Source organism: Telmatospirillum sp. J64-1, from assembly GCF_006980715.1.
GTDB classification, from domain to species: Bacteria; Pseudomonadota; Alphaproteobacteria; order Rhodospirillales; family Magnetospirillaceae; genus Oleiliquidispirillum; species Oleiliquidispirillum nitrogeniifigens.
The window spans coordinates 1-57,468 of sequence record NZ_SBHN01000025.1 but is presented as its reverse complement, the minus strand read 5'-3'; the positions used below and the strand labels follow the sequence as shown (position 1 = coordinate 57,468).

Here is a 57,468-nt window from a genome sequence, read left to right as displayed (position 1 = left end):
ATTCGAAGACCGGGACATGGGCGAAGAAGGCCAGGGATTCGCTGAGCAGGACATAGACGATGCCCAGCGTCACCAGGACGGAGACGGAAGCCGCCAGGAACAGCAGCCCCCGCATGACCACATCCACGACCCGCCGCCGCATGAGATAGACGGGGCTGGGGGAAAACATGTGGAAGTCCCAGCCGGTATCCTTTTCCGCCATGTGCTTCTCCCCAGCCCCGCTTGCGCCTGGATCAGTTGGTGCCTGCACGCTGGCGGGCGGTGGCCAGGACGTCCTCGATGGTCATGCCGACCTGCGAGCCGCCCCCTTCGAAGGCGGACCCGGTCACCCGGTTTTCCAGGTTCTCCATGGCCATCTGATAGGCGGTTTCGGGCAGGGGTACATAGCCCACCTCCGCCACGAGTTCGGGGGCCAGTTCGGGATCGAGATAGTAATTGACGAACTGGCGGACCGCTTCGCTCTGGTCTATGGCCTGGGTGCTGACATAGATGAAGAGGGGCCGCGACAGCGGATTATAGCTGCCGTTCATGGCATTCTCGATGGAGGGCTCCACCGCTTCGCCCTGTTCGTTGACGATGGGCACCGCCTTCAGGCGGTCCTGGTTCTCGGTGTAATAGGCCAGCCCGAAATAGGCCAGGGCGTTGGGATCGCTGGCGACCCCTTGGACCAGGATGTTGTCGTCCTCACTGGCGGTGAAGTCGCCCCGGCTGGAATGCGCCTCGCCGACCACGGCTTCGGTGAAATAGTCGAAGGTACCGGAATCCACGCCCGGCGCGAACAGGGCCAGCGGCCGGTCGGGGAAGCCCTCGCGGATCTGCGACCAGTTGGTGACCTGTTCCTGGGATTCAGGCTCCCACATGCGTCGCAGTTCTTCGACGGTCAGGTGATCGACCCAGTCGTTCTGCGGATTGATCACCACCGCCAGGGCGTCCATGGCGATGGGCAATTCGATGAATTCAATGCCGGCCTGCTCGCAGGCCTCGCGTTCCGATTGGGAAATGGGGCGGGATGCGTTGGAGATATGGGTTTCGCCACGGCAGAATCGCTGGAAGCCCCCGCCGGTTCCCGACACGCCGACGGTGACCTGGTACTGGCCCCGGAAGTCGCTCTGGAATTCCTCCGCGAAAGCCTCGGTAACGGGATAGACGGTACTGGAACCGTCTATGCGGACGGTTTCTGCCTGTTGGGCAAGGGCTGGCCCAGCCATGACGATTGCCACGGCTGCCCAGACAACGGCGTCTCTTCTCGGCATTATGAGCCCCTCTTTGCGGCTGATCCGATCGTGCAAAGACACTGTGTTCGCCGGCGATGGCTCGGATGTGGGCGGTGCAGAGGGGGCTTGAAGGAGTAGATGGTTAAACTTCTGTTACATAACTCTTTTTCGCCTCTTGTTTTCCTTTATTCGCGGAGTCAGCCAGGTGTTCCGACCAGCCTGCTCAGGGCTGCTGACAGTCCTTTCTGGTCTTTGGCGGGCGGCCTAGCATAGCTGCCGGCCGTGGGACGGGCGGGGGAGAGAAGGGCCAGCGCCTCGGCCTGACGGACGGCGCAGGACACGCCGTCGACCACCGGCACCGGAACCCGGTCGGCGATGCTGCGGGCCAGTCCCGCCAGGGGAGCGCCTGCGACGATGATCACGTCGGCGCCGTCCTGTTCCACCGCCTGAAGGCACAGGGCCAGCAGGGTCTCGCCCTTGTCCTGCTGCACGGTGTCGATGCGGGCCAGGGGTTCGTCCAGGCAGCGGATGCTCGCCAGTCGGCCGCCCAGGCCGTAGGACTCGACGCATTCCCGATACCAAGCGGTGATGCGCCGCGAGATGGCGACGATCGAGAAGCGCTTGCCCAGCATCGAGGCGGTCAGCACCGAGGATTCGGTCATGCCCAGTACCGGGATGGGCAGGATTTCCCGTGCCGCTTCCAGCCCCGGATCGCCAAAGGCGGCGATGATCGCGGCGTCATGCCCTTCGTATCCTTCGGCCAGCCTGTTCAGGGTGGCATAGGCGCCGATGGCGGCTTCGGCGCGGGTCTCGATATAGGCGACGCCGAATTCCGCCGTCGCCATGGTCACCTCGGTCCCGGCCGAGGCGGATCGCTCCGCCTCGGCCTTGATCAGGTCGGTAACCTCTTCGGTGATGTTGGGATTGACGATCAGCAGCTTCATTCCGCTCACTCCGCGACGGCCAAGGGCTGGCGGGCGGAAGCGGGACGGGCGGGTGTCGGCTGATCGCAGGGCAGGAACTCGCCCCGGCCCGGCTTGGCCGTCAGCTTGCCGTCATCCACCACCAGTTCGCCGCGCGACATCACCCAGCGCGGCCAGCCGCGCAATTGGCGGCCTTCATAGGGCGTGTAATCCACATTGTGGTGCAGCATGTCGTTGGTCAGCAGCACGTCCTTGCGCGGGTCCCAGATGGCGATATCGGCATCCGAGCCGACCGCGATGGTGCCCTTGCGGGGATAGAGGCCATACATGCGTGCCGGATTGGTGGCGGTCAGCGCGACAAAGCGCTGCAGGTCCAGCCGCCCGGTCATCACGCCTTCCGAGAACAGCAGCGGCATCCGCGTCTCGACGCCGGGGATGCCGTTGGGGATCTTCGAGAAGGAGGCGTTCTTGCCGTGCAGCATCTTGCCTTGCGGATCGTCATGGCGGAAGGGCGCATGATCGGAGGAGAAGACCTGGAAGATTCCCCGTTCCAGCCCGTTCCAGATGATTTCCTGGTTGGCGGCATCGCGCGGCGGCGGCGAGCAGATGCACTTGGCGCCCTCGAAGTCGTCGAGGTCCAGGTCCTCGGCGGTCAGGAACAGGTATTGCGGACAGGTCTCGGCATAGATGCGCAGGCCCTTGCTCTGGGCATGGGAAATCTGGGCCACCGCCTCGCGGCCCGAGACATGGACGATCAGGATCGGCACGTCCACCAGTTCGGCCAGCGAGATGGCGCGATGGGTGGCCTCGCGCTCGACCACCGGGGGACGGGCCTCGGCGTGGTATTTCGGCGCCGTCTTGCCCGCCTGTTCCAGCCTTTCGGTCAGCCAGGCGATGCAGTCGGAATTCTCGGCATGGACCATGACCATAGCGCCTTCGCGCCGCGCCACGTCCAGCACGTCGAGGATCTGGCGGTCGTTCAGCTTCAGGTCGTCATAGGTCATGTAGATCTTGAACGAGGTATAACCGTCCTTGATCACGGCGGGCAGTTCCTGGCCCAGCACGCCCGGTGTCGGGTCGCTGACGATGAGGTGGAAGGCGTAGTCGATCACCGCCTTGCCCTCGGCCCGGCCATGATAGTCAGTGATGGCGTCGCGCAGGGTTCCGCCCTTCATCTGGCAGGCGAAGGGAATGATTGTGGTGGTGCCGCCGAAGGCCGCCGAGATGGAACCCGATTCGAAATCGTCGGCCATGCGCGAGCCGTCGTTCATCGGCTGGTCGAAATGGCAATGAGCGTCGATGCCGCCGGGCAGGACGATCATGCCGGTGGCGTCGATCTCGCGTTCGCCCGCGCCGAGCGAGGCGCCAAGGGCGACGATGCGGCCGTCGCGGATGCCGATGTCGCAGCGGGATTCATCGGCGGCCGTGGCGACAAGCCCGCCGCGGATGACGTAATCGTATTCGGCCATCATCTGCTCCTTAGATCAGCTCTTGGAAAAAGCGGCCCCAGCCCTTGACGCGGGCGGGGGAGGTGCCGGTCAGGCACAGGGTCTTCCACACGGTGACGGAGACGGAATCCAGGATCGGGATGCCGATTTCCTTCTCCATCTCCGCGGCGATGCGGGCGCCGCGCATATTGGTGCACAGGACGGTGATGGCATCGGGACGGGCGGCGGCGACCTTGCCGATCATGCGGGCGATGTCGCTTTCGCTGACCTCGGCGAAGGCGTAGTTGACGCTTTCGCCCAGATGCTCTTCCGCCGTCACCTCGATTCCCGCTTCGGCGTAATTGGCCATGATGCGCTGCTGCACGTCATCCAGGTAAGGCGAGACCAGCCCCAGGCGGCGGACATTGCTGCGTCGCAGGATCTCGTTCAGCGCCAGGATGGTGCTGCTGGCCTGGATGCCCGTGCGCCTGGTGATCTCGGCGCACAATTCCTCGTCGGTATGAAAGCCGCGCCAGGCCGCCGAGGTGCCGTTCCAGGCGATCACATCCATTCGGGCATCGGCCAGAAGCTCGGCGGCCACCAGCATGGGTTCGTTGTCGAACTGGCCCAGGGCGCCGTCCGAAAGGGAGATCTCGGTGACGCGGAAACGGCCGAAATGACAGGTCACATCAGGGGAGAGCCCGGCCAGGATGGCCGAGGTATAGGGTTCCAACACGGTGTTGGAGGAGGGGGTCAACATGCCGATGCGTTTGGGGGAGCCCATGCGTATTTGCCTTGGTGTAGGTGCAAAAATTGAATTCTGCATTCATAATTCGGTTCTGTCGAACTTTGAATTCTGCATGCATATCTTGAGCCAAGCCCCTATGTTGGGTTAGGGATGCGCTTCCAAGGCAATCAAGAGAAAGGGTGGGGTGGTGGTAACGAACGCTGGAGTTTTGGGCAGGGCGGCTGAAAAGCAGGCGGCGGCGAAGATCAAGCGCGCCACCCTTCACGACGAGGTGGTGTCGCGGCTTCGGAGCATGGTCCTGGAAGGCGAACTGCCGCCCGGCGCCAAGATTCCCGAACAGCAGATCTGCGCCCTTTTCGGCATCTCGCGCACGCCCCTGCGCGAGGCTCTGAAGGTGCTGGCCTCCGAAGGGCTGATCGAGCTGCGCCCCAATCGCGGCAGCGCCGTCGCCATGGTCGATCCCGCCGAGACGGCGGCTCTGTTCGAGGTGAAGGGCGCGCTGGAGGAACTGGCGGGCCGCTTGGTCTGTGCTCGCATCAGCGACGAGGAAATCGCCGAGCTGGAGGCGCTGCATGCCCGCATGGTCGAGCAGCACCGGGCCGAGAACCGTGCCGCCTATTTCGAGAGCAACCAGCTTTTCCACCGCCGCCTGGTCGAACTCAGCCGCAATCCCGTCCTGTCGGCCACCTATGACGGCTTTAGCACCCGCATCCTGCGGGTACGCTATGCGGCCAATTACAATCATGACCGCTGGGACGAATCCGTCGCCGAACACGAGGAAATTCTCGCCGCCCTGCGTCGCCGCGACGGCGAGGATCTGGCGCGGAAACTGGCCGAGCATAACCGCCTAACCGGCGAGGCCATCATGGGCCATGTCGGTGGTGGGAGCGACCGGCGCTAGGATTATCCGGCAAGCGGCGGAGGATGGGGGCCCTTCTCGGACGGACGAGGAGGGCCTTTTCTATTCCGACATGATTTGTACGTGAACATTTCTTAGGCAAACGCTCATCCGCTAGCCTTTCGGATTAGGCGTTCGTATTTTCCTGCCAGCATTCCTGCCACGTCTCTTTTTGGCCCGATGATTGCATCATGAATTATGCATTCATTTTCGGCTATGGAGAGCTTGGCCATGAAATTTCCTTTGACGATCGCTGCGGCTGCGACGGCTGTCACTCTTGCCGCCGGTCCCGTCTTGGCAGATGTTCCGCTGCGGGTCGCGGGCAATTTTTCCCAGAATGCCAAGCATGTGGCCATCGAGCAGGAATTCTTCGCCAACTTGGCCCAGACCTCGGGCGTGCCGGTCACCACCAGCTACAATCCCATGGATGTGGTGGGCGTGAAGGCGCCGGATGCCCTGCGCATGCTGCGCTCCGGTTCCTTCGACGTGATGTCGGTGCAGGTCGGGATGGCCTCGCGCGACGATCCCTTCTTCGAGGGCATCGACCTGATCGGCGTGTCCACCGACATGGATTCCCTGCGCCAGGCGGTCGATGCCTATCGCGAGGCCTTCGACGAGCGCCTGCAAAGCAAGTTCAACGCCAAGGTCCTGACCCTGTGGCCCTTCGGCCCGCAGGTCTTCTTCTGCAACCAGCCCATTTCCAGCCTCGACGATATGAAGGGGCTGAAGGTGCGTAGCTTCACGCCGTCCATGTCGGCCATGCTGGAATATCTGGGCGCCACGCCGGTCACCCTGCAGTTCAGCGAGGTCTATCCGGCCTTGCAGCGCGGCGTGGCGTCTTGCGGCGTGACCTCGCCGACCTCGGCCAATAGCGGCAACTGGCCGGAAGTGACCACCCATCTGCTGCCGCTGTCGGTGTCCGGCTCGGTGCAGGGGCACTTCATCAACCTGAACACCTGGAACAAGTTCAGCGAAGAGCAGAAGGCCGCCCTGGAAGCCAGCATGAAGGAACTGGAAGACCGGATGTGGGACATGGCGGTGAATGCCACCGGCGATGCCCTGGCCTGCAATACGGGCGCCGACGACTGCGCCGATCACAAGAAGTTCGGCATGACGCTGGTCGATATCTCTGACGCCGACCGCCAGAAGATCAAGGAAGCCACCCTGGCCGCCGTCCTGCCCTTGTGGAAGCAGGCCTGCAATGCCGTCGATCCCTCCTGCACGGCGACCTGGAACCAGACGGTGGGCGCCGTCGCGGGCCTGACCATCGACTAAGCATCCTGCGGAAGCCATCGGGCCCGGCGGCAGGCTGCCGGGCTCTTTTCCGTTACGTTCAAGCGGTTGTAGCCGGAGATGCTCATGCCGGAAAATCCCCTTAGCCGTCGGCTGACACCGGTCGCGCGCTTTCTTTCCCTGCTGGCGGGCTATGGCATCCTTGCCCTGTCGGTCCTGATCGGCGCCGAAGTCCTGTTGCGGCGCTTCTTCAACGTATCGCTGCAAGGGGCTGACGAATATGGCGGTTATGCCCTGGCCATCCTTGCCGCCTTCGGCTTCAGCCTGACCCTGCTGGAGCGGGGGCATACACGTATCGAGATCGTGATCGGCCGCCTGGGTCAGGGCGGCCGGGCTTTGCTCAACTGGCTGTCGGCCCTGTCCATGGCGGCCATGGCCGCCTTCGCCGCCTGGCGGGCGGTGACGACGCTGCTGGAAAGCATCGACTATGGCAGCCTGTCGGGTACGCCGCTGATGACGCCCTTGTGGGTGCCCCAGCTGTTCTGGGCGGGCGGCATGCTGTTCTTCGCCCTGGTGGCCGGTCTGCTGGCCGTGCAGGCGAGCTGGCTGCTGGCCGCCGACCGGCGCAGCCTGAATGCCTGGCATGGCATCAAGACCCTGAGCGAAGAGATTGAGGAAGAACAGCAGACCTTGGGTCTGCGCGGGGAGGTGTTGCGATGATCGGCGCGGGAGCGGCCTTTTCCGGCTTCTTCATCATGCTCGGCCTGATGATGGCCGGAATTCCGGTGGCGGTGTCGTTGTTCCTGGTGGCCGGTTTGGGGGCGGGGCTCTATCTCGGCCTGCCCACCTTGCTGATCTTCGGCAATCAGACCTGGAGCATGCTCAACGATTTCGTCCTGACGGCGATTCCTCTGTTCATCCTGCTGGGCGAGATCCTGCTGCGCAGCGGCATCACCGACCGCATGTACCAAGCCCTGGCCGATTGGATGGGGCGCTGGCCGGGCGGGCTTTTGCATACCAATATCGCCGCCAGCGGCCTGTTTTCCTCGGTCTCGGGCTCGTCGGTGGCGACGGCGGCGACTATCGGCACGGTGGCCCTGCCGGCGCTTGAACGTCACGGCTACAACCGCCAGCTCACCCTGGGCACGGTGGCCGCCGGGGCGACCTTGGGCATCTTGATCCCGCCCAGCATCAACATGATCATCTACGGCTCGATGTCGAACACCTCGATCGGGCAGCTTTTCGTTGCCGGTATCGTGCCCGGCCTGCTGCTGATGGCGCTGTTCATGGGCTTCATCGCCATCGTCTGCATGATCTATCCGCATTGGGGCGGCAGGGTCGAGGAGGTGGCGCCCCTGCGCGAGCGTCTGGCTCGGCTGGCGGACCTGCTGCCGCCGCTCTTCATTTTCGCCCTGGTCATGGGCAGCATCTATTTCGGCTGGGCGACGCCCACGGAATCGGCGGCTCTGGGCGTGCTGGGGGCTTTCGCCCTGGCCTTGCTGCGACGCCGCTTGAGCATCGTCATGCTGCATGAAGCCCTGCTGTCGACGGTGCGCATCACCAGCATGATCCTGCTGATCATGATCGCCGCCAGCTTCCTGAACTTCACCATCGGCATCATGGGCATCCCCCAGACCATCACCCGTCTGGTGGCCGAGATCGGGGCGACCCAGCTTCAGGTCCTGCTGCTGCTGGTGCTGTTCTACCTGATCCTGGGCTGCTTCCTGGAAACGCTGTCGATGATGATCGCCACCATTCCCGTGGTGATGCCCATCGTCGCCTTCTTCGGCATCGACCCGGTGTGGTTCGGGGTCTTCCTGGTGATCCTGATGGAGGTCTCGCTGATCACGCCGCCGCTGGGCATGAACCTCTATATCGTCCAGGGGGTGAGGCCCAAGGGCGGCTCGATCATGGATGTCATCTGGGGTTCGCTGCCCTTCGCCATGATCCTGCTGCTGCTGGTGGGGCTGCTGATCGCCATCCCCGATTTGGCGCTATGGCTGCCGCGCCTGATGTTCGGCTGACGATGCCGGCCCGCCCGAAAAAGGCGGGCCGGTTCGTTTTTGGCCGGAATGTGCGCAGATCGGTTCTGGACGATTCGGCGGCGCGGCTGTTAGGGATGGCGGGAGGACAGACGAGGGAGAGACCGGCATGAGCAGCAGAACCATCCGAAGACAGCATCCTGCCCTGCGCGACGATATCGGCGACCTGATCACGCGCAGGCCGCTTCCCGGTCCCGGACTGGACCAGATCGACCCCTTCCTCTTTCTCAATCACCACGGGCCGCAGGTCTATCCGCCGGGAAACGGGGGGCTACCTTTCGGCCCGCACCCCCATCGCGGTTTCGAGACCGTGACCTTCATCCTGGATGGGGAACTGGCGCATAAGGACAGTGGCGGCCATGAAAGCATCATCAAGGCGGGCGGCATCCAGTGGATGACGGCCGGGCGCGGGCTGGTCCATGCCGAGCTTTCGCCAGCCTCCTTCATGGAAAGGGGAGGGGCGCTGGAAATCCTGCAGCTCTGGGTGAACCTGCCGAGCCGCCTGAAGATGGTTCAGCCGCGCTATGTCGGGCTTCAGCAGGCGCAGATTCCCGCCTTGCCGAGCGCGGACGGGCGGGTGACGGTGAACCTGATTTCCGGCGAATGGGAGGGACGGACGGGACCGGTCGAGTCGCTGACCGGGATCGCCATGATGACCCTGTCCTTCCAGCCTGGAGGCCGTATCCTGCTGCCCGCCCCTGTCGGGCGGAACGTCTTCCTCTATGTGGTGCGGGGGGAAATCTCCGTCGCCGGAGAGGCGGCCAAGCCCCATCATCTCGTCGAAATGAACGAGGATGGCGAAAGCGTGGAGATCGTCGCTCAGGACGCGGCCATGGTGCTGTTCGGCCATGCCGAGCCCCTCGGCGAGCCGGTGGTCGCCCACGGTCCCTTCGTCATGAACAGCCGGGAAGAGATCCTTCAAGCCATCCGGGACTATCAGGCCGGGAAATTCGGGGACGAGACGGTTCTCTAGAAAACCACCTGTCTGCCGATCCATGCATTCGCGGAATTGCTGCAATGCAACATCAGCGCTGCCGCAGACCGGGGGAAAAGGGCATCTCTAAAAGCAAGCCTGACTGCTTTGATAGGAGATGACCATGGCCGCCTTGTATGCCTTCGTGGATGGTTTCGGCAGCTTTTTCAGCCGCCTGGAAAAAGGGCTGAACGAGTTCATGGACAGCATGTCCGAAGGGATGGCCGCCTATCGCCGTTATCAGGGCCTGTCGGCCATGAGCGATACCGCCCTTGCCAAGCATGGCTTGAACCGTGGCGACCTGGCGCGGGAGGCGATGTTCCCCTCCCGCCGGTCGCTCGAGGTCTGATCCCCGGCCGCTGCTCAGCGGGGATAGACCCGCACCAGGATGCGGCGGTTGATTTCCTGGTTGGCGGGTAAGGGATTGCCGTTCATGTCGCGGTTCGGCACTTTCGGAGAGGTTTCCGCGAAGCCGATGGCCTTGATGCGGGTCGGGTCCAGCCCGACTTCCAGGAAGGCGCGCACGGCGGCGGAGGCCCGGGCCGAGGACAATTCCCAATTGGACGGGAAGCGCGGCGTGTTGATGTGCATGTCGTCGCTATGCCCCTGTACCTCGATCTGGAAGCCCGAGAATTTTGGGTCCGAGATGGTGGCAGCGATCTGACGCAGGACCGGGACGGCTTCTGCGCGCAGATCGGCCGAGCCGGAATCGAAGAAGGTCGAACTGGGGATTTCCAGCGTCAGGCCTTGGGAATCGTTGCCGATTTCCACAAGATCCTCTGCCTTCAGAGCGCGCACGGTATCGATGATGTCGATGCGCAGGATCTCGATCGGCTGCAAGACGTCGCGGCGGCCGATATCCTTGGCCATGCCGGCCTGCACCTTCTCGAACATCACCATGTCGATCTTCGAGATCGATGCCAGCAGCACGAAGAAGGCCAGGATCAGGGTGATGGCATCGGCATAGGTGATCAGCCAATCCTCTTCCTGGGGGGGAGCCTTCCGGGCGTTCTGGAAGGGATTGAGACCTTTGCCGAAGAACATGATCTACTTGCCCCGCTTCATCTGCCGGTCGATGTCGAAATGCAGTGAGGGGTCGAGATAGCTGTTCATCTTGTCCTGGATGTAGCGCGGCGATTTGCGCTCAGCCAGCAAGGCCAGCCCCTCGGCTACCAGATAATTCCGGAAACGCACGATTTCCTCGCGCTGCTGCACCTTGGCCGAAGCCGGGATCAGGATCAGGCGGGCGAACAGCACCCCGTAGAGGGTGGTGATCAGCGCCACCGCCATGCCCGGCCCCAGCTTGCTGGGATCGCTTCCCATATTGTCGAGCATGATGATCAGGCCGACCAGGGTGCCGATCATGCCGAAGGCGGGCGCCGTGGCGGCCATGTGCCGCAGGATGTCGGCCGGAACGGTATTGCGCTGGAACGTGCTTTCGATGGTATTGGCGAGGATCTGGCGCACTTCCTCGCCGGTATAGCCGGTGATCACCAGATTGACACCGAAGGACAGGAACTTGTCCTGGCCTTTCAGCTTGCCCGCATCGGCCTCCAAGGCCGGCAGGCCGCCCTTCTGCGTGAGATAGCCCCAGCGAATGACGCGCCCGACCTCGTTGGTGAGGATCGCCCGGCCGATCTTGTGGGCGAAAAGGATGGATTGCAGGATCCGCAAGGCCTGCATCACATAACGTGGTTCGAAGGCGATGAAGGTCGCGGCGAAGGTGCCGCCGATGACCATGACGAAGCTGGGCGCATTGAGGAAAATCCACCAATTGTCGGAGCTGAGCATGATGGAGCCCAGGAACAAACCGACGCCCGCGAGGAAACCTAGGATGGTGGAAAACGACATGCGGCGCTCTATTCGATGTCACACTTTCGATGGCGCGGCTGCGCCAAAGGGTGGGTCATACTGTGACATTTTGTAGCCCGGGGCAACACAGAAGGGATATGCCCCCGGCCCTTGGTCCAGTGGGAGGGGCGGCAGGGCGGCAGAGCCCTCGTTTGGAACCACTGTACGGTTTCGCGTGAAGGACCATCTTCCTGATCAGTCATTCTGGTGCCGGGATAGGTTCGTTGATGCAATTTTCCATGCCCAGTGCTGTCCTGGGGGCGACCCTGGGGACCCTTGTGCTCGCCACGGCCCTGTTCCTGCTGGCGCGCATGCCGGGGGCGGCGCGCGGCCTGCGGCTGTTTGCCTTGGCTTCGGCCGTCAATGCCGTGCGTTTCCTGGTCCTGCTGGGCCAGCCGCTGGCGGGGCTGCCGGTGGTGGTCTTCCTGTCGGAAAGCCTGCATGTCCTGGCGTCGATCCTGCTTGTCGGCGGCACGGCGGCCTTCCTGGGGCGGCGCTTTCCCTGGCCGCTGGGAGCCGGGGTGGCGGTGCTGACGGTGGGTTGGGTCGGCTTCGCCAGCTGGGCCTACGAAGATTTCTTCCTGCTCAGCCTGCCGGTCTCGGTGCTGGCTTCGGCCTCGATGATGGGAGCGGCCTGGGCCTTCCTGCGGCAATGGCGGCGTGACGGGGACGGCGGCTATCTGTTCGTGGCCGGTGTGCTGGCCGTTTGGGGGCTGCACAAGCTGGATTATCCCTGGCTGGCCGGATACGACTGGTTCGCGCCGCTGGGCTTCATGCTGTCCGAAGGGTTGAGCATGATCCTGGCCGTGGCGCTGATCGTCCTCGCCTTGCACCGCGTGCGGGCCGAGGCCGCGCTGGTCGCCGCCTCCCGCCGGCATTTCCTGGCGCTGATGGACAATCTGGCCGATGGCGTCGTCGCCGTCGGGCCGGACGGAAGGGTACGGGCCGTCAACAAAGCCGCCGAGCGCATCTTCGGCTGGCGCGCCGAGGACTTGCTGGGCCGTCCCGCCAGCACGGTGCTGCCCGATCCCGAGCGGCCCGGCCACGCCGCCGGAATCTGCGACGGGCCGGTGACGGTGGCGGGGCGCGGACTGGAAGTCGCCGCCCGGCATAAGGATGGACGGCTGCTGCCGGCCGACCTGATGCTCAGCGATCTGCCGGTGGAGGGGCAGAGCCTGCGCGTGGTGATGGTCCGTGACTTGTCGGGGCGCCGCTTGAACGATGCCTTCGAGGCCATGGTCAATGAAATGAACCAGCGGGTCCTCCAGGCGCAGAACATCGAAACCATCCTGCAATTCCTCTGCGACCGGCTGGTCCTGCTCTATGGCTTTCCCCTGGTCTGGATCGCCACGCGCGAGCGCGACGGCAGCCTGACCCTGATGGCGCAGGCCGGCGAGGATGCCGAACCCGGGGAAGAGACGAGGCCCGGGGACGACCCCAATCTCGGCCCGGCGGCCGAAGCCGTGCGGCAGGAACAGACGGTTGTCGCAGCCACCGATTCCCCTCGCTTCGCCACCGCTCTGGAGGAAGCGCGGAGCCGGGGCTATGCGGTGACGGCGGCCCTGCCGCTCCAGGCCCATCGCCGCGTGGTGGGGGTGTTGAGCGTCTTCGCCCGCGATACGCTGGAACCGAACCAGATGCGCCGCCTGGAGGCGCTGTCCATGCGCCTGGGCATCGCCTTGCAGATCGCGCTGGACCAGCGCCGCCTGCGCCTGCAAGGGGCGGCGATGGCGGCGGCGGCCAATGCCATCTTCATCACCGACGATGAAGGGCGGATCGAATGGGTCAACCGTGCCTTTACCCGCCTGTCGGGCTATCCCGCCGATGAGGCCGTGGGACAGACGCCGCGCATCCTGAAATCCGGCGTCCAGAGCGGCGAGGATTACGAGGAATTCTGGCGGACCATCCGGGCCGGCAGCGTGTGGCGTGGGGAAATGGTCGAACGGCGCAAGGACGGCAGCTACTATACAGTGGACCAGACGGTCACGCCGATGCGCGATCCCGACGGCCGTATCGCCCATTACGTGGTGGTCCATGAAGACATCACCGAGCGCAAGCGGGCGGAAGAGCGCATTCGCTATCTGTCCCATTACGATTCGCTGACCGCCTTGCCCAACCGCCTGCTGTTCCGCGACCGTTTGCAGCAGGCGGTGGCCCGGGCACGGGCAGGCAAGGGCAAGCTCGCGGTGCTGTTCATAGACCTCGAGAATTTCAGCCGCATCAACGACACCCTGGGCCATGATTACGGCGACCGGCTGCTGACCGTCATCGTCGACCGCATCACCGACGTGGCGCGCAGTGCCGATACCATCGCCCGTGTCGGCGGAGACGAATTCGCCGTGGTCCAGACAGACCTGACCCATGCCGAATCCGTCGCCGTGCTGGCCCAGAAGATCATCCAGGCCATCTGCCGCCCGGTCGACCTGGACGGCCACGACGCGCAGGTCAGCGCCGGGATCGGCATCAGCATCTTTCCCGACGATGCCGAAGACCCCGAGCAGCTGGTCAAGAATGCCGACATGGCGATGTATCGCGCGGTGCGCGAGATGCCGCAAAGCTTCCAGTTCTTCTCACAGGAAATGAATACCGAGACCCAGGCGCGCCTGGACATGGAACGCGATTTGCGCCGGGCCCTGGGACGGCAGGAATTGCTGCTGCACTACCAGCCCCAGGTGGATGCGCTCACCGGCCGCATCACCAGCATGGAAGCCCTGGTGCGCTGGCGCCATCCCAAGGCCGGCATGATCTCGCCGGGGCGTTTCATCCCTATCGCCGAGGATAGCGGCCTGATCGTGCCCTTGGGCGACTGGACGCTGCGCGAGGCCTGCCGGCAGCTCCGCGCCTGGCTGGACGAAGGCCTGCCGGTGGTGCGGGTGGGGGTCAATTTCTCGGCGCTGCAATTGCGCCAGCCCGATCCGGTCGGCATGGTCCACCAGATCCTGGAGGAAACCTGGGTGCCACCCCAGCTCGTCGAGCTGGAACTGACGGAAAGCGCGGTGATGACCGATGCCGAGGAGGCGGCGAAGCTGCTCAACGACTTCTCGGAACTGGGCATCCAGCTTGCCATCGACGATTTCGGCACGGGCTATTCCTCGCTCAGCTACCTGAAGCGCTTTCCCGTGGACAAGCTCAAGATCGACCAGTCCTTCGTGCGCGAACTGCCCAGGAACCAGAACGATGCCGGGATCGCCCGGGCCATCATCTCGCTGGGCCATACACTGGGGCTGAAGGTGGTGTCGGAAGGGGTGGAGACGGCGGAGCAGTGCCGGTATCTGGAGGATGCGGGATGCGACCTGTTCCAGGGCTATTTCTTCACCCAGCCGATTCCCGCCCCCGAGGCCATGCGCCTGCTGCGAGAGCAGCCCTTCGAGCGGCACTAAGGGCAGGGGTGCGTCAGGCGGCGCGGCTGGCGGGGTTGAGGGAGAGGGCGACTTCGACGACGTCGCGTTCCACATGGCGGCCGCGCTGGAAGCCCAGGCTTTCCACCAGGCGCAGCATGCGGGTGTTGTCCAGCAACACTTGGCCGACCATGGTCTGGGTGCCGCGGCTACGGCAGTAATCGATCATCTTGGCCAGCATCTTGCGGCCCAAGCCCTGGGCCTTGATGTCCGAGCGCACGACGATGGCGAATTCGCTGCGCTCGTTGTCGGGATCGGTGACGGTCCGCACCACGGCCACGGTTTCGGGTATCTTGCCGGGCTCGATCGTCTCGGCGATGAAGGCCATTTCGCGGTCGTAATCGATCTGGGTCAGCCGCGCCATCTCGGAATGGGGCAGTTCGTGCACCAAGCCGAAGAAGCGGAAGCGGATATCCTCGGGCGTCAGCTTCGAGACGAAGACATGGTGGTTCGGCTCGTCCTCGGGACGGATGGGACGGATCAGCACGCGGCTGCCGTCGGGGAGTTGAATCTGCTCCTCCAGCTCCTTGGGATAGGGCCGGATGGCGAGGCGGTCGGCGGCCTTGCCGATGGCGGGGGCGATATGGATGCGCGCATCCAGCGCCAGCACGCCCTTGGCATCGGCGAACAGCGGATTGATGTGCAGCGAGACGATCTCGGGGATGTCGGTGGCGATCTGGGCGACCTGCATCAGGGCCAGGGAGATGGCGTCCATGTCGGCCCCCGCCCGGTCCCCGAAGCCCTGGAGACGACGATGGATGCGCGTGCGGGTGATCATTTCGCGCGCCAGGTTCATGTTCAACGGCGGCAGGCCCACGGCGCTGTCGTCGATCACCTCGACCGCCGTGCCGCCTTCACCGAAAAGCACCACCGGGCCGAAGACCGGATCGGTGACGAAACCCGCCACCAGTTCCTGGGCGCCCGGGCGGCGGGCCATTTCCTGAACGCTGAAGCCGGTGATATGCGCCTCGGGGAAGAGGCGCGCCACGCGGTCGAGCATGGCATGAGCGGCCTTTTCCACCTCGAAGGCACCCTGAAGATTCAGCATCACCCCGCCCACATCCGATTTGTGGGGCAGGTCGGGGGACAGGATCTTCAGCGCCACCGGTCGATCCATCGCCTTTGCCATGCGTCCGGCATCCGCGGGCGTGCGCGCGACATGGGTCTCTACGGTGGGGATGCCGTAGGCGGCGAGAATGGCCTTGGCCTCGGGATCGCTGAGCACGTCCTGTCCGGCCGCCAGGGCATGCTCGACCACCAGCCGGGCGGCGACGGTGGCCGGGGTGAATTCCGACGGCGCCGAGGCCGGGGTCTCCATCAGCAATTCCTGGTTCCGGCGATAGCGTACCAGATGCAGGAAGGCCCGCACCGCGCTGCCCGGAGTCTCGTAGCTGGGAATGCCAGCCTCGGCGAAGAGTCTGCGCGCGGCGGCCACTTCGGCGGCGCCGATCCAGCAGGTGCTGACATTGGCCTGCCGCTTGCTGCGCAGCAGGTCGACGATGGCTTGCGCGACCTCGGTGCTGGAGGCGATGGCGGTGGGGGCATGCATGCACAGCACGGAATCCACTTCGGGCGCATCCAGCAGCACTTGCAGCGCATCGGCATAGCGGCTGCCCGGGGCGTCGGGCAGGATGTCCACCGGATTGCCGCCGGACCAGCGCCCGCAAGGCAGCACCGCTTCCAGCTTCGCGATGGTTTCGGGCGTCAGCTCCGCCAACTGGCCGCCCTGGTCGATCAGATCGTCCGTCGCCATGACGCCGATGCCGCCGCCATTGGTCAGGATGGCCAGGCGCTCGCCCTTGAGGGGGCGCGACCGCGCCAGCGTCTCCACCGCGTCGAACAATTCGTCGATGTCGCGCACGCGCAGGATGCCGGCGCGGCTGATGGCGGCATCATAGACGGCGTCCGATCCGGCCAGGGCGCCGGTATGGAAGGCGGCGGCGCGGGCGGATTCGGCGACGCGCCCGGCCTTGATCGCCAGGACCGGTTTGTTGCGGGCGGCGGCGCGGGCGGCGGACATGAAATTGCGCCGCTCATGGATGCTTTCGATATAGAGCAGGATGGCGCGCGTCGAGGGATCGCTGCCCAGATAGTCCAGCACGTCCCCGAAATCCAGGTCCACCGCATCGCCCAGCGAGATGAAATGCGAGAAACCGATGCCCTTGGGCTTGGCCCAGTCCAGCACGGCGGTGCACAGCGCGCCCGATTGCGAGACGAAGGCGATCTTGCCCGGCATGGCGCCCTGATGGGCGAAGCTGGCGTTCAAGCCGATGCCCGGCACCATGAGGCCTAGGCAGTTAGGGCCGAGCAGGCGCATTCCGTAGCGGCGCGCGACCTCCATCATGGCCGCCAACAGTACTTCGCCGTTCTCGCCGCCCTGCGGACCCATGCCGCCGGCCAGGACTGCCGCGGCCTTCGTGCCGCGCTGCCCCAGGCTGTCGAGAATGGCCGGTACCGTCGGGGCAGGGGTGCAGATGACCGCGAGGTCCGGCGTCATCGGCAGGGAGGCCACATCCGGATAGGCCAGTACGCCCGCTACCGAATCGCGCTTGGGATTGACCGGCATGATGGGACCGGAAAACCCTCCTTGCAGCAGGTTGCGCATCACCACCGCCCCCACGGCCATGGGGCGGGCTGTGGCGCCGATCACGGCGACGGAGCCGGGGCGAAAGAGATGTTTCAGGTTACGAATACTCATGGGGCCTCGCTTGCCGGGTCGGCATCCGCCATGGACGCCCCCGAGGAACCATCTTTCCTCACCCACCGTGTCAGGATAGGAAGAAATTTGTGCAGTGCAACAAAAACTATGTTGCCACTGTTCTTTCTTGCAGGGAGAGGGGCCCGGGAAGCGACGGACGCCCCTTGGACTATGTGGAAAGTGGCACCACTTTGAGCCAAATGGTCAGGGCAAAAGGAGGATTCGTGCATTGCCGGAGAGCAGCGTGAGCAAAGCTTAAAATAAGGGCAGGAAAGGATTATGCCGGCGCGAGGGCGGGGAAAAAGGGACGTAAGTCTTACTTCCCTCGTATGATATTTACTCAAAAATTGGAAGTTTTTTATCGTTCTGTAACTTAGTGTGCGTTGCACAAAACTCACGCCTTCGATTATCCTCAAGAATATTGCAGCTATGGCCGTCCTGCCGGAGAGGCGAGGGAAAACAGGGAACTCGCGGCCGCCAGGATGCCGCGCAACCGGCCTTTCGGCCAAGAAGCGATGCCAAGTGTGGAGCCGGTCTTCGCCGGGTCCGTCAAGCGTGGGGTAGCGAATGCTGATGATCGAAAACAAGACTTTCGACGAGATTTCCGTGGGCCAGAGCGCCTCTTCGTCCAAGACGCTGACCCTGCAGGACATCCAGCTGTTCGGCGCGGCTTCGGGGGACCTGAATCCCACCCATTTCGCCGATGAGGAAGCCGAGGCGGTGCAGCAGTCGAAGGTCGTCGGTCATTCCCTGTGGGGGGCCTCGCTGATCTCGGGCGTGCTGGGCAACGAACTGCCCGGGGCCGGTACCGTCTATCGCCATCAGGACCTCAATTTCCATTCCCTCATCGAACTGGGCGACACCCTGACCGTCACGGTGACGGTCAAGGAGAAGGTCGCCGCCGATCATTCCGTCATCTTCGATTGCCTGGTGGTGAACCAGCGCGGCGAGAAGGTGATCGACGGCCAGGCCGTGGTCCGCGCGCCGACCGAAAAGATCGTGCGCCCGCCGGTACGCCTGTCGGAAATCAAGTTCACCCGCGGCCATCATGTCTTCGAGAACCTGATCGAGCGCTGCAAGACGCTGGAGCCGGTGGTCACCGCCGTCTGCCATCCCTGCGACGAGGTCTCGCTGATGGGGGCGGTGGAGGCCGCGCGGCAGGGCATCATCCGCCCCATCCTGATCGGCCCCAAGGACAAGATCCAGGCGGTGGCGCGCGAGCATTGCGCCGACATCTCCACCTATCGCATCGTCGATACCGCCCATAGTCATGAATCGGCAGAGAAGTCGGTGGCGATGTGCCGTTGCGGCGAGGCCGAGGCCCTGATGAAGGGCAGCCTGCATACCGACGAGATGATGCACGAGGTGGCGCGGCGTGATGTCGGGTTGCGCACCGGCCGGCGCATCAGCCATGTCTTCGTCATGGACGTGCCCAGCTATCCGCGCCTTCTGCTGATCTCGGATGCCGCGATCAACATCTATCCGACCCTGGAAGACAAGCGCGACATCTGCCAGAACGCCATCGACCTGGCCCATGTGCTGGACATTCCCCAGCCGCGCGTCGCCATCCTCTCGGCGGTCGAGACCGTCTATCCCAAGATCGCCTCGACCTTGGAAGCGGCGGCCCTGTGCAAGATGGCCGATCGCGGCCAGATCACCGGCGGCATCCTGGATGGCCCGCTGGCCTTCGACAATGCCGTCTCGGAAGAGGCCGCGCGCATCAAGAAGATCGTTTCGCCCGTCGCCGGCAAGGCCGACGTGCTGCTGGTGCCCGACCTGGAAGCGGGCAACATGCTGGCCAAGCAGCTTGCCTATCTGGCCGATGCCGATGCCGCCGGTATCGTGCTGGGTGCGCGCGTGCCGATCATCCTGACCAGCCGTGCCGACAGCGCCAAGGCCCGCTTGGCCTCCTGCGCCGTGGGGGCACTCTATGCCGCCAGCCGCCGCAAGACCGGCGTCGCCGTCGCCGCCCAGTGAAGGGACCAGTAAGGGGGAAGGTATGTCCAAGGGAATTCTGGTCATCAATGCCGGTTCGTCCAGCATCAAATTCTCGCTCTACCTGACCGGCAAGGATGGGCTGAGCGCGGCGGGCGGGCAATTGCGCCTGGCCAGCAAGGGGCAGGTCGAGGGCATGTATGTGGCGCCGCGTTTCGTCGCCGCCGGGCCCGATGGCGTCAGGACCGCCGATCACCGCTGGGACGATCCCAAGACCAGCCACGAGGTTCTGCTGCGCTATCTGCTCGACTGGGTGGAGGACCATCTGGACGGCGCCGAACTGGTGGCCGCGGGCCATCGCGTGGTCCATGGCGGGACCGATTTCACCAAGCCGACGCTGGTCACGCCGGAGGTGCTGGAGCAGTTGGAAAAGCTGGTGCCTCTGGCGCCGCTGCACCAGTCCTACAACCTGTCGCCGATCTGCGCCCTGGCCAAGATCCATCCCGACCTGCCGCAGGTGGCCTGTTTCGACACCGCCTTCCACCGCAGCAATCCGGCGGTCGCCCAGACCTTCGCCCTGCCGCGCGAACTGACCGAGGAAGGGGTGCGCCGCTACGGTTTCCACGGCCTGTCCTACGAATATATCGCCGGGGCCTTGCACCAGTACGATGCCCGGGCGGCGGAGGGCAGGGTGGTGGTCGCCCATCTCGGCTCCGGCGCCAGCATGTGCGCCCTGAAAGGCGGGCGCAGCCATGCCAGCACCATGGGCTTCACCGCGCTGGAAGGCCTGCCCATGGGCACCCGCAGCGGTTCCCTCGATGTCGGCGTGGTGTTCTACCTGCTCGAACAGAAGGGCATGAGCGTCAAGGACATCGAGTCGATGCTCTACAAGAAGTCGGGGCTGCTCGGCGTGTCGGGGGTCAGCAACGACATGCGCGTGCTGATGGCTAGCGACGACCCGCGCGCCCGCGAAGCGGTGGACTTGTTCGTCTATCGCATCTGCCGCGAATTGGGGTCGCTCACTGCCGCCGTCGGGGGGCTGGACGCCTTGGTCTTCACGGCGGGGATCGGCCAGAATTCCCGCGAGATCCGGGCGCTGGTCTGCGAACAAGCCGCGTGGCTGGGCATCGATTTCGATGCCGAGGCCAACGAAGCCCACGGCCCCCGTATCAGCACGCCCGACAGCCCCGTCTCGGTCTGGGTCATTCCCACCGACGAGGAATTGATGATCGCCACCCATACCCGCAAGACCCTGGCCGAAGCCACCCGGGTCGCCGCCTGAGAGGCTGCGCACCGTCTTTTCATGCAGAAAAAAAGCCCCCCGCTTCTGGCGGGGGGCTTTCCGTTTCAGCAAGGCTTTCCTTACTTGCGGCCGAACTCGCCGTCGAGGCGGCGCCACAGGCCGAGCGGGTTGCCGTCGCGCAGGGCCTCGGGCAGCAGCTCGGCAGGCAGGTCCTGGTAGCAGACCGGGCGCAGGAAGCGGCGGATGGCAAGCGTGCCGACCGAGGTGGTGCGGCTGTCCGAGGTGGCGGGGAAGGGACCGCCATGGACCATCGCCTCGCAGACCTCGACGCCGGTGGGCCAGCCATTGGCGAGGATGCGCCCGGCCTTGCGTTCCAGCACCGGGATCAGGCCGCGCACGGCCTCGATATCGGCGCCGTCCATCTGCAGAGTCGCGGTCAGCTGGCCTTCCAGCTTCCCGGCGATGACGGCCATGGTAGCGAGGTCGGGGCAGCGGATCAGCAGCGAGGCCGAGCCGAAGACTTCTTCCTGCAAGGACGGATCGGCCAGGAAGGCTTCTGCCGTGGTGGCGAACAGCGCCGACTGGCATTGGTTGGGGCCGGTGCAGGACTGGCCGCGCGCCAGGGTCTGCACCGCCTTGTTGCCCGCCAGGGCGGCGACGCCCTCGTCAAAGGCGGCATGGATGCCCGGCGTCAGCATGGTCGCCGGGGCGGCACCGCCCAGGGCTTCGACGGCAGAGGCCAGGAAGGTTTCCAGATCGGGGCCGTCGACCGCCAGCAGGATGCCGGGATTGGTGCAGAACTGCCCCCCCCCCATGGTCAGCGAGGCGACGAAGCCCTTGCCCAGGGCATCGGCCCGCGCAGCCAGGGCGGCAGGCATCAGGAAGACCGGATTGATGCTGCTCATCTCGGCATAGACCGGGATGGGCTCGGGGCGCGCGGCCGCCACTTCCATCAGTGCTGTGCCGCCCCGGCGCGAGCCGGTGAAGCCGACGGCCTTGATGCGCGGATCGGCGACCAAGGCCGTGCCGATCTGGCTGCCCGAGCCGAACAGCATCGAGAAGACGCCTTCGGGCAGGCCGCAGGCGGTGACGGCGGCCTGGATGGCGCGGCCGACCAGTTCCGAGGTGCCGGGATGGGCGGAATGGGCCTTGACCACCACCGGGCAGCCGGCGGCCAGGGCCGAGGCGGTGTCGCCGCCGCCGACCGAGAAGGCCAGCGGGAAGTTGCTGGCGCCGAACACTGCGACCGGGCCGAGCGCGATATGGCGCTGACGCAGATCCGGGCGCGGCAGCGGCTGGCGGTCGGGCAAGGCGGGGTCGATGCGGGCATCGAGCCAGCTGCCCTCGCGCACGACCTTGGCGAAGAGGCGGAGCTGGCCCACGGTGCGGCCGCGCTCGCCTTCCAGCCGGGCGCGCGGCAGGCCGGTCTCGGCCATCGCCCGCTCGATCAGCTCATCACCGAGATCGAGGATCTGAGCGGCGATGGCCTCCAGGAAGGCCGCCCGCGCTTCAAGGCCGGTTTCGCGGAAGGCATCGAAGGCCTCTTCCGCCAGCGCGCAGGCCCGTTCCACCTCGGCCGCGCCGCCGCCGCCGAAGGCAGGCTCCAGGCGCTCGCCGCTGGCCGGGTTGACGGCGTAAATCTCGCTCTCGCCACCGCGGACGGAATCGGCGCCGATGATCATGTTGCCTGTGATGGGCATAGCATCCTCCTTCTAGGTCGTTTTTCTGCGGGCCGGAATATCTGGCCGAGGACTGCTGCGGCCTCGGAAGCCCTTGCCGTTCTCTTAGGGGCTGAAGTCAAAAGTAATCGGGGTGAAAATGAAGAAATGAAAGATAACCTTGCGTGACAGCTTTTTCTTATCCCCGTCGGCCGGGACGGGGCCCGGAACGCAGGCCCCAGTCCCGGAGGCCTTCGTTCGGTACGGGCGTCACGAGGCGATCAGCTTCCCGCGCTCACCTTGCGGAGGGCGGGAGCGGCGGTCTTCTTCGTTCCGCCATCAAGCAGACGTTTCCGTCCCCCTTCGAGATGGGCGCGGACGGCGGCTTCGGCTTCGGCGCCGTCGCCATTCTCGAAGGCGGCCAGGATACGGCGGTGTTCGTCGAGGACCGCCTTCAGGCGCGCCTCGTTGCTTTCGGTGTCGTGGTACAGCCTCGACTGCAGCATGATCGGATTGAGAGAGGCGTATATATCCGAGCAGACCTGATTGTTCGCGCTGTTCACGATGATCTCGTGGAACTTGCCGTCGGCATGGACAAGTTTCTGATACTCCTTGTATTTCGTGCCGATCTTCGGGCTCTGCCCCATTTTTTCAAGGGCGCGGCGAAGCTCGTTGATCGTGGATTTCCGCTTGGCCTGGGCTCCGATGCGGGCGCAATAGCCTTCGATCTGGATGCGGAAATCCAGCAGATCGTGCAGATATTCGGTCGTCGGCTGCGGGGCCACCGAATAGCCTGCGTAAAGCTCGGAGATGACGAGTCGCTCTGTTTCCAGCCGCACCAGGGCCTCGCGGATTGGCGAGGAACTGACGTTCAATTCCCGGGACAGGGCATCGATGTTCAGCCGGGCGCCCGCTGCGAGGCGCTGGTCCAGGATACGCTCTTTCAGGGCTTCATAGGTCCGCTCTGTCAGCGTGGTCTTGACCAATCCTCTCACGGAACCGCCGGTGGACCGGCTGCCGGTTCTTGGTTGAACCTCCGCGGCTTGTGACCGCGCGGTTGGTTTGCGCATATGCCCTCCAGTCATGAAGCAGGATGTCCCGTGAAAGATATTCTCGGCTGTAGAGAGTCAATATTAAGGGCGTACTAGAAAAAAGGTTATTCGTTCATCTCAAGAAAAGGGGAGGGAGTGCGGCTGGTCCCGGAAAAACAGGGGCCAGCCCCTCCGTTACCGCTGGCATACAGCCTGGGATTGTTCCCCTAGGCCCGCGATGCCGAGGCGCATCTTGTCGCCGGGCTGCAGGTAACAGGGCGGGTTCATCCTCATACCGACGCCCGGAGGCGTGCCGGTCGTGATGACGTCTCCCGGCTGAAGGGTCATCAGGCCGCTGATATGGCTGATCAGCGTCGGAATATCAAAGATCATCGTCCGCGTGTTGCCCCGCTGCCTTCTTTCCCCGTTAACCTCCAGGAAAAGTTCCAGATTCTTCACGTCCGGAATTTCGTCGGGGGTGACGAGCCATGGCCCGAGGGGCGAGAAGGTGTCGGCGCTTTTGCCGTTGATCATCTGGCCCGAGGCCTCGATCCATCCCCGTTCCGTGATGTCGTTGAAGAGGCAGAAGCCCGCCACATGATCCATGCTCGCTTCTCGTGTCACGTTCGCAGCGGTCCTGCCAATTACAACCGCAAGCTCAACTTCCCAGTCAAGCTTTTCTGAACCTTTGGGGCGCAATATGTCGTCATACGGGCCGCAGATGGAACTCGGCGGCTTCGAGAACAGAATGGGGTGCTTGGGCAGGGGGGCGTTTATTTCCTCGGCATGGTCGGAATAGTTCATGCCCACGCCGATGATTTTGGATATCCCGGCCACGCACGGCCCGATGCGCACATCCGGCGAGGCGAGGGGCAGGGTCTCCGGGTCGATCGCGCGGATTCTCGACAGCGAGGCCTCGGACAGCGCCTCCCCATTCAGGTCGGGGATGACGGAGGACAGGTCGCGGATCCGGTTCGACATATCCAGGATGCCGGGAGCCTCTGCGCCAGGTGTTCCAAATCGCAGCAGCCTCATTTTCGCCTCCTCAATCGCTGTCTCTGATTCCCCGGAAAGCCAAGGAAATCCGGACTTTCGTGCCTTCGTGACATCATGCAATACCCTATATCATGCACGATTCTGTTTGACAACATCGTGGATCGTGCATGATAGTCCGCCATGTCCTTGATGACAAAAACAGAGACGGCTCGAAAATCGAGCGAATGACGGCTTGGGAGGAATGGTTATGTTCCGATGCCTGCGTTATGCAGTCGGCGGCGCTGCGTTTGTTGCCGCACTGTCCGTGTCAGCGGTTTCCGGCGCTGCGGAAAGGTGGTCTTTCTACACCCACCAATCGGCGCCGCAATTCACCACCAGCGTCGGCGCCCGGATGCTGGCCGACAAGATCACCGAAGAGACCGAGAATGAGGTGAGGGTGCGCCTGCATCTGGCGGGAACCCTGCAGATTTCGACCAGCGACATCACTTCGGCCGTTGCGCAGAACGTGGTGCAGATGGGCGACGATCTCTTCTTCACGGGCAATGTCCCGATCGGCGCGCTGCTCAAGCTGCCTTTCCTCATCCAGACCGAGGAAGAGTTCCGCAAGGCCTCCGAAGTCCTGCAGCCCTATGTCGAGAAGGCCTATGCCGACCGTGGCATCGTGCTGCTCGCCGGTTATGCCTATCCGATGCAGTATGTCTGGGCCCGCAAGGAAATCCCCTCGATCAGCGCCATCAGCGGCATGAGGCTGCGTGTCGCCTCGCCCGAGCAGGGTGAATTCGTCCGCCGGTTCGGCGGCAGCTCGGTCTCGATCGGCGCTTCCGAAGTCCCCTCGGCGCTTGACCGCGGCGTGGTGGACGGGATCCTGACCGGCAGCGTCGGGGCCGAGCTTTGGCAGGACATGCTGACCCACGGCTATCTGTTGGGCCTCAACTACAACAACGTCTACATCATCGCCAATGCCAGCGCGTTCAACCGCCTCTCTCCCGAGAACCAGGAGAAGGTCCGCGCGGCCGCCCAGGAAGTCGCCCAGTGGAACATGGAAAAGATGCTGAACGAGGATCGCGAGATCATCGAGAAGCTCGATGCCGGGCGTATGACCATCACCACACCGAGCGACGAGGAACTCGAGAAGGCCGTCCGGCGGATGAAGCCTTACTGGGACGAATGGGCCCGTTCGCATGGCGAGGAAGCCGTGAAGGCGCTTGCTGAAGTGCGGCAGGCGGTGGGGCGCTGACCATGGCGGCGCCAACGGTGGAAAATCCGGAATTGGGATCGCAAGATCCCAATTCAGAATGGATCGTCGTGCGGGTGTGTCGTCATCTGAGCGAGATCGCGATCCTGGCCATACTGGTTATCGTGGGCAGCGACATCATCACGCGCACCTTCTTCAATTTCTCGTTTGAAGTGGCCGACGAAATCGGCGGCTACATGCTGGCCGCGCTCGCCTTCTTCAGTCTCGCCGTGACGCAGGCCAATAACGGCTTCCACAGGGTCGAGATTCTCCAGGACCTCCTGTCGCAGAAGAACCGCCTGCTGTCCCGGATCGTCTTCGATCTCGTGACCTTGTTCTTCGTCCTTCTGCTGCTGTGGGTGTTCACGCGCTTCGGCCTGGCATCCTTCCATTCCGGGAATGTCGCTCCCACGCATCTGAGGACGCCGCTCTGGCTGGCGCAACTGCCCATGGTGCTGGGGCTGGTGACTTTCGCGGCCGCCATCGTCGGCACGGTCGTCTGCAACATCCGCCGGCTGTGCAGCCTGAAGGACGAGGACGAGCCGAACCCGAAGAATGCCAGCATGTCCTCTTCTTCCTGAAGAAGATGCGTGCCGGAGGAAGGGGCGTCTTGTTCTCGATGATCGACGGGGCCTTCCAGTCCAGGCCCCGGTGAAAGCCCGCATGACCTCGAAATTTTCCCCAGGGGCATGCGGGCTTTCCCAGAGAACGCGATCCTGAACCCGTCTTTTGGACGTCGCCTGCGTTTCCAGGCGGCCTCATCCGGTAGCCGCAGATGCGTCCTGCGACAAGGCCGGTACTGTATTCGGCGCTGGTGAACGCCGCCTTTCCGTCCGATGCCGACAGGCAGCTTCAGAAACGGTGCGGAAAGAAGGCAGGAAACTCCACCCCCTAAGCCCCCTGATCTATCTCGCCATGGGAGGCTTATCGCCCAGGTGGTTCTTCCACTTGAGCCAAATTAACGAATACTCTCTTGGGAGCGTAGGATGAGTCCTGAAATCGAGATTCTTATTATTTTTTCGAGCTTTCTCGGTCTGCTGATAATCGGGATGTCGGTGCCGATCGCGATCGCTATTCCAGGACTGATTTACCTCTATCTCCAGGGAGGAATGCCGGCTCTCAATAGTCTTGGCTTCATTACTTGGGGAAGCATGAACAGCTTCACGCTGACTGCCGTGCCCCTGTTCATCTTCATGGCCGAGATCCTGGGAGCGAGCGGCCTGTCCAGCCGTATCTACAAGGGCCTGTCGAAGCTTGTGGCGCCGCTTCCCGGGGGGCTTCTGCAAACCAATATCGCCGGCAGCGCGCTGTTCGCCTCGGTCAGTGGATCGAGCGTCGCGACGGCCGCGTCCCTGGGGCGTGTCGCCCTGCCGCAGCTGCTGGCCCGCAACTACAGCCAGCCCCTTGCCGCCGGGTCGCTCGCGGCGGGCGGGACGCTGGGGATTCTCATCCCGCCCAGCATCGCCATGATCATCTATGGCACCTTCACGCAGACATCCGTGCCCCAGCTGTTCATGGCCGGCCTGATCCCGGGCCTGATGCTGACCGGCCTCTTCATGCTCTATCTCGCCGTGCATGCCCTGATCATTCCCAGCGCCGCCCCGCGGGAAAAGGGCATCGCGTCGATGGCCGAGTTCATCAAGGCCTTGGGAGAAGTCGCTCCGTTCATCCTGTTGATCGGCGGCACGATCGGCCTGTTGTATGGCGGTTTCGTCACCACCACTGAAGCGGCGACGATCGGTTGCAGCCTGGCGATCATCATCGGCTTCGTCTTCGGCAACCTGACTTGGTCGAAGCTTCTGCAGGCGGCCCGCGTCACCATCATCTTCGTCGGCAATATCCTCTTCCTGGTGCTTGCCGCCTACATCTTCTCGGCCGCCGTCAGCTTTTCCGGCATCGGTGAAGACATCACCGAATTTGTGACCGGCCTCGAACTCACCCGTTTGCAGTTCTTCCTGTGCGTTTTCCTGCTGCTGACGCTGCTTGGCTGCCTGATCGAAAGCCTTGGGATCATCGTCATCATGGTCCCGCTGCTCTACCCGATGCTGGGCCATTACGACATCGATCCGCTTCTGTTCGGCGTCGTGGTCGTCCTGTTCGTCGAGCTGGCGCAGATCACGCCGCCGATGGGGATCAACATCTTCATCATCCAAAGCATCTGGGAAGGCAAGCTGGGCAGCGTGATCCGCGGAACGATCCCCTTCTGCCTGCTGATCCTTCTCGCCGCCTTCCTTGTCATCGGCTTCCCTGAACTGGCCCTGTGGTTACCAAATCAGATGTTGCCATGACGTTGCGCCGTAGCCGCTTTCATGAAGGGCGGCTGCGGCGGCTCCCCCGAGGTTTTCCGATCCGACTGCGGTGTTCCGAACGAGTGGTGAATGATGTTGGAATGCGATTACTTGATCATCGGCGGTGGTGCGGCGGGCTCTGTCCTGGCTGCCCGCCTGTCCGAGAGTTCCAGCGCCAGGATCATCCTGCTCGAGGCGGGGCGTGATGTGGACCCGGACCGGGTTCCGCAGGACATCGCGGACATCTTCCCTTTATCGACTTTCAACCCGGATTACACCTGGCCCGGTTTGAAGGTGCATTGGCGGCAGCGCGAGAATTCCCCGGCGGTTCCTTTCCAGCAGGGCCGCGTCCTGGGCGGCGGGTCCACCATCATGGGCATGTGGGCCGTGCGCGGAATGCCGCAGGATTACGATGATTGGGAGAAGGCCGGCGCCGCCGGTTGGTCCTGGTCGAGCGTGCTGCCGTATTTCAGGAAAATAGAAACGGACCACGACTTCAGGGGCGACATGCACGGGCAGGATGGGCCTTTGCCCATCCGCCGCCAGACGCGGGAGGAGTGGTCGTCGCTGGCCCAGGCGATGGAGGGAATCGCGGCGGCCCGCGGTCATGAACTGATCGCCGACATGAACGCGGATTTCCGCGACGGATATTGCGTGCTGCCCATTTCCAGGCATGAAACACGGCGAGCATCGGCGGGGCTTTGCTATCTCGACGGCGCGGCCCGGGCGAGACCGAATTTGACCGTCGTCACCGACGCCCATGTCCGGAAACTGATCGTTGAGGCGAACCAGGTGAGGGGCGCCGTGGCCCGCCGCAAGGACGGGACGGAACTCGTGGTCCAGGCCCGTCATACCGTCCTGGCCGCCGGGGCCATCTTCTCCCCGGCGCTTCTGCTGCGTTCCGGCATCGGCCCGGGCGAGCAGCTGAAGGCCTGCGGCCTGGATGTCGTCCTGGAGAGGGAAGGGGTCGGGCGGAACCTGCAAAACCATCCTCTTCTGCCCGCCATCGCCTGGCTTACCCGTGAAGGCCGGGATGCGCGGCGCGGCCGCCCGCCTGCTTCGACCTATCTGCGCTGGTCCTCGCGGCTTGCGGATACGCCGGAGGGCGATCTGGGGATGTATATCCGCAGCTATCTCGTCTGGCACGCCTTGGGCAGGCACATGGCAATGGTGGGGCCGGTGCTGATGCGGCCGGCTTCGCGTGGGGATGTCCGGCTCGACCCGAAGGACCCGCAGAGGGAGATTTCCGTCGCTTTCAACTTCTTCAGCGATCCCCGTGACCTGGAAAGGATGATGATCGGCTTCCGCCATTCGGCCGAGATGCTGGCCGATCCGGCGTTGCGCTCGGTCTGCGGCGACGCCTTCGTCCTGACGAATGCCGCCAAGCTCAATCGTTACAACGCGCTTTCCCGGGCCAATGCCATCCGGGGACAGCTTGCCTCCGCCTTGCTGCGGCTGTCTCCGGGCATTGCCCATCGGGTCATCTCGCATTTCGCGGACATGACGCCCGTGAAGTCTTTCGTGAACGACGAAAGGAAGCTGGCGGATTTCATCGTCGAGAATGTCACGGCGACGAACCATGTGACGGGAACCTGCCGCATGGGCCGGGTCGATGATCCGGAAGCGGTGGTCGATCCCCAGGGGCGGATGATCGGCCTGGAGGGGCTTACCGTCGCGGATGCTTCGATCATGCCGAACGTGCCGAGCGGAAACACGCATCTGGCGACCGTGATGGTCGCCGAGCGAATTGCGGAGCATCTTCTCCGGAGGGGAAGGGCGTGAGCACGGACCCTCGCCAGGAGCGCCAGAAGACGCATCTTGTCTATCTGCTGCTGCTCGTCGTTCCTGTTTTCTTTGCCACCAACAACGTGGCCGCGCGCATGGCCGATGGCATCGTTCCGCCCGTGGCCCTGACCTTCTGGCGCTGGGCGCTGGCCGTTCTTCTCCTGTCGCCGGTCGTCGTCAGCATTTTCTATCGCAAGGCGGAGATCCTGCGGGAGGAGTTCCGCAGTATCGTTCTGCTTGCTTTTCTGGGAATGTTCACCGTCGGGGTGGCGACCTATTGGGGCGCGAAGACGACGACGGCGGCCAATATCGGCCTGATCTATGCCACCACCCCGGCGCTGATCCTGATCTTCGACCGTTTCCTCACCGGGAATCGCCTGAGCATTTTTCAGGTCCTCGGACTTTTCGCCTGCCTGAGCGGGATGCTCTATATCGTCTCGAAGGGCGATCTCGGGGTTTTCCTGGGGGCGGAATTCACCCAGGGGGACCTGATCGTCGGCGCCGGGACATTGGGATGGGCCGCCTATTCCGTTCTTCTGAAGTTCTGGCCCAGCCGGTTGACGGTGGTGGAGCGGTCTTCCGTCATTTCCTTGTCCGGCTGCCTCATCGCCTTCCCCTTCATGATCTATGAATACAATTTCATAGAGAGCTATGTATTCGACATGCAGAGCATGGCGATCATCGCCCTGGTGGGGGTAGTCTCCGGCGCCCTGCTGATCGTCGTTCATGCCTATATCACGGCAGAAATCGGCCCCAGCCGGGCCGTCATCCTTCTCTATCTCATTCCTCTTTATAACGTTGCCCTGTCATGGCTCGTTCTTAGGGAAGAGATACTGGTTTATCACGCCGTTGGCGGGGCGATTGTTCTTGCCGGTGTCTATTTGACGAGCCTGCGAGTGCCATCTTTGTCAACGCCTGCAGCCAGGGGGAAATAGCGGATAAAGACGTTCTTGTGACCGGGGGTGTCCCCTTCGTGGCCCGAATATCGTGCACGATGCAGGATATGGCCTTTCATTGGTGTTGATGTATAGTCCTTCTAAGGAGAGACCGTTATGGCCGCTTCATACGCGCCGACAGAATTAAGGGATGCCATTGCCTCTGGCCTGCTTTCGTTTCCGTTGACCGATTTCGATGAAAACGACCGGTTCAATGAAGGCGCCTTCCAGAGCCGCGTCGAGTGGATGAGCAAGCTTGGGACCGCGGCCATTTTCCCGGCCGGTGGAGCCGGCGAGTTCTTTTCCCTCACGGCCGCGGAATATTCCGCCGTCATCCGTGCGGCGGTGGAGGTGAAGCCGTCCATTCCCGTCATCGCCGCGACCGGATACGGCACGCGCATGGCGGTCGAGTTCGCCGCCGAGGCGGAAAAATTGGGCGCGGACGGGCTTCTGCTGCTGCCGCCCTATCTGACCGAATCCTCGCAGGAAGGGCTTTATGAGCATATCCGGGCGATCTGCAGCCAGACCCGCCTGGGCGTCATCATCTACAATCGCGCCAATTGCCGCATCAAGGTCGAGACGCTGGCCCGCCTCGTCGATTCCTGCCCGAACCTGATCGGTTTCAAGGACGGTGTCGGGGATATCGAGGAAATCCTGAAGATCCGGTCGATGCTGGGCAGCAGGCTGCTATGCGTCAACGGCATGCCCACGGCCGAGGTCTATGCCCAGGCCTATATGGGCATGGGCATCAGCACCTATACCTCGGCCATTTATAATTTCGTGCCGAAGAGCGCCATGATGTTCCATCGTGCCATTCTTGCCGCCGACCATGTAGCGGTGGCGCAATTCACCCGCGATTTCCTCGCTCCCTACAGCCGCATCCGGGCACGGCAGCCGGGCTATGCGGTCAGCATCGTCAAGGCGGGCGTGGATATCGTGGGACGAAGCGCTGGGAAGGTGAGGGCGCCGCTGTCCAATCTGTCCTCCCGCGAATACGAGGAACTCAGCGACTTGATCTCTCAACTCGGACCACAGGAATAAGCAACCATGGAAGATGTGAAAATCCTTTGCTTCTCCAGCAGCGCGACTGCGACCGAGGACTCGCCGGGCAACGTCCTGATCTCTGGTTCCTATGGTGGCGAGTATAACGCCTATCACGCCGCCAAATGGGGTATCCGGGGGGTCATCCTCAATGATGCGGGTGTCGGCAGAAACAATGCCGGCATCACCGGCCTGAAATATCTGGACCAGATCGGTTTGGCGGCCGCGACGGCGGATGCGCAGACCTGCCATATCGGCGATGCCGAGCATATGCTCGAGCATGGCGTGATCAGCTTCGTCAACCAGGTGGCCGAGGGTCTGGGCATCAAGCCGGGCCAGACCGTGCGGGAGGGCGCAGAGCGCATGCGCTCGGCCCCGGTCTGCACGCAGACTCCTCCGCCGATCAGCGGCGGCAAGCGCTACACGATGATCGACGAGCCGGGCAAGCCCAAGGTGATCTGCGTCGATGCCGCCCCGATGCTCGAGGATTCGGATGCCGGGGCCATCGCCATCACCGGGTCTCACGCCGCCCTGTTCCGCGGCAAGCCCGACGGCCTGATCGCCCCCGCGCTGCACGCCGTCTTCTTCAACGATGCCGGTGTCGGGCTGGGCCAGGCGGGCATCAAGCGTCTGGCCTTGCTCGACGAGCGCAAGCTGATCGCCGGGACCGTTTCCGCCGACAGCGCCGCGATCGGGAATTCCCGGGAAATCTATGAGATCGGCATCCTGTCGCATGTCAACGAAGCCGCCCGCGCGGCCGGTGGGCAGCCCGGGATGGCCCTGAAGGATTTCGTGGCCTTGCTGCGTTCCAATTTTCGCTGAAAAAGAGGTCTGAGATGGATCCGCGGAATGCACTCTCTATCAAGGATCTGAGGCGGATGGCGAAACGCCGTCTGCCGCGCATCCTGTTCGAGCTGATTGAGTCCGGTGTCGAAGATGAACACGGTCTGTCTCGCAACGAGGAGGCATTCCGCCAATACCGATTCCTGCCCCGCTATCTGGGGGATATCTCGGACAGGGATCAGACGGCGACACTGTTCGGCCGTACCTATGCCTCGCCTTTCGGCATTGCGCCGACCGGCTTCGCCGCCCTCTTGCGGAACCGGGCGGATTTCATGCTGGCGGAGGCCGCGCGTGCGGCGGACATCCCCTTCATCATTTCCGGGGCCAGCGCGGCGCCGATAAAGGAGCTTGCCCCGGTCGCGCCCGACCACATCTGGTATCACATCTATCCGGCTAAGGATAAGGCGATCACCACGGACATCCTGCGCCGCGTCAAGGATGCCGGGCTGTCGAAGCTGGTCCTGACGGTGGACAACCCGGTCTATCCCAACCGCGAGCGCGATACCCGGAACGGCTTCACGCTTCCCTTGAGACTGAAGCTGCCCATCCTGCTCGAGGCGCTCACCCATCCCGGCTGGATCGCCCATTATCTCCGCCATGGCGGCATGCCTTTCCTTGACACCTGGGCCCGCTATGCCGGAGAGGGGAAAAGCGCCGCCGAGGTCGCGGCCTTCTTCAGGAGCCAGAGCCCGTCCCTCCAGACCTGGAAGGATATCGAGGAAATCCGCCGCGACTGGCAGGGGACCTTCATCCTGAAAGGCATCCAGCATCCCGAGGATGCCCTGCGGGCGGCCGACCTGGGAATCGACGGCATCATCGTTTCCAATCACGGCGGCAAGTCCTTCGACCCGCTGCCCAGTCCGCTGGAGACGCTGCCGATGATCAAGGCGGCGCTGGGCGACCGGATTCCGATCATGATGGATAGCGGCATCCGACGCGGCTACGAGGCCTTGATCGCCCGTTGCCTGGGGGCGGATTTCGTCTTCGTCGGCCGGGCGACCCTGTATGGCGTGGTCGTCGCCGGACGCGAGGGCGCGGACAGGGCCATCGAGATCCTGCGGAAGGAAATCGACCAGAGCCTCGCGCTCATCGGCTGCAACCGCTTTGCCGATCTGAACGGAAACTACCTCCTCGGCGGAGGCCAGCATAGCGAGCCGCACGGAATCCCGGCCCAGGCCGGAAAGGCCTGTCACCGGGATCTGGTGCATCATTAAGGAGGAACCGATGGCTCAGACTAGTTCAAGACCCGCGCTGAATCTTCCCGGCAAGGCGGTCCTGACGCTTGAGGCGGCAAGGCTGGCAGTGGCCGAAGCCGAGGAAGAGGCGAAGAAGAACGGCCTTCGTCTTTCCATCGCGGTTGTCGATGACGGCGGGCATCTGCTGCATTTCGCCCGCATGGACGGCGTTCATGCCGGCACGGTGGATGTCGCCGTCGCCAAGGCGCGGACGGCTGCTTTGTTCAAGAAGCCCACGCAGGTCTTCGCCGATGCCTTGAAGAACGGCACCCAGGCCATGCTCAGCCTGCCCAACATGCTGCTGTTCCCGGGCGGCGTGCCGCTTTTTTTCAAGGGTGAATGCGTCGGCGCGATCGGCGTAAGCGGCGCCAGCCCTGACATGGATGCCAAGGTCGCCGAAGCCGGTGCCGCCATTCTCGCCGATTGAGGAGTAAGTAATGAAGCCCACAGTATCCATCCTGGCCCCCGGCGGCATGGGGGCAGCCCTCGCGGCCCGGCTCGTCCAGCACGGTGTCGAAGTCCGCACCTCTCTGACGAACCGCAGCGAACGCAGCGCCGAACGCGCCCGTGCCGCCGGCATGACGATCGTGAACGACGCGGACGTCCTGAACGTGGACTTCCTGCTTTCCGTCGTGCCGCCGAAGGAAGCCCTGGCCTTGGCCGAGACCCTGGCGCCGCAATTGAAGCAGAGTGATCGCCGCCCGATCTACGTCGATCTGAATGCCGTCAATCCGGACACGGCCGTGCAGATCGCCGGCGTCGTGGAAGACAGCGGCACGCCCTTCGTCGACGGCAGCATCATCGGCCTGCCGCCGAAGGAAGGCAGTGCTGGCCCGTCTCTCTACGTTTCCGGGGAAGAGGCGCGCAAGCTGGAGGCCCTGTCCGAATTCGGATTGCAGATGCGCGTTCTCGATGCGCCGGTCGGTGCCGCCTCGGCCCTGAAGATGTCCTATGGCGGCATCACCAAGGGGCTGATCGCCCTGGGCTCGGCCATGATCCTGGGCGCGGAGAGGGCGGGCGTCGGCGATGCGCTCTACGAGGAAATGAGCCGCACCCAGCCGGGCCTTCTCAACGGCTTTTCCAAGAGCATCCCCGACATGTTTTCGAAGGCGGCGCGCTGGGTGGCCGAGATGGAGGAAATCTCCGAATTCCTCGGCGAGGAACGCCCGCAAGGCCGCATGTTCAAGGAAATCGGCGCCCTCTACAGCCATCTCGCGGACGACCAGGCCGGTGACATCGCCACCCTGGCCCGCTTCTTCGAGCAGCATTCCGCCAAAGGCTGAATGCCTTCCTCCCCCCGGTCGGCAAGGATCGGGGGGAGGGGGCCTCGCGGCTATGCCGCCTTGGGCAGCAATTCCACCTTCATCCAGCCGGGTTGGCGCGTGTCGAAGGCTTTATAGGCTTCGATCACGTCATTCATGGCTTCGACCTTGGTCAGCACCATCAGCGGGTCGCATTCGCCCGACCGCACCGCATCGATCAGCAGCGGGATGTAGGTGCGGTGATTGCAGTTGCCCATTTTCAAGGTCAGGTTCTTCATCATCGCCATGCCGAGGGGGAAGCTCTGCACCGTCTGCGGATAGACGCCAATGACGGAGAGGGTGCCGGCCTTGCAGACGGCATCGACGCACCAGGAGATGGCCTGGCCGGGGGCATTGCCGGGATGCCAGTTGTCGCCCTGCGGCTTGGTCTTGGGCGCGACCTGTTCGACTTCTGCCGGGTTGCCTTCGCCAGGAGCCACGGCATCCACGCCGACCGCATCGATCACCCTGTCGACGCCGATGCCGCCGGTCAGGTCGCGGATGACCTCTATGGGATTTTCGCGTGCGAAATCGATGCATTCGGCGCCCTGAGCACGGGCCATTCCCAGGCGGTCGGGCAGGCAATCTACGGCGAAGACGCGGTGGGCGCCCTTCATCCAGGCCGAAGTGATGGCGAACTGGCCCACCGGGCCGCAGCCGAAGACGGCCACCGTATCGCCCGGCGTGATCTCGGCCATGTCGGCGCCGAAATAGCCGGTGGGGAAGATATCCGATAGCAGGATGGCCTGTTCGTCGCTGATGTCCTGGGGCAGCTTGATCAGGTTATGCGGGGCGAAGGGGATGCGGGCATATTCCGCCTGCAGGCCGTCGAAGGGGCCGGTCATCTCCGGTCCCCCGAAAAAGGCAGTGCCGGCCAGGTTGCCGTGGGGATTGGCCGTGTCGCATTGCGCCGTGTAGCCCGCCCGGCAATAGGAGCAATAGCCGCAGGAGATGGTCGAGGGAATGACCACCCTGTCGCCCGGTTTCAGGTTGCGGACTCCCGGCCCGACCTCCTCCACGATCCCCACGCCTTCATGTCCCAGGATGGTGCCCGGCTTCATGCCCGCCATGGTCCCCCGGATCATGTGAAGGTCGGTGCCGCAGATGGCCGAGGCCGTGATCCGCACGATGGCATCCATGGGCTCCTGAATGCCGGGATCGGCCACGCTGTCGAGCCGGATATCGCCGATATCGTGAAAGACGACTGCCTTCATTCTGTCCTCCATCTGAAAGGAGCGCCGTTCCTTCACCAGATGAGAGTCACAGGGGCAGCTTTTGACCTTCTATTGGCGGGAGGTCTTCATGCGCCCGAGGTAATTCCTTCGCGGCAGCGGCCTGGCGGGCGGAGGAGAGTTCCTGCCGCGCCTGCCGGATGATCTGGACGGAAGACCACAGGAACAGGCCCGCCATCAGGCTGGCGACGATCAAGTCGGGCCAGGCGGTGCCGGAGGCCCAGACGCCGCTGGCGGCCAGAAGGACGGCGACATTGCCGATGGCATCGTTGCGGCTGCACAGCCAGACCGAGCGGACATTGGCATCGCCGTCCTTCCACTTCATCAGCAGGAGCACGCTGACCAGGTTGGCCGCCAGGGCGAGGAAGCCGATGAGGCCCATGATCTCGGCCGAGGGAATGCCGGTCACGAAGACCCGGTAGATGGTGCTGCCCAGGATCCAGGCCCCCATCAGCGACAGGCTGATGCCCTTCAGCAGGGCGGCGGTGGCGCGCACCCGTAGCGACATGCCGATGACCGCCAGGCTGATGCCGTAGGTGACGCTGTCGCCCAGGAAATCCAGCGCGTCGGCCTGAAGGGCCTGCGAGCCTGCGGCGACGCCGGCCACCATCTCGACCACGAACATGACGGCGTTGATGGCGAGGACGCCCCAAAGCACCCGTTTATAGGCCTTGGACATGCCATCGAAATTGGCATGTCCGGAACAGCAGGCGGCACCCATGACAGCAACTCCTAAGTCGTTTCCGATTGCTGCTGCACAGGCTAATCTCTCTAGCGACTAGAGCTTCAAGAGGAAACATCCATGGCAAAGAGCTTCACCATCGGCCGTCTTGCCAAGGAGAGCGGCTGCAAGGTTCCGACGATCCGGTATTACGAGCAGGTCGGCTTGATGCCGCTTCCCGACCGCAGCGAGGGCAATCAGCGCCTTTACGAAAGACGGCATCTGGAGCGGCTGCGCTTCATCCGCCATAGCCGGGAGCTGGGCTTCACCCTGGATGACATCCGCGATCTGCTGCTTCTGAGCGAGCATCCCGAACAGCCTTGCGAGACGGCCGACGACATCGCCCGGCGTCACCTGGAGAGCGTGCGCGACCGCATACGGCGGCTACAATTGCTGGAAGGGGAATTGGCGCGGATGGTGGGGCAGTGCGGGCAGCACAAGGTCGCCAACTGCCGGGTGATCGAGATCCTGTCCGATCACGGAAAATGCCAGTCCGGCGATCATCCGCCCATCGCGTGAACCGCCGGAGAGGAAGGGAAGAGGCGGTTGCCAGGGCTCCTTGCTTCTATGGCAAAGATTTCACCCCGGGGCCGCGCTTCGGGATATTGGAACTTGTCTGCCTTTCAGAGCATGCAGAGTCCGGTGGCTGCGGCAGCGGATTTGCCGAAAGCGAGGACAAGCCCCATGGCCAGGGCCGTCAGCGCAGCCATCGCAAGGACGTTCTCGCGCATCTCGGAATCTCCCGATGTTCTTCGCTGGGGACTATAATCCGGACCTTCTGAAAAAGGAAGACGAATAAAGTATTATCCGCAGAGGACTGAAATTTGTCACCTTAGGTTTGCATGCATTGCAAACGGATGCATCTTGGAATGACTTAAAGTTTCCTCTCTTCATGCTGCATGTGCGAAATTTAGTTTAAGATGATATGGGCTTCATTTCACATTTTTCTGATATCATTTGAGAAAGCCTGAGGGTGCAGGGCGGAGATTCGGGCTGCGCGGGAGTAAAGGATGGAAATTCCGGCCGATTGGGCCGCTGCGGTGGATGAATTGGTCCGCCGTCCCCGGCGAAGGGTGATGGTTCTGGGGCGGCCGGGCAGCGGCAAGAGCACGCTGTGCCGGCTGCTCGTCAGCCGGGTGCGGGGAAGCCTGCTGCTGGATACGGATGTGGGGCAGAAGCTGGCGGGGCCGCCGGGTGTGGTTTCCCTCCATGGCGGTGCCGGAGAAGAGATTCTGCCGCCTCATGCCATGGCCTTCGTCGGCGCGGCCGATCCCATGGGGCATTACCTGCCCCTGGTGATGGGGGCCCTGAAACTGGCGCAGAAAGCCCAGCCGAATCCTTTGGTCATCAACACTTCGGGATTTGTCGATGGGGCAGGGCGTGGGTTGAAGGCCTGGAAGATCGAAGCCCTGGAACCCGATCTGCTGATTGCCCTGGAGCGGCAGGACGAGATGCGGGCAATTCTGGCCGATTATCCTTCCCTGCCATGCCTTCGCCTGAAGGTGGCGGGGGTGGCGCGCAACCGTTCCACGGCCCAGCGCCGTGCCGCCCGCCGCGATGCCTTTGCCGCCTATTTCGCCGGAGCCCGTCTTTTCTCTCTGCCTGCGGGCAGGCTGGTCCGCCATCGCGTGCCGAGGGGCGAGCCGCTCGGCGGGCTGCTTTGTGCGCTATGCGACGGCTGGGGCGGCATGCTTGGCCTGGGGGTGCTCAAGGCGGCACCGGAAGGCCCCCTGGGGCCGCTGGACCTCCTCACGCCTTGCGATCCGGACGGCGCCGAGATGCTGGTGGGCGGCAGCCTGCGCCTCGAAGAAGGGTGACCTCGCCGCGAAAAAGCGGAAGGCACTTTGGTCGGCTTTCCGGAAGACGTAATAATAGGAACGAGGATGATGGTGGAGTTCCCATGAAAGACGAGGATCAGGCCCCCCGCTGGCTCACGCCGGAAGGCGCCCCCGTTTCCTGCCTGGAAAAGCTGAAGGTATTGAACCAGAACATCACCGAGATCCGGCAAGTCTGCCAGGATGCGCTGGAGGATGCCATTCTGATGGGCTGCGACGAGGCGCAGATGCGCCAGGAATTGCACCGTCTGATCGACGAGCTGGTCAATCCCTTCGCCAAGAAATGAGGCCTGGGCTGTCTCCAGGCCTAGGTGTGATTCTGACCCTTGAGATGCTCGGGAAAGGGATGGAGCTGCGGCGCTGTATGACGCGGTAGACCGCCGCGGGAGGCAAGTTTCGTATGGCCTCCCCATTCGTTTCGCTTGGCGGAATCCCGAAAGCGGGGAGGTGTCAGGCGGCGGAAGGTGTGGGGAGGCGGTTCTGCCGCCGCCTGACTGACTTTCCACGTTGATCCTCAGCGCGATCAACGCGGCGGGGCTTAGCCGAAGCGGGCCTTTGCGAGCGCGACAGCATCCTCACCTGCGGGAAAGTGCAACTGTTCGGACCTATCGTGAACCGCGGCCCAAACGGCCTCGGCAACATCGGTCTCCTTCGTTGTCGCTTGCGGGTTTGCGAAGGATTGGAAGATCGGAGCGGCGAAGGCTGCGTATTCCTCGGGGATCAGGTCTTCAACTTTGATGTCCGTGTTCTGGGCAAAGCGGGTGGTCGGGCCGTATCCAGGTTCCACAAGCTTCGAGCGGATGCCAAAATATGCGAGTTCGTGTGCCAGGGATCCGGTGAAACCCTCAATTGCCTGCTTGCTGGCGGTGTATGCTGCTGCGAGCGGGAATGTCGTGAGGGTCACGGTGGACGTGATATTCACAATCACGCCTGAACGGCGCTCGCGCATCTGGGGAATGACAGCTTGCGTCATGGCCATGACGCCGAAGGTGTTCGTGTTGAAGACCTTGCGAATATGAGACATCGGCGTTGCCTCGAATGCCCCGACTACTCCAATGCCTGCATTGTTGACCAGAACATCAATAGGGCCGGCCGCGTCGATGGCCGCTGCGATGCTGTTCTCGTCTGTTACGTCGAGCGGCAGGATCTTCAGCTTATCCGAGGGAGGCAGAACCTCGGCATTGGGAGTTCGCATCGTGGCGATGACGTTCCAACCATTGGCCAGGAAATGGCGAGCGGTCTCAAGACCGTAACCGGACGAGCAGCCGGTGATCAGGATCGTTTGCATAGAGGACCTCCGTGTCTTTAGAGGGTCCTCTCTTATGCCGAGAGAGGTGGGCGATCTATAATTGCTAGTCTTAAATTAATGTCCAATCGTCCAATTTACGCCCTCAGCCGGCTGATGCGGCCTCGCGTGCGAACCGACCTGGGGAGCAGCCCAGGCGCTTGCGGAAGGCGGTGCTGAATGCACTGGCAGACTCGTAGCCTATCTCCTCGGCGATCTTGTCTAGGGTTTTGGCTCCCCGGATAAGCGCGTCTTTCGCCAACGCCATCCTCCATCGCGCAAGGTACTCGATTGGCCCGCACCCAAGCACGTCACTGAAGCGAGCGGCGAAGGCTGAACGGGACAGGCCTGCAACTTTGGCGAGGCCTGCGACCGTCCAGTTTGCTCGGACGTCTGCATGCATGGCCCGGAGCACTCGTGCGAGAATTGGGTCGCGCATTCCTCGGAGCAGACCGGCACGATCAGTATCCTTATCGATGCCACGCCAGCGGAGCGCCTCGATAAGCAGTACCTCGAGGAGGCGCTGGAGAAGCATTTCCTTTCCCGGCTCATCGCTTCCGCATTCTTCCGTGATGAGGTCAATCACGCGGCTGAGCCGCCCTGTCCTTCCTTCGGAGGCCGGAATGTGGATGATCGAAGGCAGGAGCGCCAGGAGTAGCGGAGCGTTGATCTGTTCGATGCGGAACGTGCCGCCCAAAGCGATGAATTCCGCCTCTCCCTCTTGCTCTCCGTGTCGAACAGGAACGTCGAGTGGATCTCTGAACTCACACTTCACCCCCACATGGCTACTCATCGTGAAGGAGGGGGTGGTTGGAAGGAGAAGGAAGTCGCCCTTCCGGATAGGAAGCGGTTCGCCACCATCCAGCGACAACCATGCTTCGCCTCGCAAGATAATCGCGAATCCCGGTGCGTTGTTGGCGGCATAGCGAATCCCCCATCGACCCCGCCCGCTTATCGGCTTGGCCACGGCTGTGCTCGGCCGTAGCAGAGCAATGACGTCACTGAGAGGATCCAACTGGACGGCCCATAATTGTAAGGGGACAATGAATTATGAGTAGTCCAGGCTACACTGTCCAGGCTCTCTCCCGGGATCTTTGAAGGCAAGCTGCTTCAGGAAAATCGGGATAACGCGAAAGGGCCAGTCCGTTTCCGGACTGGCCCTTCGGCATTGGCTCCCAGGGAGGGACTCGAACCCCCGACCAAGCGGTTAACAGCCGCTCGCTCTACCGACTGAGCTACCTGGGATCAGTACATTCGGCGTCGGTAGCCGTAATGTCATCTTCAACGATTTTCATCGGCTTGCACCGATGTTTGCCTTATAGCAGCCTCGGATCGCTTCGACAACCCTCTTTTTGGAGGATTTTTTCGTGATCCATCAACCACTTGGCATATGGAGGCCGGGACCGGAATTGAACCGATGTACGGGGATTTGCAGTCCCCTGCATAGCCACTCTGCCACCCGGCCAACGTTGCCGCATCGCCCTTGCAGGTCGCTGCCGCATCGTGAGGACGCGCTTTATAGACCCAGCCGACGGCGCGGTCAAGGCGCTTTTATCTTTCCTTGCGAAGGCTTTTTTCGGCCATGCGCGGAGGACTGCGGCTGGGATTGTGTTAAATGCTGGCACACATTATAAAGCGGGCGGTTGCATTTTTTTAGGCCCACCGGCTTCCTGGAGTTGGAACATGGATTACGCTGCCGCACGGCACAATATGGTGGAGAACCAGATCCGCACGAACCGCGTGACGGATCCGCTGGTCACCGACGCTATGGAGGCCCTGCCGCGCGAGCTGTTCGTGCCCAAGCAGATGCGCGGGATCGCTTATATCGACGAGGATCTGCCGCTCGGCAACGGCCGCTTCCTGATGGAGCCGATGGTGCTGGCCCGCCTGCTGCAGATGGCCGAGATCAAGCCGACCGACGTGGTCCTGGAAATCGGCTGCGCCACCGGATATTGCGCCGGCGTGGTGTCGAAGATCGCCAGCACCGTGGTCGCTCTGGAATCCGACGACGAGATGTCGCAGCGCGCCAACAGCGTGCTGAACGAGTTGGGGATCCATAACGTGGCCGTGGTCAACGGTCCGCTGCGCGAGGGATATCCCGCCCAGGCGCCCTATGACGTCATCGTCATCAGCGGTGCGGTGGAAGAGGTGCCTCCCGGCCTGTGCCAGCAACTGGCCGATGGTGGGCGTCTGGTTGCGGTCGTCGCGGGTCCTGCCAATATGGGGCAGGCTACCTTGATCGAGCGCGTGGGTGATGCTTTCGGGCGCCGCGTGTTCTTCGAGGCCGGCACGCCGCTGCTGCCGGGTATGGAGAAGCAGCAGGGCTTCGTCTTCTGAGGAAATGCCGGGCGGTGACGCCCGGCCGCATTGTCGGGTCTTGAGGGAAGGGGACGGATATGGCCGCGGAACAGCCTTTCGATATCGACGTCGTCGAATTGGAAAGGCGGAGGAACGCTGGCGAGGCGCCGGCCCTTCTGGATGTGCGCGAATCCTGGGAAACCGATATCTGCCTGATTTCCGGCAGCATGAAGATTCCCATGAACGAAGTCCCTGAAAGGCTTGAGGAGTTGCCTCGGGACAGGCCTCTGGTGGTTATCTGCCATCACGGCGTGCGCAGCCTGCATATGACCGCATGGTTGCGCCGCAACGGCTTCGACAATGCAATCAATCTGCGCGGCGGCATTGACGCCTGGGCGCGCGAGATTGATCGAGGAATGAGCCTGTACTGACCGTCAAGTTCAATTCGCTTGATATTCTTTGCTCGGAAGTTATTGTGTCCTCTGAATAAAACGTCGGGAGGCGGCCGTCTTTGGCTTGCCCGGCGGGAAAGAAGGTGGGGAATGAAAAAGCGAAACAGCCTCGTCGCCGGTTTTGTCATTGCCGGTACCCTGATCGCCGGGCCTGTGAACGCCCAGACCCTTGAAGAAGCCTTGGCTTTGGCTTACGAAAACAATCCGACGCTGCTTGCTCAGCGCGCCGCCTTGCGCGCCGTTGACGAGACCGTCCCTCAGGCCCTGTCGGGCTGGCGTCCCACCGTCTCCTTGAGCGGTGATGTGGGGGCGACCCGCATAGAAAGCGGCCCGGTCACCGACAACCGCACTCCCCACAGCATCGGCATCAACGTCTCGCAGCCCCTGTATCGCGGTGGGCGCACGGTTGCCGCCACCAATCAGGCGGAAGAAACGGTGCTGGCCCAGCGGGCCCTGCTGCAGGCGACCGAACAGACCGTGCTGCTGAACAGCGCCACCGCCTATCTGAACGTGGTGCGTGACCAGGCCGTGCTGGCGCTGACCCAGAACAACGAGGAAGTGCTGCGCCGCCAGCTGGAGGCCGCCAGCGACCGCTTCCGCGTCGGCGAGATCACTCGCACCGACGTCAGCCAGGCCGAGGCCCGCTTGGCCCGCGCGCTTGCCGACCGCCGTTTGGCCGAAGGCAATCTCGAAGCCTCGCGCGCCGCTTTCCAGACGCTGGTCGGGATCCAGCCCGGCAACCTGCAGCAGCCGCCTCGTCTTGGCGACCTGCCGGTCAATCTGGAAGAATCGGTGACGCTGGCCGCCGCCGCCAATCCCTCCGTCCTGTCCACCGAATATGCCGCCCGCGCCGCCGGTGCCGGGGTGGATCTGGTGCGTGGGGAATTGCTGCCGACCGTTTCGCTGAATGGCGCCGCCCTGCGCGGTTGGGACCAAGGCGCCAGCGACAATGTGGAACAGTATCAGGCGACCGTGAATGTGACGGTGCCGCTCTATGAGGCCGGAGCCGTCTACGGCCGCCTGCGCCAGCAGAAGCATATCGCCGGACAGCGTCAGATCGAGGTCGACGAAGCGCGCCGCAATGCCATCGAACTGGCTGCCCAGTCCTGGGAAGGCCTGCAGACGGCCCGTGCCAGCATCGAGGCCTTCAACAGCCAGATCAATGCTGCCCGCCTGGCCCTGGAAGGGGTACGGGAAGAGGCTCTGGTCGGCGCCCGTACCGTGCTTGACGTCCTGGATGCCGAGCAGGAATTGCTCGACGCCCAGGTCAGCCTGGTCCGGGCCCAGCGCGACGAGCAGGTCGCGGCCTTCCAGCTGCGCAGCGCCGTCGGCAGCTTGACCGCCATGGCTTTGGGCCTGCCGGTCACCGTCTACGACCCCATCGAGCATTACGAGCAGACCCGCGGCCGTTGGATCGGCAGCGACATCATCACCGATCCCGGTAACTGAAGGACAGGGGCGGTGCTCCGCCCCCTTCCGGAAAGGCACATAGTCGAGTCATGAGCGACGACAAAGCCCAGCAAGAACCGTCGATGGAGGACATCCTCGCCTCCATCCGCCGCATTCTCTCGGAGGATGAGGCCGAGGAACAGGCCAAGAAGGCCAAGGCCGCTCCCCCGCCGGAGCCGGAACCCGAGCCAGAGCCAGAGCCGGAAGAAGAAGAGGAGGATATCCTCGAACTGACCGGCGACATGGTGGTCGAGCCCGAGCCGGAGCCTGAAGAAGAGGCCTTCGACCTGTCCGGTTTCGAAGCGGAACCCGAGCCAGAACCTGAGCCTGAGCCTGAGCCCGAACCGGAACCTGAGTTCGAGCCGGAGCCAGAACCAGAGCCTGAACCGGAACCCGAGCCTGAACCGGAACCGGAACCGAAGCGGGAATACGAACCCGCTCCGTCCTTCTCGATCCGGGAAGAGGTCGAGCGTCTGGTCGCGCCGCCGGTCGAAGCCGCTTCCACCGCTGCTTTGTCGGAACTCGCCCGAGCCGTTGCCCGCCAGCGCACGGTCGGCGTCGGCAATACAAACCTGACGCTCGAAGACATGGTACGCGAGATGCTGCGGCCCATGCTCAAGGAATGGCTGGATCAGAACTTGCCCTATATGGTCGAGCGTCTGGTCAAGCAGGAGATCGAGCGCATGGTCAACCGGGCCGAGAAGCTTTAATCTCCGCCCGCTCCTTCACCGGCCCCGCTTTTGCCGGGGCCGGTTTGTTTTTTAACGCACAAAGAAGAAGCCGCGTCAGCAATGCTGGACAAAACCTATCGTCCCGCCGAGGTCGAAGCGAAGCATTACCAGTTGTGGGAAGAAACCGGGGCGTTCCGTGCGGGACAGAAGCCCTCGACCTTGCCCTATACCATCATGATGCCGCCGCCGAACGTCACCGGCAGCCTGCATATGGGCCACGCGCTCACCTTCACGCTTCAGGACATCCTGACCCGCTATTACCGCATGCGGGGACGTGACGCGCTGTGGCAGCCGGGCACCGACCATGCCGGCATCGCCACGCAGATGGTGGTCGAGCGCCAATTGGCCGCCGAGGGCAAGACGCGGCATGATCTGGGACGCGACAGCTTCATCGAGCGCGTCTGGCAATGGAAGGGCGAGTCGGGCGGCACGATCACGCGCCAGCTGCGCCGCCTGGGCGCTTCGCCGGACTGGTCGCGCGAACGCTTCACCATGGACGAGGGCCTGTCCAAGGCGGTGCGCAAGGTCTTCGTCGACCTGCACAAGCAGGGCCTGATCTATCGCGACAAGCGTCTGGTCAACTGGGACCCCAAGCTGCATACCGCCATCTCGGACCTGGAAGTCGAGCAGCGCGAAGTCCAGGGCCATATGTGGCATTTCAAATACCCGGTCGAGGGGATGGAGGGGACCTTCATCACCGTCGCCACCACGCGCCCCGAAACCATGCTGGGCGATACCGCCGTCGCCGTCCATCCCGAGGACGAGCGCTATACGGCGCTGGTCGGCAAGAATGTGGTCCTGCCCATCACCGGCCGCCTGATTCCGATCGTGGCCGATGAATATTCCGATCCGGAAAAGGGCACCGGTGCGGTCAAGATCACGCCCGCCCACGACTTCAACGACTTCGAGGTCGGGCGCCGGCACAATCTGCCGATGATCAACATTTTCGACCGCGATGCCCGGCTGAACGAGAACGTGCCCGCCGAGTATCAGGGCATGGACCGCTTCGAGGCGCGCAAGAAGGTGGTCGCCGAGATGGAGGCCCTGGGCCTGCTCGAGAAGATCGACAACCACACCCTGATGCAGCCCTTCGGCGACCGGTCGGGCGTGGTGATCGAGCCCTGGCTGACCGACCAGTGGTTCGTCGATGCCGCCACGCTCGCCAAGCCGGCCATCGAGGCGGTGGAGACGGGCAAGACCCAGTTCGTGCCCAAGCACTGGGAAAACACCTATTTCGAATGGATGCGCAACATCCAGCCCTGGTGCGTGTCGCGCCAGATCTGGTGGGGCCATCAGATTCCCGCCTGGTACGGCCCCGACCAGACTCCCTTCGTCGAGTTGACCGAGGAGGAAGCCCTGGCGGCCGCGGAGAAGCATTACGGCCATAAGGTCGAGCTGACCCGCGACCCGGATGTGCTGGACACCTGGTTCTCGTCCGCGCTGTGGCCCTTCTCGACCTTGGGCTGGCCGGACAAGACCCCGGAACTGGACCGCTATTACCCGACCGACGTGCTGGTGACGGGCTTCGACATCATCTTCTTCTGGGTTGCCCGGATGATGATGATGGGTCTGCATTTCATGGGCGAGGTGCCCTTCAAGCACATCTACATCCATGCCCTTGTCCGCGACGAGAAGGGCCAGAAGATGTCGAAGTCCAAGGGCAACGTCATCGACCCGCTGGACCTCATCGAGAAATACGGCTGCGATGCCCTGCGCTTCACCCTGACGGCGCTGGCCGCGCAGGGGCGCGACATCAAGCTGGCGGAAAGCCGGGTCGAGGGCTATCGCAACTTCTCGACCAAGCTGTGGAACGCCGCCCGTTTCTGCCAGATGAACGAATGCCTGCCGCAGCCGGATTTCGATCCGGCCAAGGTGAAGCACACGGTCAATCGCTGGATCGTCGGCAAGATGGCCGAAACCGCCGACCGCGTGGGCGAGGCGGTCGAGGCATATCGCTTCAACGATGCCGCCGGGGGCATCTACCAGTTCACCTGGGGAACCTTCTGCGACTGGTACCTGGAATTCGCCAAGCCGATCTTCCAGGGCGATGACGCCGAGGCCAAAGCCGAGACGCGCGCCACCGCCGCCTGGGCGTTGGACATGATCCTGCATGTCCTGCATCCCTTCATGCCCTTCATCACCGAAGAGCTGTGGGAGCAGATGGCCGAGCAGGACGGGGTGGCCAATCCCCGCGCCAACCGCCTGATTTCCGCCGAATGGCCGAAGCTGGAAGGCGTGCTGGATGCCGAGGCCGATGCGGAAATGGATTGGGTGGTGCGTCTGGTGACCGCCGTGCGCGCCGTCCGTTCGGAAATGAACGTGCCGCCCTCGGCCCGCTTCCCGCTCTACCTGAAGGACGCCAGCGAGGTCACCCGGAAGCGCCTGGACACGCATCGCGACAAGATCGCCACCCTGGCCCGCCTGGACAGGATCGAGGTCACGGACGAGGGCGTGCCGACGGCTGGGGCCGTTCAGGTGGTGGTGGACGAGGCGACGGCTGTCCTGCCGCTGGGCGACGTCATCGACATTGCCCAGGAGAAGGCCCGTCTCACCAAGGAAATCGCCAAGCTGGACGGTGAGATCGCCAAGGTGGACAAGAAGCTCGGCAACGAAGCCTTCCTCGCCAAGGCCAAGCCCGAGGTGGTCGAGGAGCAGCGCGAGCGCCGCGAGGAATGGGCGCTGGCCAAGGCCAAGCTGGTCGAGGCCCTGGATCGTCTCAGCGCGGCATAAGCGCGGGCTCTGCCCCCATTAAAACTTTGAGAGCCCGTTGCCGATTTCCGGCAACGGGCTCTCTTCATTTCATCTGTGTCAGATTTTTGAGGCTGCGGAAAAGGACGGTCCTGTCTGCAGCGGATCGTCACCCCCGCGAAAGCGGGAATGACGATGAAAACAGGAGTTTTCCGGAGCCTTCTAACGCAGCACTTCCCATTGCCCGTCCGGCTGACGGCAGGCTTGGCCGTAGAGGCGTTCGGTCCGGCCGCCGATGGTGCCCACGGTCTGGAATTCGCGGCAATAGCGGCCATCGGCCACCTGGAAGGTGCGTACCGGCTCCATATGATAGGCGCCGCGCGGGCCGTCCCAGCGGATGGGGGTGCCGTCGGGCACGTATTCCAGGGCATTGCCGAGGCAGGCATGGTCGATGCCGTCCATGGAACGGCCGATGCTGCCGCCGATCAGGACGCCGATCAGCGTGCCGCCTGCCGTGGCGACCAGCTTGCCGTCACCCTTGCCGAACTGGCTGCCCGCCAGGGCGCCGGTCGCGCCGCCCAGGATCGAGCCGAGCATCTCGCGGTTACAGCGTCCCAGGCCGAAATCGAAGGGCAGGGAAGGCTGGGCGACATGGTAATGCGGCTGCGGGCCTTTCTTGGCGCGATAGCCATGGGCAGGGGCCCAGGGCGGCGGACCGCCATTGCCGGCATGACGGAAACGCGGAGGCTGGTGATGGGCATGGCCCGGACGGCACTTCCGCTCTTCCTTGTAGCCGCCGGGGCTGCGCTTGATCTCGACCTTGCAATGGCCGTCCCAGTATTCGTACTTCTCGTGATACCTCTTGTCTCCCGCTGCGGCAGACCCCGAGGCGAGAACCGTTAGAGCGAGGGTCGCTCCGGCCAACTTCAAGCCCAAACCTTTACCCGACATGGCGACACTCTCAGTTGACGTCTTTCGGGTAATCTATGGGGTGCGCCCGGTCCGGCCGCCAGTGACAAAGATGTGGCGCGGCGGCCCGTCCTGCCTTAGCCCGCGCGCGTCAGGATTTCCCCGCCTTCGGCGGTGACGAGGACGCAATGCTTCCATTCGGCGGCGGCCTTGCCGTCCTTGGTCGCCACCGACCAGCCGTCGGGCTTGATCTTGGTTTCGGGCCGTCCCAGGCAGATCATGGGCATGATCGCCAGCACCATGCCCGCGCGCAGGGTTTCGCCTTCGCCGGGATTGCCGCTATTGGGCAGATAGGGTTCCATGTGATGCTCGCGCCCGATGCCATGGCCGCCGAAGTCGCGCGGCGCGCTGAAGCCGTGGCGCCGTGCCACCGCCTCCACGGCATGGCCCAGCTCGCCCACGCTGGCGCCGGGGCGGACGAGGGCGCAGGCGGCAAGGCAAGCTTCTTCAGCGGCTTGTGCCAGTTCCTTCACCCTGTTCGGCGCGCCGTCCATGGCGAAGCTGCGGTTATGGGCGCTGTGCCAGCCGTGATAGGACAGGGCCACATTGATGCCGACGATATCCTTCGGCCCCAGTACGATGCGCTCGGAGGGAAGGCCGTTGGCGACGACGGAATTGACCGAGATGCAGGCTGCCGCCGGAAAGCCGCGATAGCCTAGCAGCGCCGGTTCGGCCCCGCGTTCGGCCAGTAATTCGCGGATGCGGGCATCCAGGGCGGCGGTGGACACGCTCGGCACGACCAGGGGGGCTAGGGCGTCCATCACCTCGGCGGCGATGCGCCCGGCGGCGCGGAGGGAAGGCAGATCGGCGTCGTTCATGGCGGCGGATTATGCCGGGAAAGCCCTGCTCCGGCCAGAGAGTATTCCGTCTGCGAAATACCGGCTTGCCTCCTGCTGAAATGTCTATGAAACAGGCGCTTGGGCGTCTATCTTTGCCAGTCAATTTAGAACTTTACCAATGGCGATGACGGAGTCCCCATGATCGAGTACCGTTCCCGCACTTCCACCCATGGCCGCAACATGGCCGGTGCCCGTGGTCTTTGGCGCGCGACGGGCATGAAGGACGAGGATTTCGGCAAGCCGATCATCGCCATTGCGAATTCCTTCACGCAATTCGTACCGGGGCATGTGCATCTGAAGGACATGGGCCAGCTGGTCGCGCGCGAGATCGAAAAGGCGGGCGGCGTCGCCAAGGAATTCAACACCATCGCCGTCGATGACGGTATCGCCATGGGCCATGGCGGCATGCTCTATTCGCTGCCCTCGCGCGAGTTGATCGCCGACGCGGTGGAATACATGGTCAACGCCCATTGCGCCGACGCCATCGTCTGCATCTCCAACTGCGATAAGATCACGCCCGGCATGCTGATGGCCGCGATGCGCCTGAACATTCCGGTGATCTTCGTCTCGGGCGGTCCGATGGAAGCGGGCAAGATCATCGTCGAGGGCAAGGAAGTGGCGCTCGACCTGGTTGATGCCATGGTCGCCGGTGCCGATGAACGGGTCTCGGACGAGCAATCCCTGGCCTATGAACGCTCGGCCTGCCCGACCTGCGGCTCCTGCTCGGGCATGTTCACCGCCAATTCGATGAACTGCCTGACCGAAGCCCTGGGCCTGTCGCTGCCCGGCAACGGTTCGCTGGTCGCCACCCATGCCGACCGCAAGGAACTGTTCCTGGAAGCGGGCCGCCGCATCGTCGAATTGACCAAGCGCTACTACGAACAGGGCGACGAATCGGTCCTGCCGCGCAACATCGCCAGCTTCAAGGCCTTCGAGAACGCCATGACGCTGGATATCGCCATGGGCGGTTCGACCAATACCGTGCTGCATCTGCTGGCCGCCGCAGAAGAGGGGCAGATCCCCTTCACCATGGCCGATATCGACCGCCTGTCGCGCCGCGTGCCGCATCTCTGCAAGGTCGCGCCCTCGACGCCCGATTACCACATGGAAGACGTGCATCGCGCCGGCGGTGTCGTCGGCATCCTGGCCGAACTGGATCGTGCCGGGTTGATCCACCGCGACGTGCCTACCGTGCATGCCCGCACCATGGGCGAGTCGCTGGACCGGAACGATGTCGCCGGTAATGCCAGCGAGGAGGTCCGCACCTTCTTCCGCGCCTCGCCGGGCGGTGTGCGCACTACGGAAGCCTTCAGCACCCAGCGCCGCTACGAGACGCTCGATACCGACCGCGAGAAGGGCTGCATCCGCAGTGTCGAGCATGCCTATAGCAAGGATGGCGGCTTGGCCGTCCTCTACGGCAACATCGCCCTGGACGGCTGCATCGTGAAGACGGCGGGCGTCGATGCCTCGATCCTGAAATTCTCCGGCCCGGTCGTCATCTGCGAAAGCCAGGAAGAAGCCGTCGCCAAGATCCTGGGTGGCGAGGTCAAGGAAGGCGACGTGGTCATCGTGCGCTACGAAGGGCCGCGCGGCGGGCCGGGCATGCAGGAAATGCTCTATCCCACCAGCTATCTAAAGAGCCGCGGCCTGGGCAAATCCTGCGCCCTGATCACCGACGGGCGCTTCTCGGGCGGCACGTCGGGCCTGTCCATCGGCCATGTCTCGCCGGAAGCCGCCGAAGGCGGCGCCATCGGCCTGGTCGAGGCAGGCGATATCATCGACATCGACATCCCCAACCGCAGCATCAGCGTGCGCCTGACGGATGAGGAACTGGCTCATCGCCGCCGCGCGATGGAAGACAGGGGCGCCAATGCCTGGAAGCCGGTCAACCGCAAGCGGGCTGTCTCGGCCGCCCTGCGCGCCTATGCGGCCATGACCACCAGCGCCGCCCGTGGTGCCGTGCGTGACGTGTCGCAGCTCGAGAAGGCGCGCTGAAACAGCGGGAAGGAGGGGGAGATGTCCTATCTGCGCTGGGATGAAAGCATGCGGATCGGCGTCGATTTCGTCGATGCCGATCACAAGGTGCTGGTCGAGCTGATCAACCATGTCCAGGACGCCATCGGCGACCGCGAGGAGTTCAGCACCCTGGGCAGCGTGTTGCGGGCCTTGGCCGACTACACCGACTATCATTTCGCCCGCGAGGAAAAGCTTCTCGAACTCTGCGGCTATCCGGAACTGGATGAACACCGGGAAAGCCATGCCGCGCTGATCGGGAAGCTGCAGGGCATCTCCCGGCGCTATGAAGCCGAGCCGGAAAGCGTGCGGGCGGATGAGGTGCTGGAATTCCTGCGCAGTTGGCTGAAGGATCACATCCTGTCCCACGACCGCGCCTATCAGCCCTGGTGCGAGGGGAAGCAGGCGGAAGCACGCGAAGCCGCCGGTATCCGCATGACGGGCCAGTCCAAGCCGCTGGATTGGACCAAGCTGCGGGTTCTGGTGGTGGACGACAACGCCAATTTTGGCGACCTGCTGGCGACCCTGTTCCAGGGCATGGGCGTCACCGACGTGCGGATCGCATATAACGGCCAGCAGGCCCTGTCCATGCTGGATGAGCGGCCGGTCGATCTGGTGATGTGCGACTGGTTCATGGAAGGGGTGGACGGACTGCAATTCATCCATCGCGTCCGCACCCATCCCAAGGACCAGATCAACGGCATGGCGCTGGTCATGCTGACCGGCAATGGCGAGGATTTCATCCGCGACCAGGCCCTGTCCGCCGGGGCCGATGCCTTCCTGGAGAAGCCGGTGACGGCGCGGGACATCGTGCTGACGGTGGTGCGCGTGATCGCCGAAAATCAGAGGGCGATCGGGGCGTGACCGGAGACAGCCTTGCGCTGTCTTGCCTCATCCCGGAGGTTGAGCAACCCGCCTCGCGCCTTCCTCAAGACGAAGAAATTTCAATGCCTTATACCCCCATGCTGAGAGGCTGCTTCAGAGCGGTGTCTCAGCATGGGGCCGTCCTCGGGCAGGTTTTCGCAAGCCCTGGCTTCCCTTCCGGATAACGCACCTACAGGTCCAGCTTGCACCAGACCGGCGTATGGTCCGAGGCCTTCTCGCGGCCGCGCGGCTTGCGGTCGATGCCGGATTCTGTCAGGCGGTCGGCGGCCTGGGGGGAGAGCAGCAGGTGGTCGATGCGCAGGCCGTGATCCTGTTGCCAGGCTCCGGCGCGGTAGTCCCACCAGGAATAGCGATGGGGCTCGGGATTGAGGGCGCGATAGGCATCCGTCAGGCCGAGATGGAACAGCTTGCGCATCCGCGCCCGCTCCTCGGGATGGAACAGGATCTGTCCGTCCATCTGCTGAGCATCGGGCACGTCGCCGTCCTCGGGCGCCACGTTGTAGTCGCCGCCCAGCACGAAGGGCTGTTCCAGGGGCAGCAATTCCCGCGCCCGCTCATAGACGCCGTCGAGGAAATTGAGCTTGAAGGGAAAGCGGTCGGACTCGGGCGACTGCCCCATCGGCACGTAGATGGAGGCCACGCGCAGGCCGCCTTCCAGCACGCCTTCGATATAGCGCGCCTCGCCCTGCTGCACGTCGCCGGGCAGGCGGGTCGAGGTTTCCAGGATCGGGCGGCGCGACAGGATGGCGACGCCGTTATAGGTTTTCTGGCCGCACAGGGCGATGTGATAGCCCATGCTCTCGAATTCGAGGCGCGGGAATTCGCCGTCCACGGTCTTGGTTTCTTGGAACAGGACCACATCCGGACCGGCTTCCCTCAGCCAGTCCAGGACGTTGGTCATGCGGGCTTTGACGGAATTGACATTCCAGGTGGCGATAGTCAGCAAGGCGCGGCTCAGAGCGAGAAGGACGAGCCGCAGCCGCAGGTCGAGCTGGCATTGGGATTGGTGATGCGGAAGGCGGCGCCGACCAATTCCTCGACGTAATCGACATTGGAGCCGGCGAGCAGGTCGAGAGAGGCCTCGTCCACGACCAGCTTCACGCCATGCTGCTCGAACAGGATGTCGTCGTCGTTCCGGGCTTCGTCGAGCGAAAAGCCGTATTGAAAGCCCGAGCAGCCACCGCCGGAAACGCTGACGCGCAGCATCAGGTTGGGATTGCCCTCGGCCTTCATCAGGAACTGCACGCGCTTTGCGGCGCTTTCGGTCAGGTTCAGGCGGGTATCGGTGGCGGCTTCAGCCATTGTGGTCTCCTAAGGGATGCAGCCGGACGAACAGGCTACAGCAGTATAACATACTGCGCCGCTATGTAATCCGCCATGCCGCTTTGTCAAACGTTGCTTTTGTCCAATCCGGGTGAAGAGGTGTCAAAAACGGGAAGGGACGAAAGCATGGGGGATGGATATTGCCTGTTCGGCTGCGCAAGGGTAGTGTCGCCAGCATGACAGTCGACCAGCCTTTGGCGCCTTACGCCTGCAATCCGGAGCAGAGCCGGGGGCGCCTTCACGCCGAAACGGAAAGCCAGACTCGCTCGCCTTTCCAGCGCGACCGCGACCGCATCATCCATTGCGCGGCCTTTCGGCGGCTGCAATACAAGACCCAGGTCTTCGTCTATCACGAAGGCGACAATTTCCGCACGCGCCTGACTCATTCGCTGGAAGTGGCGCAGATCGCCCGGTCCATCAGCCGGGTTCTGGGGCTGAACGAGGACCTCTCCGAGGCGCTGGCCCTGGCGCATGACCTGGGGCATACCTGTTTCGGCCATGCCGGCGAGGATGCGCTGCAGGAGGTCACGGCGCCCTATGGCGGCTTCGACCACAATGCCCAATCGCTGCGCATCGTCACCAAGCTGGAAAAGCGCTACGCCGATTTCGATGGCCTGAACCTGACCTGGGAAACGCTGGAAGGGCTGGTCAAGCATAACGGCCCCCTGACCGGTCCCAGCCATACCCGGCCGCTGCCCGGTGCCATCGCCGAATATGTGGACGGCCACGACCTGGAACTGGACACCTATCCCAGTGCCGAGGCGCAGGTGGCGGCCCTGGCCGACGATATCGCCTACAACAATCACGACATCGACGACGGGCTGCGCGCCGGCCTGTTCAGGATCGAGGATTTGCGCGACGTGCCGCTAGTCGGTCCGGTCTTCGCCGAGGTCCGCGCCCTTTATCCCGAGGCCGATGCCTCGCTGCAGATCCACGAGGCGGTGCGCCGCCTGATCGGCATCATGATCATGGACTGCATCGAGGAAACCCGCCGTCGCATTAACGAATTCGGCATCCAGACCGCCGATGATGTGCGCCAGCTGGGCCGCCCGCTGGTGGCGTTCTCGGCGGAGATGCGCGAGAACGATGCGGCACTGAAGAAGTTCCTGTTCGCCAACATGTACCGCCATTACATGGTCAACCGCATGACCAGCAAGGCGCGGCGCGTGGTGAAGGATCTGTTCAACCTGCTTCTGGCCGAGCCCGAATGCCTGCCGCCGCATCTGCAGCGCGGCAGCGAGGGAAGCGGCAGCCCCAAGACGGCCCGTCTGGTGGCGGACTACATCGCCAGCATGACCGACCGTTTCGCCCTGGACGAGTATCGTCGCCTTTTTGATATGCAAGAAAAACCATGAATCTTTTCAAAGAGTTCGAAGCCTATCTTCATAAGATTGTCGAGGATCTGGTGGGGGCGGGCTCGCTGCCTTCGGGCATGGATCTGTCGAAGGTCACGACCGAGCCGCCGCGCGATCCCTCTCATGGCGACGTTTCGACCAATGCGGCGATGGTGCTGAGCAAGCAGGCCGGCAAGAAGCCGCGCGACCTTGCCGAGATGCTGGCCGAGGCCCTGCGTGGACATGAGGCCGTGACGGCGGTCGAGATCGCCGGGCCGGGCTTCATCAATCTGCGCCTTGCCGATTCCTTCTGGTACGAGCGGCTGCGCGATGCCTTGCGCGCCGGGACGTCCTATGGCGATTCGACCCTGGGCCAGGGCCGCAAGGTCAATGTCGAATATGTCTCGGCCAATCCCACGGGCCCGATGCATGTGGGCCATGGCCGCGGTGCCGTCTTCGGCGACGCCCTGGCGCTGCTGCTGGCCAAGGCCGGTTTCGGTGTGACCAAGGAATATTATGTCAACGATGCCGGTGCCCAGGTGGACGTGCTGGCCCGTTCGGCGCATATCCGCTATCGCGAGGCCCTGGGCGAGGAGATCGCCGAGATCCCCGAAGGCCTGTATCCGGGTGACTACCTGAAGCCCGTCGGCCAAGCCCTGGCCGAACGCGAGGGCGACAAATGGAAGGACGCGCCGGAAGCCGAATGGCTGCCCGTCTTCCGCCAGTTCGCCATCGACTCGATGATGGACCTGATCCGCGAGGACCTGAAGGCCCTGGGCGTCACCCATGACGTCTTCACCTCCGAGCGCAAGCTTGTGGAATCGGGCGCGGTGGAGCAGGCGCTGGCCTATCTGGAAGAACGCGGCCTGATCTATACTGGTGTGCTGGAGCCGCCCAAGGGCAAGCTGCCCGACGATTGGGAACCGCGCCCCCAGACCCTGTTCAAGGCCACCCAGTTCGGCGACGACGTGGACCGCCCGCTGCGGAAGTCCGACGGCAGCGGCACCTATTTCTCCTCCGACATCGCCTATCACCAGGATAAGTTCAAGCGCGGCTTCACCGAGATGATCGACGTCTGGGGTGCCGACCATGGCGGCTATGTCAAGCGCATGCAGGCTGCCGTCAAGGCGATCACCGAGGGTAAGGGCGACCTGGACGTCAAGCTCTGCCAGATGGTCAACCTGCTGAAGGGCGGCGAGCCGGTGCGCATGTCCAAGCGCGCGGGCACCTTCGTCACCCTGCGCGAGGTGGTGGACGAAGTCGGCAAGGACGTGGTCCGCTTCATCATGCTGACCCGCAAGAACGACGCCCATCTGGACTTCGATCTTGAGAAGGTGCTGGAACAGTCGCGCGACAACCCGGTCTTCTACGTGCAATACGCCCATGCCCGCATCCATTCGGTGATGCGCCATGCGGAAGAGATGTTCGCCGGCGAGGATCTGTCGCCCGAGGGCCTGCTGGGGGCCAAGCTGGAACGCCTGAGCGATCCGGCGGAACTGGCGCTGGTCCGCCTGATGGCCAACTGGCCGCGCATGGTGGAGAACGCCGCCGAAGCCCACGAGCCCCATCGCGTGGCCTTCTATCTCTACGACCTGGCCGCCGCCTTCCACGGGCTGTGGAACAAGGGTAAGGACGATACCCAGCTTCGTTTCCTCATTGCCGAGGACCGCGACCTGTCTCTGGCCCGCCTGGCCCTAATCCAGGGCGTGGCTTTCGTGATCGCCTCGGGCCTGCAAACCTTTGGCGTTGAACCCAAGAAGGAGATGCGTTGATGGCGCCCCGTTTCCGTGACGACCGGGAAGAACCCGATTTCGACATGGAGCCGCGTCAGGATGACGACCGTGATGTGGTCGATGTCATTCCCGAGCGTCAGGCCTATGACGACCACGAAGAACGGCGTGGCGGCGGCACCAAGTGGCTGATCCTGGGGATCATCGGCGTCGCCGTGCTGGGCGGCGCGGGGGCCGCGGGCTGGTCGCTGCTGTTCGGCGGCGATGACAACCGTCTGGTGGCTCCGTCGGAAATTCCCGTCATCCGCGCCGACGGCACGCCGGTCAAGATCCGGCCCGAAAATCCCGGCGGAATGGACGTGCCCAACCGCGACAAGCTGATCTACGAGCGCCTGGGTTCGGGCGAGACCATTGCCGGTGCCGAACGGCTGCTGCCGCCGCCGGAAAGCCCGGCGGCTCCGCCGGTTCTGCCGGAACCGCGCATGCCCACCCCTGATACCGGCTTCGAGGGCCTGCCGCCGGGGATCGAGCCGCCGGCCCTGGCCGAAAGCGCCCCTCAAGGCGTCGGCGTGCAGCCCGTGCCCTATCAGCCGGTGCCGGAGCTGCCGGTTGCCGAAGCTGCCCCGCAGCCGGCTCCGCCGCCGCCTCCGGTGGCGGTGGTTCCCGCGCCCGAGGCCCGGCCCGCCGCGCCGCCTGCTCCCGCACCTGCCGCCGCACCGGCTCCCGCGCCCACGCAGGCGGCCGCTCCGGCACC

Annotated in this window: 50 protein-coding genes, 2 tRNA genes and 1 pseudogene (1 of these 53 only partly in view); 32 read left to right on the top strand and 21 right to left on the bottom strand. The window is 63.7% G+C overall.

The window, feature by feature from the left end; translation table 11 throughout:
- The 5 genes from pstC to EPD66_RS20150 form a co-directional block, all read right to left on the bottom strand.
- Positions 1-202 carry the start of a phosphate ABC transporter permease subunit PstC gene (pstC, locus tag EPD66_RS20170; protein ID WP_221931052.1) on the bottom strand. Its footprint begins 734 nt before the window's first position, so only the first 202 of its 936 coding nucleotides appear in the window; the start codon lies at positions 200-202; the stop codon falls past the left edge of the window.
- A gap of 31 nt (positions 203-233) precedes the next feature.
- Positions 234-1,253: a PstS family phosphate ABC transporter substrate-binding protein gene (locus EPD66_RS20165; protein WP_142850321.1), complete on the bottom strand. Its 1,020-nt coding sequence runs from the start codon at positions 1,251-1,253 to the stop codon at positions 234-236.
- Positions 1,254-1,411: 158 nt separating this feature from the next.
- Positions 1,412-2,158, bottom strand: a complete 747-nt coding sequence (locus EPD66_RS20160; protein ID WP_142850319.1) for an aspartate/glutamate racemase family protein — start codon at positions 2,156-2,158, stop codon at positions 1,412-1,414.
- Positions 2,159-2,163: 5 nt separating this feature from the next.
- Complete coding sequence (gene hydA / locus EPD66_RS20155; RefSeq protein ID WP_370511905.1) at positions 2,164-3,609, bottom strand: dihydropyrimidinase; 1,446 nt, start codon at positions 3,607-3,609, stop codon at positions 2,164-2,166.
- Between the two features lie 7 nt (positions 3,610-3,616).
- Complete coding sequence (locus EPD66_RS20150; RefSeq protein ID WP_221931051.1) at positions 3,617-4,348, bottom strand: aspartate/glutamate racemase family protein; 732 nt, start codon at positions 4,346-4,348, stop codon at positions 3,617-3,619.
- A gap of 148 nt (positions 4,349-4,496) precedes the next feature.
- On the opposite strand from EPD66_RS20150, the gene EPD66_RS20145 reads away from it, so the two are divergent.
- The 6 genes from EPD66_RS20145 to EPD66_RS20120 all read left to right on the top strand — a co-directional run bounded on the left by EPD66_RS20145 (position 4,497) and on the right by EPD66_RS20120 (position 9,807).
- Complete coding sequence (locus EPD66_RS20145) at positions 4,497-5,213, top strand: GntR family transcriptional regulator (protein WP_255448596.1); 717 nt, start codon at positions 4,497-4,499, stop codon at positions 5,211-5,213.
- A gap of 228 nt (positions 5,214-5,441) precedes the next feature.
- A complete protein-coding gene (locus EPD66_RS20140) occupies positions 5,442-6,485 on the top strand; it encodes a TRAP transporter substrate-binding protein (protein ID WP_142850317.1) in 1,044 nt (347 codons plus the stop codon).
- An 84-nt stretch (positions 6,486-6,569) separates the two neighbouring features.
- On the top strand, positions 6,570-7,163 hold the full coding sequence (locus tag EPD66_RS20135) for a TRAP transporter small permease subunit (protein ID WP_142850316.1): 594 nt from the start codon (positions 6,570-6,572) through the stop codon (positions 7,161-7,163).
- A complete protein-coding gene (locus EPD66_RS20130; protein WP_142850315.1) occupies positions 7,160-8,467 on the top strand; it encodes a TRAP transporter large permease in 1,308 nt (435 codons plus the stop codon). Before EPD66_RS20135 ends, EPD66_RS20130 begins: the two co-directional genes overlap by 4 nt.
- Positions 8,468-8,594: 127 nt before the next feature.
- Complete coding sequence (locus EPD66_RS20125) at positions 8,595-9,458, top strand: pirin family protein (RefSeq protein ID WP_142850314.1); 864 nt, start codon at positions 8,595-8,597, stop codon at positions 9,456-9,458.
- A gap of 124 nt (positions 9,459-9,582) precedes the next feature.
- Positions 9,583-9,807, top strand: coding sequence for a DUF1127 domain-containing protein (locus EPD66_RS20120; RefSeq protein ID WP_142850313.1), 225 nt, complete (start codon positions 9,583-9,585; stop codon positions 9,805-9,807).
- Positions 9,808-9,821: 14 nt separating this feature from the next.
- Here EPD66_RS20120 and EPD66_RS20115 read toward each other — a convergent pair whose 3' ends face one another.
- Together EPD66_RS20115 and EPD66_RS20110 are read right to left on the bottom strand one after the other, a co-directional pair.
- Complete coding sequence (locus tag EPD66_RS20115) at positions 9,822-10,502, bottom strand: OmpA family protein (RefSeq protein ID WP_142850312.1); 681 nt, start codon at positions 10,500-10,502, stop codon at positions 9,822-9,824.
- Between the two features lie 3 nt (positions 10,503-10,505).
- A complete protein-coding gene (locus tag EPD66_RS20110; RefSeq protein WP_142850311.1) occupies positions 10,506-11,309 on the bottom strand; it encodes a motility protein A in 804 nt (267 codons plus the stop codon).
- A 227-nt stretch (positions 11,310-11,536) separates the two neighbouring features.
- Here EPD66_RS20110 and EPD66_RS20105 point away from each other — a divergent pair, with 227 nt between their 5' ends.
- Positions 11,537-14,689 carry an EAL domain-containing protein gene (locus tag EPD66_RS20105; protein ID WP_142850310.1) on the top strand — a complete coding sequence of 1,051 codons (3,153 nt, stop codon included), beginning with the start codon at positions 11,537-11,539 and terminating at the stop codon, positions 14,687-14,689.
- Positions 14,690-14,702: 13 nt separating this feature from the next.
- Here EPD66_RS20105 and EPD66_RS20100 read toward each other — a convergent pair whose 3' ends face one another.
- Positions 14,703-17,405, bottom strand: a complete 2,703-nt coding sequence (locus EPD66_RS20100) for a bifunctional acetate--CoA ligase family protein/GNAT family N-acetyltransferase (RefSeq protein ID WP_142850309.1) — start codon at positions 17,403-17,405, stop codon at positions 14,703-14,705.
- A 567-nt stretch (positions 17,406-17,972) separates the two neighbouring features.
- On the opposite strand from EPD66_RS20100, the gene EPD66_RS20095 reads away from it, so the two are divergent.
- Positions 17,973-19,382 (top strand): bifunctional enoyl-CoA hydratase/phosphate acetyltransferase, encoded by a 1,410-nt coding sequence (locus EPD66_RS20095; RefSeq protein ID WP_370511904.1) that lies wholly within the window; start codon positions 17,973-17,975, stop codon positions 19,380-19,382.
- Between the two features lie 22 nt (positions 19,383-19,404).
- Complete coding sequence (locus EPD66_RS20090) at positions 19,405-20,622, top strand: acetate/propionate family kinase (RefSeq protein WP_142850308.1); 1,218 nt, start codon at positions 19,405-19,407, stop codon at positions 20,620-20,622.
- Between the two features lie 80 nt (positions 20,623-20,702).
- On the opposite strand, the gene EPD66_RS20085 is transcribed toward EPD66_RS20090, so the two are convergent.
- The 3 genes from EPD66_RS20085 to EPD66_RS20075 form a co-directional block, all read right to left on the bottom strand.
- On the bottom strand, positions 20,703-22,283 hold the full coding sequence (locus EPD66_RS20085) for an aldehyde dehydrogenase (NADP(+)) (protein ID WP_142850307.1): 1,581 nt from the start codon (positions 22,281-22,283) through the stop codon (positions 20,703-20,705).
- Between the two features lie 239 nt (positions 22,284-22,522).
- Positions 22,523-23,236 (bottom strand): GntR family transcriptional regulator, encoded by a 714-nt coding sequence (locus EPD66_RS20080; RefSeq protein ID WP_221931050.1) that lies wholly within the window; start codon positions 23,234-23,236, stop codon positions 22,523-22,525.
- Positions 23,237-23,467: 231 nt separating this feature from the next.
- Entirely contained in the window at positions 23,468-24,307 is an 840-nt protein-coding gene (locus tag EPD66_RS20075) for a fumarylacetoacetate hydrolase family protein (RefSeq protein WP_142850305.1), read from the bottom strand.
- A 208-nt stretch (positions 24,308-24,515) separates the two neighbouring features.
- Here EPD66_RS20075 and dctP point away from each other — a divergent pair, with 208 nt between their 5' ends.
- The 10 genes from dctP to EPD66_RS20025 all read left to right on the top strand — a co-directional run bounded on the left by dctP (position 24,516) and on the right by EPD66_RS20025 (position 34,912).
- Positions 24,516-25,505, top strand: a complete 990-nt coding sequence (dctP, locus tag EPD66_RS20070; RefSeq protein ID WP_221931049.1) for a TRAP transporter substrate-binding protein DctP — start codon at positions 24,516-24,518, stop codon at positions 25,503-25,505.
- A 2-nt stretch (positions 25,506-25,507) separates the two neighbouring features.
- Positions 25,508-26,083, top strand: coding sequence for a TRAP transporter small permease (locus tag EPD66_RS20065; RefSeq protein WP_142850303.1), 576 nt, complete (start codon positions 25,508-25,510; stop codon positions 26,081-26,083).
- Positions 26,084-26,488: 405 nt separating this feature from the next.
- A complete protein-coding gene (locus EPD66_RS20060; protein ID WP_142850302.1) occupies positions 26,489-27,790 on the top strand; it encodes a TRAP transporter large permease in 1,302 nt (433 codons plus the stop codon).
- A gap of 90 nt (positions 27,791-27,880) precedes the next feature.
- On the top strand, positions 27,881-29,572 hold the full coding sequence (locus EPD66_RS20055) for a GMC family oxidoreductase (protein WP_221931047.1): 1,692 nt from the start codon (positions 27,881-27,883) through the stop codon (positions 29,570-29,572).
- Positions 29,569-30,510 carry a DMT family transporter gene (locus EPD66_RS20050; RefSeq protein WP_142850301.1) on the top strand — a complete coding sequence of 314 codons (942 nt, stop codon included), beginning with the start codon at positions 29,569-29,571 and terminating at the stop codon, positions 30,508-30,510. The genes EPD66_RS20055 and EPD66_RS20050 overlap by 4 nt, the downstream gene beginning before the upstream one ends.
- A gap of 117 nt (positions 30,511-30,627) precedes the next feature.
- On the top strand, positions 30,628-31,551 hold the full coding sequence (kdgD, locus tag EPD66_RS20045; RefSeq protein ID WP_142850300.1) for a 5-dehydro-4-deoxyglucarate dehydratase: 924 nt from the start codon (positions 30,628-30,630) through the stop codon (positions 31,549-31,551).
- A gap of 6 nt (positions 31,552-31,557) precedes the next feature.
- Positions 31,558-32,373: a hypothetical protein gene (locus EPD66_RS20040; RefSeq protein ID WP_142850299.1), complete on the top strand. Its 816-nt coding sequence runs from the start codon at positions 31,558-31,560 to the stop codon at positions 32,371-32,373.
- A gap of 56 nt (positions 32,374-32,429) precedes the next feature.
- Positions 32,430-33,608: an alpha-hydroxy acid oxidase gene (locus EPD66_RS20035; protein WP_221931046.1), complete on the top strand. Its 1,179-nt coding sequence runs from the start codon at positions 32,430-32,432 to the stop codon at positions 33,606-33,608.
- A gap of 10 nt (positions 33,609-33,618) precedes the next feature.
- On the top strand, positions 33,619-34,056 hold the full coding sequence (locus tag EPD66_RS20030; protein ID WP_142850297.1) for a heme-binding protein: 438 nt from the start codon (positions 33,619-33,621) through the stop codon (positions 34,054-34,056).
- A 10-nt stretch (positions 34,057-34,066) separates the two neighbouring features.
- Positions 34,067-34,912 carry an NAD(P)-dependent oxidoreductase gene (locus EPD66_RS20025; RefSeq protein ID WP_142850296.1) on the top strand — a complete coding sequence of 282 codons (846 nt, stop codon included), beginning with the start codon at positions 34,067-34,069 and terminating at the stop codon, positions 34,910-34,912.
- A 50-nt stretch (positions 34,913-34,962) separates the two neighbouring features.
- Here EPD66_RS20025 and EPD66_RS20020 read toward each other — a convergent pair whose 3' ends face one another.
- Entirely contained in the window at positions 34,963-36,144 is a 1,182-nt protein-coding gene (locus EPD66_RS20020; protein WP_142850295.1) for a zinc-dependent alcohol dehydrogenase, read from the bottom strand.
- Between the two features lie 46 nt (positions 36,145-36,190).
- Positions 36,191-36,883, bottom strand: coding sequence for a cation transporter (locus EPD66_RS20015; protein ID WP_142850294.1), 693 nt, complete (start codon positions 36,881-36,883; stop codon positions 36,191-36,193).
- An 81-nt stretch (positions 36,884-36,964) separates the two neighbouring features.
- Here EPD66_RS20015 and EPD66_RS20010 point away from each other — a divergent pair, with 81 nt between their 5' ends.
- The 3 genes from EPD66_RS20010 to EPD66_RS20000 all read left to right on the top strand — a co-directional run bounded on the left by EPD66_RS20010 (position 36,965) and on the right by EPD66_RS20000 (position 39,005).
- A complete protein-coding gene (locus EPD66_RS20010; protein ID WP_142850293.1) occupies positions 36,965-37,402 on the top strand; it encodes a helix-turn-helix domain-containing protein in 438 nt (145 codons plus the stop codon).
- Positions 37,403-37,893: 491 nt separating this feature from the next.
- On the top strand, positions 37,894-38,700 hold the full coding sequence (locus tag EPD66_RS20005; RefSeq protein ID WP_142850292.1) for a Clp1/GlmU family protein: 807 nt from the start codon (positions 37,894-37,896) through the stop codon (positions 38,698-38,700).
- A gap of 83 nt (positions 38,701-38,783) precedes the next feature.
- On the top strand, positions 38,784-39,005 hold the full coding sequence (locus EPD66_RS20000) for a hypothetical protein (protein ID WP_142850291.1): 222 nt from the start codon (positions 38,784-38,786) through the stop codon (positions 39,003-39,005).
- A gap of 251 nt (positions 39,006-39,256) precedes the next feature.
- On the opposite strand, the gene EPD66_RS19995 is transcribed toward EPD66_RS20000, so the two are convergent.
- From EPD66_RS19995 to EPD66_RS19980, 4 genes are all read right to left on the bottom strand, one after another.
- On the bottom strand, positions 39,257-40,006 hold the full coding sequence (locus EPD66_RS19995; RefSeq protein WP_142850290.1) for an SDR family oxidoreductase: 750 nt from the start codon (positions 40,004-40,006) through the stop codon (positions 39,257-39,259).
- A gap of 103 nt (positions 40,007-40,109) precedes the next feature.
- Positions 40,110-41,018 carry an AraC family transcriptional regulator gene (locus EPD66_RS19990; protein WP_142850289.1) on the bottom strand — a complete coding sequence of 303 codons (909 nt, stop codon included), beginning with the start codon at positions 41,016-41,018 and terminating at the stop codon, positions 40,110-40,112.
- 154 nt (positions 41,019-41,172) lie between these two features.
- Positions 41,173-41,248 (bottom strand) — tRNA-Asn (locus EPD66_RS19985).
- A gap of 146 nt (positions 41,249-41,394) precedes the next feature.
- Positions 41,395-41,468 (bottom strand) — tRNA-Cys (locus tag EPD66_RS19980).
- A gap of 218 nt (positions 41,469-41,686) precedes the next feature.
- On the opposite strand from EPD66_RS19980, the gene EPD66_RS19975 reads away from it, so the two are divergent.
- From EPD66_RS19975 to EPD66_RS19955, 5 genes are all read left to right on the top strand, one after another.
- Positions 41,687-42,340: a protein-L-isoaspartate O-methyltransferase gene (locus tag EPD66_RS19975; protein WP_142850288.1), complete on the top strand. Its 654-nt coding sequence runs from the start codon at positions 41,687-41,689 to the stop codon at positions 42,338-42,340.
- A gap of 59 nt (positions 42,341-42,399) precedes the next feature.
- Positions 42,400-42,732, top strand: a complete 333-nt coding sequence (locus EPD66_RS19970; protein ID WP_142850287.1) for a rhodanese-like domain-containing protein — start codon at positions 42,400-42,402, stop codon at positions 42,730-42,732.
- A 111-nt stretch (positions 42,733-42,843) separates the two neighbouring features.
- A complete protein-coding gene (locus EPD66_RS19965) occupies positions 42,844-44,202 on the top strand; it encodes a TolC family outer membrane protein (RefSeq protein WP_142850286.1) in 1,359 nt (452 codons plus the stop codon).
- A gap of 50 nt (positions 44,203-44,252) precedes the next feature.
- Complete coding sequence (locus EPD66_RS19960) at positions 44,253-44,912, top strand: DUF2497 domain-containing protein (protein ID WP_142850285.1); 660 nt, start codon at positions 44,253-44,255, stop codon at positions 44,910-44,912.
- Between the two features lie 81 nt (positions 44,913-44,993).
- The gene (locus EPD66_RS19955) at positions 44,994-47,663 is read left to right on the top strand and encodes a valine--tRNA ligase (protein ID WP_142850284.1); all 2,670 of its coding nucleotides are present in this window, start codon (positions 44,994-44,996) and stop codon (positions 47,661-47,663) included.
- A 180-nt stretch (positions 47,664-47,843) separates the two neighbouring features.
- Here EPD66_RS19955 and EPD66_RS24160 read toward each other — a convergent pair whose 3' ends face one another.
- Complete coding sequence (locus EPD66_RS24160; protein WP_185961529.1) at positions 47,844-48,572, bottom strand: glycine zipper 2TM domain-containing protein; 729 nt, start codon at positions 48,570-48,572, stop codon at positions 47,844-47,846.
- Between the two features lie 95 nt (positions 48,573-48,667).
- Complete coding sequence (gene map / locus EPD66_RS19945) at positions 48,668-49,408, bottom strand: type I methionyl aminopeptidase (protein WP_142850283.1); 741 nt, start codon at positions 49,406-49,408, stop codon at positions 48,668-48,670.
- 159 nt (positions 49,409-49,567) lie between these two features.
- On the opposite strand from map, the gene ilvD reads away from it, so the two are divergent.
- On the top strand, positions 49,568-51,424 hold the full coding sequence (ilvD, locus tag EPD66_RS19940; protein WP_142850282.1) for a dihydroxy-acid dehydratase: 1,857 nt from the start codon (positions 49,568-49,570) through the stop codon (positions 51,422-51,424).
- A gap of 21 nt (positions 51,425-51,445) precedes the next feature.
- Positions 51,446-52,306, top strand: coding sequence for a bacteriohemerythrin (locus EPD66_RS19935; protein ID WP_142850281.1), 861 nt, complete (start codon positions 51,446-51,448; stop codon positions 52,304-52,306).
- A gap of 190 nt (positions 52,307-52,496) precedes the next feature.
- Here the strand turns inward: EPD66_RS19935 and xth are convergent, their stop codons facing one another.
- Together xth and erpA are read right to left on the bottom strand one after the other, a co-directional pair.
- The gene (gene xth, locus EPD66_RS19930; protein WP_370511903.1) at positions 52,497-53,273 is read right to left on the bottom strand and encodes an exodeoxyribonuclease III; all 777 of its coding nucleotides are present in this window, start codon (positions 53,271-53,273) and stop codon (positions 52,497-52,499) included.
- 8 nt (positions 53,274-53,281) lie between these two features.
- A complete protein-coding gene (erpA, locus tag EPD66_RS19925) occupies positions 53,282-53,629 on the bottom strand; it encodes an iron-sulfur cluster insertion protein ErpA (protein ID WP_142850280.1) in 348 nt (115 codons plus the stop codon).
- 197 nt (positions 53,630-53,826) lie between these two features.
- Between erpA and EPD66_RS19920 the strand changes: the two genes are divergently transcribed.
- The 3 genes and pseudogenes from EPD66_RS19920 to EPD66_RS19910 form a co-directional block, all read left to right on the top strand.
- Positions 53,827-55,005 carry a deoxyguanosinetriphosphate triphosphohydrolase gene (locus tag EPD66_RS19920; protein WP_142850349.1) on the top strand — a complete coding sequence of 393 codons (1,179 nt, stop codon included), beginning with the start codon at positions 53,827-53,829 and terminating at the stop codon, positions 55,003-55,005.
- Entirely contained in the window at positions 55,002-56,756 is a 1,755-nt protein-coding gene (argS, locus tag EPD66_RS19915) for an arginine--tRNA ligase (RefSeq protein WP_142850279.1), read from the top strand. Before EPD66_RS19920 ends, argS begins: the two co-directional genes overlap by 4 nt.
- Positions 56,756-57,468 (top strand): annotated as a pseudogene (locus tag EPD66_RS19910) (hypothetical protein); the annotation flags it as partial. The gene argS and the pseudogene EPD66_RS19910, both read left to right, overlap by 1 nt.

Coding starts and splice junctions, on each gene's coding strand:
- EPD66_RS19995 (WP_142850290.1), bottom strand. CDS start 40,006: ATGCAAACGATCCTGATCACCGGCTGCTCGTCCGGTTACGGTCTTGAG.
- EPD66_RS20160 (WP_142850319.1), bottom strand. CDS start 2,158: ATGAAGCTGCTGATCGTCAATCCCAACATCACCGAAGAGGTTACCGAC.
- argS (WP_142850279.1), top strand. CDS start 55,002: ATGAATCTTTTCAAAGAGTTCGAAGCCTATCTTCATAAGATTGTCGAG.
- EPD66_RS20135 (WP_142850316.1), top strand. CDS start 6,570: ATGCCGGAAAATCCCCTTAGCCGTCGGCTGACACCGGTCGCGCGCTTT.
- dctP (WP_221931049.1), top strand. CDS start 24,516: ATGTTCCGATGCCTGCGTTATGCAGTCGGCGGCGCTGCGTTTGTTGCC.
- EPD66_RS20025 (WP_142850296.1), top strand. CDS start 34,067: ATGAAGCCCACAGTATCCATCCTGGCCCCCGGCGGCATGGGGGCAGCC.
- ilvD (WP_142850282.1), top strand. CDS start 49,568: ATGATCGAGTACCGTTCCCGCACTTCCACCCATGGCCGCAACATGGCC.
- EPD66_RS20110 (WP_142850311.1), bottom strand. CDS start 11,309: ATGTCGTTTTCCACCATCCTAGGTTTCCTCGCGGGCGTCGGTTTGTTC.
- EPD66_RS20085 (WP_142850307.1), bottom strand. CDS start 22,283: ATGCCCATCACAGGCAACATGATCATCGGCGCCGATTCCGTCCGCGGT.
- EPD66_RS20040 (WP_142850299.1), top strand. CDS start 31,558: ATGGAAGATGTGAAAATCCTTTGCTTCTCCAGCAGCGCGACTGCGACC.
- EPD66_RS20105 (WP_142850310.1), top strand. CDS start 11,537: ATGCAATTTTCCATGCCCAGTGCTGTCCTGGGGGCGACCCTGGGGACC.
- EPD66_RS19960 (WP_142850285.1), top strand. CDS start 44,253: ATGAGCGACGACAAAGCCCAGCAAGAACCGTCGATGGAGGACATCCTC.
- hydA (WP_370511905.1), bottom strand. CDS start 3,609: ATGATGGCCGAATACGATTACGTCATCCGCGGCGGGCTTGTCGCCACG.
- EPD66_RS20035 (WP_221931046.1), top strand. CDS start 32,430: ATGGCGAAACGCCGTCTGCCGCGCATCCTGTTCGAGCTGATTGAGTCC.
- EPD66_RS19965 (WP_142850286.1), top strand. CDS start 42,844: ATGAAAAAGCGAAACAGCCTCGTCGCCGGTTTTGTCATTGCCGGTACC.
- EPD66_RS20150 (WP_221931051.1), bottom strand. CDS start 4,348: ATGGGCTCCCCCAAACGCATCGGCATGTTGACCCCCTCCTCCAACACC.
- map (WP_142850283.1), bottom strand. CDS start 49,408: ATGAACGACGCCGATCTGCCTTCCCTCCGCGCCGCCGGGCGCATCGCC.
- EPD66_RS20125 (WP_142850314.1), top strand. CDS start 8,595: ATGAGCAGCAGAACCATCCGAAGACAGCATCCTGCCCTGCGCGACGAT.
- EPD66_RS20005 (WP_142850292.1), top strand. CDS start 37,894: ATGGAAATTCCGGCCGATTGGGCCGCTGCGGTGGATGAATTGGTCCGC.
- EPD66_RS19970 (WP_142850287.1), top strand. CDS start 42,400: ATGGCCGCGGAACAGCCTTTCGATATCGACGTCGTCGAATTGGAAAGG.
- EPD66_RS20140 (WP_142850317.1), top strand. CDS start 5,442: ATGAAATTTCCTTTGACGATCGCTGCGGCTGCGACGGCTGTCACTCTT.
- EPD66_RS20120 (WP_142850313.1), top strand. CDS start 9,583: ATGGCCGCCTTGTATGCCTTCGTGGATGGTTTCGGCAGCTTTTTCAGC.
- EPD66_RS20030 (WP_142850297.1), top strand. CDS start 33,619: ATGGCTCAGACTAGTTCAAGACCCGCGCTGAATCTTCCCGGCAAGGCG.
- EPD66_RS24160 (WP_185961529.1), bottom strand. CDS start 48,572: ATGTCGGGTAAAGGTTTGGGCTTGAAGTTGGCCGGAGCGACCCTCGCT.
- EPD66_RS20055 (WP_221931047.1), top strand. CDS start 27,881: ATGATGTTGGAATGCGATTACTTGATCATCGGCGGTGGTGCGGCGGGC.
- EPD66_RS19955 (WP_142850284.1), top strand. CDS start 44,994: ATGCTGGACAAAACCTATCGTCCCGCCGAGGTCGAAGCGAAGCATTAC.
- EPD66_RS20000 (WP_142850291.1), top strand. CDS start 38,784: ATGAAAGACGAGGATCAGGCCCCCCGCTGGCTCACGCCGGAAGGCGCC.
- EPD66_RS20020 (WP_142850295.1), bottom strand. CDS start 36,144: ATGAAGGCAGTCGTCTTTCACGATATCGGCGATATCCGGCTCGACAGC.
- erpA (WP_142850280.1), bottom strand. CDS start 53,629: ATGGCTGAAGCCGCCACCGATACCCGCCTGAACCTGACCGAAAGCGCC.
- EPD66_RS20075 (WP_142850305.1), bottom strand. CDS start 24,307: ATGAGGCTGCTGCGATTTGGAACACCTGGCGCAGAGGCTCCCGGCATC.
- EPD66_RS19935 (WP_142850281.1), top strand. CDS start 51,446: ATGTCCTATCTGCGCTGGGATGAAAGCATGCGGATCGGCGTCGATTTC.
- EPD66_RS20015 (WP_142850294.1), bottom strand. CDS start 36,883: ATGGGTGCCGCCTGCTGTTCCGGACATGCCAATTTCGATGGCATGTCC.
- EPD66_RS19920 (WP_142850349.1), top strand. CDS start 53,827: ATGACAGTCGACCAGCCTTTGGCGCCTTACGCCTGCAATCCGGAGCAG.
- EPD66_RS20010 (WP_142850293.1), top strand. CDS start 36,965: ATGGCAAAGAGCTTCACCATCGGCCGTCTTGCCAAGGAGAGCGGCTGC.
- EPD66_RS20100 (WP_142850309.1), bottom strand. CDS start 17,405: ATGAGTATTCGTAACCTGAAACATCTCTTTCGCCCCGGCTCCGTCGCC.
- EPD66_RS20095 (WP_370511904.1), top strand. CDS start 17,973: ATGCTGATGATCGAAAACAAGACTTTCGACGAGATTTCCGTGGGCCAG.
- EPD66_RS20130 (WP_142850315.1), top strand. CDS start 7,160: ATGATCGGCGCGGGAGCGGCCTTTTCCGGCTTCTTCATCATGCTCGGC.
- EPD66_RS20115 (WP_142850312.1), bottom strand. CDS start 10,502: ATGTTCTTCGGCAAAGGTCTCAATCCCTTCCAGAACGCCCGGAAGGCT.
- EPD66_RS20060 (WP_142850302.1), top strand. CDS start 26,489: ATGAGTCCTGAAATCGAGATTCTTATTATTTTTTCGAGCTTTCTCGGT.
- EPD66_RS20165 (WP_142850321.1), bottom strand. CDS start 1,253: ATGCCGAGAAGAGACGCCGTTGTCTGGGCAGCCGTGGCAATCGTCATG.
- EPD66_RS20090 (WP_142850308.1), top strand. CDS start 19,405: ATGTCCAAGGGAATTCTGGTCATCAATGCCGGTTCGTCCAGCATCAAA.
- kdgD (WP_142850300.1), top strand. CDS start 30,628: ATGGCCGCTTCATACGCGCCGACAGAATTAAGGGATGCCATTGCCTCT.
- EPD66_RS20065 (WP_142850303.1), top strand. CDS start 25,508: ATGGCGGCGCCAACGGTGGAAAATCCGGAATTGGGATCGCAAGATCCC.
- EPD66_RS19975 (WP_142850288.1), top strand. CDS start 41,687: ATGGATTACGCTGCCGCACGGCACAATATGGTGGAGAACCAGATCCGC.